The organism is uncultured Actinomyces sp. (assembly GCF_963542285.1).
GTDB lineage: Bacteria > Actinomycetota > Actinomycetes > Actinomycetales > Actinomycetaceae > Pauljensenia.
This window is the reverse complement of the sequence record NZ_CAUTWQ010000001.1, coordinates 57,525-115,195: the sequence shown is the minus strand read 5'-3', so window position 1 is coordinate 115,195 and position 57,671 is coordinate 57,525. Positions and strand designations below refer to the sequence as shown.

At 54.8% G+C, this 57,671-nt stretch carries 49 protein-coding genes and 1 tRNA gene (1 of these 50 only partly in view); 17 read left to right on the top strand and 33 right to left on the bottom strand.

Annotated elements, in window-relative coordinates:
- Nucleotides 1-446 carry the beginning of an alpha/beta hydrolase-fold protein gene (locus tag RW023_RS00545; RefSeq protein WP_315579388.1) on the bottom strand. 817 nt of this gene lie to the left of the window's left edge, so 446 of the gene's 1,263 nt are visible here — the first part of the coding sequence; its start codon is at nt 444-446; its stop codon lies off the left edge, out of view.
- Nucleotides 439-3,003: a DUF2156 domain-containing protein gene (locus RW023_RS00540; RefSeq protein ID WP_315579387.1), complete on the bottom strand. Its 2,565-nt coding sequence runs from the start codon at nt 3,001-3,003 to the stop codon at nt 439-441. Before RW023_RS00540 ends, RW023_RS00545 begins: the two co-directional genes overlap by 8 nt.
- Before the next feature lie 191 nt (nt 3,004-3,194).
- Between RW023_RS00540 and RW023_RS00535 the strand changes: the two genes are divergently transcribed.
- Nucleotides 3,195-3,776, top strand: coding sequence for a 1-acyl-sn-glycerol-3-phosphate acyltransferase (locus tag RW023_RS00535; protein ID WP_315579386.1), 582 nt, complete (start codon nt 3,195-3,197; stop codon nt 3,774-3,776).
- A gap of 33 nt (nt 3,777-3,809) precedes the next feature.
- On the opposite strand, the gene holA is transcribed toward RW023_RS00535, so the two are convergent.
- The 3 genes from holA to RW023_RS00520 form a co-directional block, all read right to left on the bottom strand.
- Complete coding sequence (holA, locus tag RW023_RS00530; protein ID WP_315579385.1) at nt 3,810-4,781, bottom strand: DNA polymerase III subunit delta; 972 nt, start codon at nt 4,779-4,781, stop codon at nt 3,810-3,812.
- Between the two features lie 72 nt (nt 4,782-4,853).
- A complete protein-coding gene (locus RW023_RS00525; RefSeq protein ID WP_315579384.1) occupies nt 4,854-5,900 on the bottom strand; it encodes a ComEC/Rec2 family competence protein in 1,047 nt (348 codons plus the stop codon).
- A gap of 446 nt (nt 5,901-6,346) precedes the next feature.
- Nucleotides 6,347-6,754, bottom strand: a complete 408-nt coding sequence (locus RW023_RS00520) for a ComEA family DNA-binding protein (RefSeq protein ID WP_315579383.1) — start codon at nt 6,752-6,754, stop codon at nt 6,347-6,349.
- A gap of 567 nt (nt 6,755-7,321) precedes the next feature.
- Here RW023_RS00520 and proC point away from each other — a divergent pair.
- The 3 genes from proC to RW023_RS00505 all read left to right on the top strand — a co-directional run bounded on the left by proC (nt 7,322) and on the right by RW023_RS00505 (nt 11,425).
- Nucleotides 7,322-8,128 (top strand): pyrroline-5-carboxylate reductase, encoded by an 807-nt coding sequence (gene proC, locus RW023_RS00515; RefSeq protein WP_315579382.1) that lies wholly within the window; start codon nt 7,322-7,324, stop codon nt 8,126-8,128.
- A gap of 163 nt (nt 8,129-8,291) precedes the next feature.
- Nucleotides 8,292-9,653 (top strand): Na+/H+ antiporter NhaC family protein, encoded by a 1,362-nt coding sequence (locus RW023_RS00510; protein ID WP_315579381.1) that lies wholly within the window; start codon nt 8,292-8,294, stop codon nt 9,651-9,653.
- Nucleotides 9,654-9,823: 170 nt separating this feature from the next.
- On the top strand, nt 9,824-11,425 hold the full coding sequence (locus tag RW023_RS00505) for an MFS transporter (RefSeq protein ID WP_315579380.1): 1,602 nt from the start codon (nt 9,824-9,826) through the stop codon (nt 11,423-11,425).
- Here the strand turns inward: RW023_RS00505 and RW023_RS00500 are convergent.
- From RW023_RS00500 to RW023_RS00475, 6 genes are all read right to left on the bottom strand, one after another.
- On the bottom strand, nt 11,403-12,509 hold the full coding sequence (locus RW023_RS00500; RefSeq protein WP_315579379.1) for a peptidase C39 family protein: 1,107 nt from the start codon (nt 12,507-12,509) through the stop codon (nt 11,403-11,405). The two genes, RW023_RS00505 and RW023_RS00500, sit on opposite strands and share 23 nt — an antisense overlap.
- A complete protein-coding gene (locus tag RW023_RS00495; RefSeq protein WP_315579378.1) occupies nt 12,502-14,112 on the bottom strand; it encodes an ABC transporter ATP-binding protein in 1,611 nt (536 codons plus the stop codon). Before RW023_RS00495 ends, RW023_RS00500 begins: the two co-directional genes overlap by 8 nt.
- Nucleotides 14,109-15,008 (bottom strand): ABC transporter permease, encoded by a 900-nt coding sequence (locus RW023_RS00490; RefSeq protein ID WP_315579377.1) that lies wholly within the window; start codon nt 15,006-15,008, stop codon nt 14,109-14,111. The genes RW023_RS00495 and RW023_RS00490 overlap by 4 nt, the downstream gene beginning before the upstream one ends.
- Entirely contained in the window at nt 15,005-15,955 is a 951-nt protein-coding gene (locus RW023_RS00485; RefSeq protein WP_315579376.1) for an ABC transporter permease, read from the bottom strand. The genes RW023_RS00490 and RW023_RS00485 overlap by 4 nt, the downstream gene beginning before the upstream one ends.
- Nucleotides 15,955-17,544, bottom strand: coding sequence for an ABC transporter substrate-binding protein (locus tag RW023_RS00480; protein WP_315579375.1), 1,590 nt, complete (start codon nt 17,542-17,544; stop codon nt 15,955-15,957). Before RW023_RS00480 ends, RW023_RS00485 begins: the two co-directional genes overlap by 1 nt.
- A gap of 185 nt (nt 17,545-17,729) precedes the next feature.
- Nucleotides 17,730-19,097 (bottom strand): M20/M25/M40 family metallo-hydrolase, encoded by a 1,368-nt coding sequence (locus tag RW023_RS00475; RefSeq protein ID WP_315579374.1) that lies wholly within the window; start codon nt 19,095-19,097, stop codon nt 17,730-17,732.
- A gap of 196 nt (nt 19,098-19,293) precedes the next feature.
- Between RW023_RS00475 and valS the strand changes: the two genes are divergently transcribed.
- Nucleotides 19,294-22,053: a valine--tRNA ligase gene (valS, locus tag RW023_RS00470; RefSeq protein ID WP_315579373.1), complete on the top strand. Its 2,760-nt coding sequence runs from the start codon at nt 19,294-19,296 to the stop codon at nt 22,051-22,053.
- 150 nt (nt 22,054-22,203) lie between these two features.
- On the opposite strand, the gene RW023_RS00465 is transcribed toward valS, so the two are convergent.
- Nucleotides 22,204-22,908: a hypothetical protein gene (locus RW023_RS00465; protein ID WP_315579372.1), complete on the bottom strand. Its 705-nt coding sequence runs from the start codon at nt 22,906-22,908 to the stop codon at nt 22,204-22,206.
- Nucleotides 22,909-23,297: 389 nt separating this feature from the next.
- On the opposite strand from RW023_RS00465, the gene RW023_RS00460 reads away from it, so the two are divergent.
- Nucleotides 23,298-24,344, top strand: coding sequence for a hypothetical protein (locus RW023_RS00460; RefSeq protein WP_315579371.1), 1,047 nt, complete (start codon nt 23,298-23,300; stop codon nt 24,342-24,344).
- A gap of 223 nt (nt 24,345-24,567) precedes the next feature.
- Here the strand turns inward: RW023_RS00460 and RW023_RS00455 are convergent.
- Nucleotides 24,568-24,641: transfer RNA gene (locus RW023_RS00455), tRNA-Met, on the bottom strand.
- A 209-nt stretch (nt 24,642-24,850) separates the two neighbouring features.
- On the opposite strand from RW023_RS00455, the gene RW023_RS00450 reads away from it, so the two are divergent.
- Complete coding sequence (locus RW023_RS00450) at nt 24,851-26,065, top strand: DNA recombination protein RmuC (protein ID WP_315579370.1); 1,215 nt, start codon at nt 24,851-24,853, stop codon at nt 26,063-26,065.
- Here the strand turns inward: RW023_RS00450 and RW023_RS00445 are convergent.
- The 4 genes from RW023_RS00445 to RW023_RS00430 form a co-directional block, all read right to left on the bottom strand.
- On the bottom strand, nt 26,018-26,581 hold the full coding sequence (locus RW023_RS00445; protein ID WP_315579369.1) for a dihydrofolate reductase: 564 nt from the start codon (nt 26,579-26,581) through the stop codon (nt 26,018-26,020). The genes RW023_RS00450 and RW023_RS00445 overlap by 48 nt on opposite strands.
- Nucleotides 26,582-26,619: 38 nt before the next feature.
- Nucleotides 26,620-27,423: a thymidylate synthase gene (locus RW023_RS00440; protein ID WP_315579368.1), complete on the bottom strand. Its 804-nt coding sequence runs from the start codon at nt 27,421-27,423 to the stop codon at nt 26,620-26,622.
- Between the two features lie 94 nt (nt 27,424-27,517).
- The gene (locus RW023_RS00435) at nt 27,518-27,982 is read right to left on the bottom strand and encodes an OsmC family protein (protein ID WP_315579367.1); all 465 of its coding nucleotides are present in this window, start codon (nt 27,980-27,982) and stop codon (nt 27,518-27,520) included.
- A 60-nt stretch (nt 27,983-28,042) separates the two neighbouring features.
- On the bottom strand, nt 28,043-28,555 hold the full coding sequence (locus RW023_RS00430; RefSeq protein WP_315579366.1) for a DUF2505 domain-containing protein: 513 nt from the start codon (nt 28,553-28,555) through the stop codon (nt 28,043-28,045).
- 121 nt (nt 28,556-28,676) lie between these two features.
- Between RW023_RS00430 and RW023_RS00425 the strand changes: the two genes are divergently transcribed.
- Nucleotides 28,677-30,134: a sensor histidine kinase gene (locus tag RW023_RS00425; protein ID WP_315579365.1), complete on the top strand. Its 1,458-nt coding sequence runs from the start codon at nt 28,677-28,679 to the stop codon at nt 30,132-30,134.
- 122 nt (nt 30,135-30,256) lie between these two features.
- Here RW023_RS00425 and RW023_RS00420 read toward each other — a convergent pair whose 3' ends face one another.
- Nucleotides 30,257-33,274: a UPF0182 family protein gene (locus RW023_RS00420; RefSeq protein ID WP_315579364.1), complete on the bottom strand. Its 3,018-nt coding sequence runs from the start codon at nt 33,272-33,274 to the stop codon at nt 30,257-30,259.
- A gap of 93 nt (nt 33,275-33,367) precedes the next feature.
- On the opposite strand from RW023_RS00420, the gene RW023_RS00415 reads away from it, so the two are divergent.
- Nucleotides 33,368-33,916: a PPA1309 family protein gene (locus tag RW023_RS00415; protein ID WP_009409123.1), complete on the top strand. Its 549-nt coding sequence runs from the start codon at nt 33,368-33,370 to the stop codon at nt 33,914-33,916.
- Between the two features lie 8 nt (nt 33,917-33,924).
- Here RW023_RS00415 and RW023_RS00410 read toward each other — a convergent pair whose 3' ends face one another.
- Complete coding sequence (locus RW023_RS00410) at nt 33,925-35,118, bottom strand: S16 family serine protease (protein ID WP_315579363.1); 1,194 nt, start codon at nt 35,116-35,118, stop codon at nt 33,925-33,927.
- Between the two features lie 157 nt (nt 35,119-35,275).
- On the opposite strand from RW023_RS00410, the gene RW023_RS00405 reads away from it, so the two are divergent.
- Nucleotides 35,276-36,820: a zinc-dependent metalloprotease gene (locus RW023_RS00405; RefSeq protein WP_315579362.1), complete on the top strand. Its 1,545-nt coding sequence runs from the start codon at nt 35,276-35,278 to the stop codon at nt 36,818-36,820.
- A 127-nt stretch (nt 36,821-36,947) separates the two neighbouring features.
- On the top strand, nt 36,948-37,706 hold the full coding sequence (locus RW023_RS00400) for a hypothetical protein (protein ID WP_315579361.1): 759 nt from the start codon (nt 36,948-36,950) through the stop codon (nt 37,704-37,706).
- Here RW023_RS00400 and RW023_RS00395 read toward each other — a convergent pair whose 3' ends face one another.
- Nucleotides 37,707-39,776, bottom strand: coding sequence for an ATP-dependent DNA helicase UvrD2 (locus RW023_RS00395; protein WP_315579360.1), 2,070 nt, complete (start codon nt 39,774-39,776; stop codon nt 37,707-37,709).
- Nucleotides 39,773-40,774, bottom strand: coding sequence for an NAD(+) diphosphatase (gene nudC / locus RW023_RS00390; RefSeq protein WP_315579359.1), 1,002 nt, complete (start codon nt 40,772-40,774; stop codon nt 39,773-39,775). The genes RW023_RS00395 and nudC overlap by 4 nt, the downstream gene beginning before the upstream one ends.
- 60 nt (nt 40,775-40,834) lie before the next feature.
- Here nudC and rph point away from each other — a divergent pair, with 60 nt between their 5' ends.
- Together rph and rdgB are read left to right on the top strand one after the other, a co-directional pair.
- Nucleotides 40,835-41,614, top strand: a complete 780-nt coding sequence (gene rph / locus RW023_RS00385; protein WP_295894914.1) for a ribonuclease PH — start codon at nt 40,835-40,837, stop codon at nt 41,612-41,614.
- Nucleotides 41,611-42,246 (top strand): RdgB/HAM1 family non-canonical purine NTP pyrophosphatase, encoded by a 636-nt coding sequence (gene rdgB, locus RW023_RS00380; RefSeq protein WP_315579358.1) that lies wholly within the window; start codon nt 41,611-41,613, stop codon nt 42,244-42,246. Before rph ends, rdgB begins: the two co-directional genes overlap by 4 nt.
- On the opposite strand, the gene RW023_RS00375 is transcribed toward rdgB, so the two are convergent.
- Genes RW023_RS00375 through RW023_RS00360 form a run of 4 tightly spaced genes read right to left on the bottom strand, consistent with a single transcriptional unit; the run spans nt 42,243 to nt 44,763 of the window.
- Nucleotides 42,243-43,052, bottom strand: coding sequence for an MBL fold metallo-hydrolase (locus RW023_RS00375; protein WP_315579357.1), 810 nt, complete (start codon nt 43,050-43,052; stop codon nt 42,243-42,245). The two genes, rdgB and RW023_RS00375, sit on opposite strands and share 4 nt — an antisense overlap.
- Nucleotides 43,049-43,891: a glutamate racemase gene (murI, locus tag RW023_RS00370; protein WP_315579356.1), complete on the bottom strand. Its 843-nt coding sequence runs from the start codon at nt 43,889-43,891 to the stop codon at nt 43,049-43,051. Before murI ends, RW023_RS00375 begins: the two co-directional genes overlap by 4 nt.
- Nucleotides 43,892-43,900: 9 nt before the next feature.
- Nucleotides 43,901-44,476: a DUF2017 family protein gene (locus tag RW023_RS00365; RefSeq protein ID WP_315579355.1), complete on the bottom strand. Its 576-nt coding sequence runs from the start codon at nt 44,474-44,476 to the stop codon at nt 43,901-43,903.
- Nucleotides 44,473-44,763: an ATP-dependent Clp protease adaptor ClpS gene (locus RW023_RS00360; RefSeq protein ID WP_315579354.1), complete on the bottom strand. Its 291-nt coding sequence runs from the start codon at nt 44,761-44,763 to the stop codon at nt 44,473-44,475. Before RW023_RS00360 ends, RW023_RS00365 begins: the two co-directional genes overlap by 4 nt.
- Nucleotides 44,764-44,851: 88 nt before the next feature.
- Here RW023_RS00360 and RW023_RS00355 point away from each other — a divergent pair, with 88 nt between their 5' ends.
- On the top strand, nt 44,852-46,183 hold the full coding sequence (locus tag RW023_RS00355; protein ID WP_315579353.1) for a nicotinate phosphoribosyltransferase: 1,332 nt from the start codon (nt 44,852-44,854) through the stop codon (nt 46,181-46,183).
- A gap of 100 nt (nt 46,184-46,283) precedes the next feature.
- On the opposite strand, the gene RW023_RS00350 is transcribed toward RW023_RS00355, so the two are convergent.
- From RW023_RS00350 to RW023_RS00335, 4 genes are all read right to left on the bottom strand, one after another.
- The gene (locus tag RW023_RS00350; RefSeq protein ID WP_315579352.1) at nt 46,284-48,083 is read right to left on the bottom strand and encodes a DEAD/DEAH box helicase; all 1,800 of its coding nucleotides are present in this window, start codon (nt 48,081-48,083) and stop codon (nt 46,284-46,286) included.
- Nucleotides 48,080-48,415 (bottom strand): DUF3039 domain-containing protein, encoded by a 336-nt coding sequence (locus RW023_RS00345; RefSeq protein ID WP_315579351.1) that lies wholly within the window; start codon nt 48,413-48,415, stop codon nt 48,080-48,082. Before RW023_RS00345 ends, RW023_RS00350 begins: the two co-directional genes overlap by 4 nt.
- A 62-nt stretch (nt 48,416-48,477) precedes the next feature.
- Entirely contained in the window at nt 48,478-49,251 is a 774-nt protein-coding gene (gene nagB, locus RW023_RS00340; RefSeq protein WP_315579350.1) for a glucosamine-6-phosphate deaminase, read from the bottom strand.
- 270 nt (nt 49,252-49,521) lie between these two features.
- Nucleotides 49,522-49,803, bottom strand: coding sequence for an HU family DNA-binding protein (locus tag RW023_RS00335; protein ID WP_009409106.1), 282 nt, complete (start codon nt 49,801-49,803; stop codon nt 49,522-49,524).
- Nucleotides 49,804-50,566: 763 nt separating this feature from the next.
- Here RW023_RS00335 and RW023_RS00330 point away from each other — a divergent pair.
- The 3 genes from RW023_RS00330 to RW023_RS00320 all read left to right on the top strand — a co-directional run bounded on the left by RW023_RS00330 (nt 50,567) and on the right by RW023_RS00320 (nt 52,561).
- On the top strand, nt 50,567-50,878 hold the full coding sequence (locus RW023_RS00330; protein ID WP_315579349.1) for a hypothetical protein: 312 nt from the start codon (nt 50,567-50,569) through the stop codon (nt 50,876-50,878).
- Nucleotides 50,879-51,574: 696 nt separating this feature from the next.
- Complete coding sequence (locus RW023_RS00325; protein WP_315579348.1) at nt 51,575-52,000, top strand: hypothetical protein; 426 nt, start codon at nt 51,575-51,577, stop codon at nt 51,998-52,000.
- A gap of 435 nt (nt 52,001-52,435) precedes the next feature.
- Nucleotides 52,436-52,561, top strand: coding sequence for a hypothetical protein (locus RW023_RS00320; protein WP_315579347.1), 126 nt, complete (start codon nt 52,436-52,438; stop codon nt 52,559-52,561).
- 85 nt (nt 52,562-52,646) lie between these two features.
- Here the strand turns inward: RW023_RS00320 and RW023_RS00315 are convergent, their stop codons facing one another.
- The 4 genes from RW023_RS00315 to RW023_RS00300 all read right to left on the bottom strand — a co-directional run bounded on the left by RW023_RS00315 (nt 52,647) and on the right by RW023_RS00300 (nt 57,609).
- Nucleotides 52,647-54,206: an amino acid permease gene (locus RW023_RS00315; RefSeq protein ID WP_315579346.1), complete on the bottom strand. Its 1,560-nt coding sequence runs from the start codon at nt 54,204-54,206 to the stop codon at nt 52,647-52,649.
- Nucleotides 54,207-54,429: 223 nt separating this feature from the next.
- Nucleotides 54,430-55,032 carry a TetR family transcriptional regulator gene (locus RW023_RS00310; RefSeq protein WP_315579345.1) on the bottom strand — a complete coding sequence of 201 codons (603 nt, stop codon included), beginning with the start codon at nt 55,030-55,032 and terminating at the stop codon, nt 54,430-54,432.
- A gap of 175 nt (nt 55,033-55,207) precedes the next feature.
- On the bottom strand, nt 55,208-56,596 hold the full coding sequence (locus RW023_RS00305) for an MFS transporter (RefSeq protein ID WP_399499163.1): 1,389 nt from the start codon (nt 56,594-56,596) through the stop codon (nt 55,208-55,210).
- On the bottom strand, nt 56,596-57,609 hold the full coding sequence (locus RW023_RS00300; protein WP_315579344.1) for a DMT family transporter: 1,014 nt from the start codon (nt 57,607-57,609) through the stop codon (nt 56,596-56,598). The genes RW023_RS00305 and RW023_RS00300 overlap by 1 nt, the downstream gene beginning before the upstream one ends.
- Between the last annotated feature and the right edge of the window lie 62 nt (nt 57,610-57,671).

Here is a 57,671-nt window from a genome sequence, read left to right as displayed (position 1 = left end):
TTCAGTTCATCCCAAGAAATTGTCTGTACTCCCCCACCAACGACTTCCGCCATGGTGGGATAGGCCTCGAAATGATAGTTAATCCCCAGTGCAGCTCCAATCGCCATGAGCATCCACGCGCACACCCCTGCCAGAAAACGACGAATCCAGTGACGGCGACGAAAAAGAGCGACGACAATCATTACCGCAGCAATAAGGGCTGGAGCCGCCCACAGCCATGTCACGCGCCCCAATCCCTCGGCAACCGGATGCCAGACCCTTTCGACAAGGTGATGGACAATGATAAGAACGATGACACCGCCAAAAGCGCTCACAAACCGCGTCTTGAGGGAAAGGGGTTTCATGACAAAAAACCACACCCAAACAAGCGCCGCAAGGATCAAGGCTGCAGCAATCGGCAGGATCCACACGCGTAGAAGTGGAAATAGCTTGAGGAGACTAATCACGTGACACCAACTTTGCTGCGACTCCCACAGCGCTGATTGCACTCATATTTGGCAAATAAGCATGCGCAATTGCCAGACCAACTGCAGGCGCATTCGCGATGTCGGGAATTGCAAGATACAGGGGGACGAAACGAACCTGGAATTTCTTCTTGTAGGCCAGCAAGGAGCGGAAACCATAGACGGGTTCCATCACGCTCCCCATCACATCAAGAACGGGGGCAAAAGCGAAGCGCGAATCTGCCAATTCAGCGCTTTCCTCGCATTGGCCCGATTCGGCTAGAGGCGCACCCGACAAGGAAATGAACTGGAGCCCCTCATCTTGCGCCAGAAGAGCAGCTTGGCCAATGAGAAAATCAATGGCCAAACGGAAACCAGAGTCATCTCGACGCATCACATCTAGGGTCAGGCCGATCACTTCGCCACCTGAGTGAACGGGCATCCATGAGGTCACCGCGTGGATGCGATCTTCTTCATCAAGAGCCAACAGAAGGCGCGTATCCGAGTCATTAATTTCGCGCAGGCCGCCCAGGGTAAAGCCCATCTCAGGAAGAGCCTTCTCATCGGCCCATGCCTGGCAGATTGCATCAACCTGTTGCTTCAGCTGAGCGGGCAGACTCGGATAGGACGCCCATTCGGCTCGGATCCCCTCACGCTTTGCATGATTGAAAGCGGTGCGTACGTCCTGGAACTTCTTACCCTTGAAGGCAAGATCACCCAGATCGATAATGGCTTCCTCAGCGACCTTGACGGTGGACCAGCCTAAACGATGTGCTTCTCGCGCCCACTCTTCGTGGACCGAATAGAGCGCCGGGGTCAGTGCTGCATCGCTTGCAAAGCGAGCAAACTGTGAAATCACTGCTGGAATATCGTCATCAGCTGCGGCGCATTGTGTCAGTGTCAGCGCCACGCCAGATTCTTGACGGTAGGACACTGCGGCGCGTTGATCAGGACTAATCCACGTCGAGTTTCCCGGCCATGCGAGCATCCACCCCAAAGATCCGGCTCCGTGCTGGCGCAGAAGACCGATTAACTTGTCATGAGCATCGTGTTGTAGTTCAACCGGTGCAAGGAAAACTTTAAGAAGGCAAACAGCCACGACAATCCACACCAGCGTGGGAATCCAGACTGTCGAAATCGAGGCAAGGAAGGTCGTTGCATAGACCGGAGTATCAATCAGCCACTGTGCACCAGCAGGAGCGTATGACACAACGTAGGCTTCAAAAAGGCTGAGTAAATCCGCTTCGGGAACAAACTGGTCGGGAATTAAAACCCCAATGACAAGCGCAATGAGTGTGCCAAATGCAGCGCAGACAGCAATGACAACTGCACTGCGTACCCAGTAGCGTCGGGCAATGCGTACATGGAACGCAGAGGAATTCCACGCGGTCAGCAGAAGCGTTGCCAAGGGGAAAGCGACGCTGATCAAAAGCTTGCTCATGGGAATGGGAGCGATAAAAAAGTCATCGCCGTCGAGGCCCTGTGCTTCATTCACCGAAAGCGCGGAAACCATGATCTGTGCGACGCCAATAATCGCGAGCACGCTCTGAAGAACCAGCGTGCCCACCCAAGCGCCACGACGGCCTCGGAAAAGACCAAAAGCCAAAACCAACTGAACCACAAAAGGAATCGATGCCAAGATCAAGGGAGCATAGAGCATCAAAGAATTGCCGTACATCTCTTTGACACAGCTCATGGGAGCGCCGCTTTGCTGGCACAGTGCCCACATATATTGCTGGATGGCAAGCTCAGGAGAAAAAGCAGCGCGATCAAAAGCTAGGAAACCATGAGCACTGAAATTCCAGATTGAGCTTACGGCGCCCAAGGTAGTGGCAGTAATTACCAAGGGAATCACCCGACGGACGGGATCTCCAATTCCCAGCATTGAACGCCCTCGGTTCGACCAGCCAATCGTGAAACCACCAATGATCCAGCCGCATAGGAAAGCGATGAGACGTGCCAGCGCACCCGCAGTCGAGGAAAATGCCAAGAGAGCGCTCAAGACAACAAGGGCGCCGATTCGAGTGCGCCACGCCCATAGGCGATCCATCTTTGCGCTCGCGGTTCCAAGCAAGGCTGTGATGATAAGGCTTGCGCCTGTCAGCGGACCGCTGAAGAGTGGGTATAGATCACTCTGAGAGATTCCCTTTACTAGAGCAACGAAGGCCCACATCCCTGCTAAAGACATAGGAAGGGAGATAACCCCAGAAATAAGCCAAATTCGCGATCCGAGGAAACGCTCAAGAAGGCCACCGATGATCGCCATCATGAGGGCGGCATTGATCATCGTGCCAATCGAAGGACTCCACACAACCGTCGTCACAATGGTGAGCGGTCGAATTGCACCGCCCTGCGCGGCAAGAGATTGATTCCAGTGACCGTGGCTCAAGTGGGCAGCAATCCCGACAAGCATGATGATGAGCGTCAGGATGATCGAGCATGGAGCAGTCCGAAACCAGTTGAGGAGAACCGGCAAGCTACGACTCCAGACACGCGAAAAGGCAGATGCCGGACGCCTCTGAGGAGCCTCGTCAGCCTTGGATTCACTTTCGGCGCTCATGAAACTCCTTCTGGCAGACAAACTTTGACTCTCTGTTTTTGATCTTAGATGTTGCTGCCCTCAACTCAACTCGAAGAAGGCGATTCTCAGGGTTCAATCAGGGATGATTTCAGGGGGATCACTCACATAGAGAGGTCCAACTCCGTCAATCCCACGTACACTAACTGCGGCAGAACAAGGAAAGGACGCACATGGGATTGCGTAAAACACTGGCTCACACTGTCATGCATCTATCAAGATGGACTTTCGCGCCTGAGTTCCCTCTTCCCGATCGCTGTTTGGTCATCGGTGCGCCTCACACGTCAAATTGGGACGGCTTCTACATGGTGATGGCAATGTGGGCCGTCGAGCGTCCGGTCTCTTTCCTGGTCAAGAAGAATCTCACCGACGTCCCTGTTATTGGAAGTTTCGTGAAGGCGATTGGCGGGATTCCCGTTGACCGCGAACATCCGGGGCACCTTGTTGAGCAGATCATTTCCCTGGCTGAATCCAGGGATCATTTCGTTCTGGTTATTACCCCGAAGGGAACACGTTCCGTTCGCCCCTATTGGAAGTCTGGTTTCTACCGGATTGCGATGGAAGCTGATCTTCCGATTGTTCCCGGTTTCATCGATGGCGCAAAGCGTCGCTACGGGTGGGGTGAGCCGATGCGACTCACCGGCAACCGCCGAAATGACATGGACAAGATCCGCGATTTCTACAGTGGGCTAGTAGGGATTCGCCCAGAAAACACCTGCGTTCCTCGGTTACACAACGAAGACCCTGAAGACTAAAATTCCCCGAATTTTTGCACTTCAATCGGTGCGTTAGCCACGGTGAAGCCGACACAGGATCATGACCAGTTTTTCAACTGCTCCCTGTGGGTCCTTCGACGCGCCTTTTGTGTCTTCGTCAGCTTGCGCAATTGCAGTGATTGCCGAGGCCAAAGCGGGGTCGGGCCATGCGCGAAGTTCGCGTCGAGCTCGTTCTGCTTGCCAGGGCGACATCCCCAGGTTCTTTCGTCCCGAAGGAGCGGAAACTTTCGCCATTGCACGAAACTTCATTGCAATTGCGGCAACGAGCTGCGCCGGTGCGCTTCCGGTCGCGTAGGCATGACGAACCAAAGTCAGAGCCCGTGCAGCGCGTCCATCGATAATCGCATCCGCGACTTCAAAACTTGTTGCTTCAACACGTCCGGAGTAGTACTTCCGCACGGCATCAAGCGTAATTTTCCCTTCCACATCGCTGAGGAGCTGTGCCACCGCAGCCGCGAGCGCACTCAGATCATTACCCAGAGCATCCACTAAAGCCTGAGCTGCCTCAGTTTCTATGCTGCGATGGGCTTGTCTTACGTCGGCGCGGACAAAGTCGAGTTTGTCACGATCATTCTTTAAAGGCTCTGCCGGAATCACGGGAAAACCCGCTTTAGCAATCGCATCAAGCAGTTTCTTTCCACGGGCGTTGCCGCCCGGATGGCGCATGAAAATCCAGACATCGGCTGCGGGGGCGGATACATATGCCTGAAGGTCAGCCGCTAAGGCATCCGTCATATTCTCCAAGTCAGGAATGATGATCATTCGGCTTTCGCCAAAAAGCGAAGGCGAAGTCAAAACATCGATTTGTCCTGCTTGATAGGTGCCAGCTGATAGATCTGTTCGTTCAAGGGCAGGATCAACCTCATGTGCCTGACGACGTAACTCGCCTAATGCTCGATCTGCCAGTAAGCTTTCGCTTCCTTTGATGAGGACGAGGGGGGCAAGTGTTGGAGATACCGGTGCCGCTTGCGTTTTGGCTGCCATAGCTCTCCTTTACTGATCGTCACCATCATTCCGTAAGCAATGCCCTCTAAGTGTGGCATGTTCTGTTTGCCTCTACGAGGAGAAGCGCCGAATTTTCACCCTCACCACCCAGATCAGCAGGAGAAGGACGACCACCGTAATAAGACCGGACCACTCTCCCACCGCGATTCGCGCACCTGGAAGTGCAGACAATCTGGAGGCAACCATTGATATCCACGCGGTTCCCCACGATGTCAACCATGCGCATACATAGCCAAGAGCAGGCCATATTTGAGCTGCAAGTGCCGAGATAAAACACCCTACAGTCACAGGAGTCACCAATGGTGCGATAAGTAGCTGAGCGGGTATTGCCCATGGACTGACCCACGAGTTCATCGACAGCATGATCGGAAGCGTGGCTAGTTGGGCTCCCAATGGGACACTGATGAGTTTGACACCCCATTCAATCCCGGACCGCACAGATTGTGGAATCGGACCCACGTGAGTGACAGCGGTTTCAATCCAAAGTGCAGGAACACTTACTCCCCAGGTCGCAAGCACTGAGAGCGTAAAACCCAAGGCACACGCATCGTAGGGCGATATCAGGCAGGCAAGGATAATGACAGTGCTCAACGATGAGTAAATTCCCCCTTCCCTATTACTCCACATTCCAATAAAACCAATAATGCTGACCGCAAAGGAACGCAGCACCGACGAAGCGGGGCCAACAAGTCCAGCGAAAAGCAACAGAACTGAAACTTGGGTAATGATCGCTATGCGACGTTTCTTTGTTGTAAGAAGACCAACTGTCATCATCAAGATCGACATATGAGTGCCTGACACTGCTGTGAGGTGCGCAAATGACACTGTCTTCATATCATCACGCATTTGAGCACTGGCTTGATGATCATCCCCCAGTGACATTCCTGGTATCAGCGCACGTGCGTGCTGCGGCAATGTCACAACAATCTTTTCTAGGTTCCTCCTGACAGCTTGAGAAATACGCGTCCAGTGATCGTTTGAAGGAAGGAGCTCCCACGATTTGATTCGAAGCGCGCCCACATTTGGAATACCATGAGCCCAATTGAGATCGCAGGTGCCACTAGCAAGAACTCGATCCCCGCGTCGAAGTGATGTCATAGACTCGCGCGTGGATACAAGGAGAAAGCTCAGGTGTTCCTTGCTTCCAAGAAAACGGGCACGAACGTAGTAGCTCGGTTTATTTCTCGTGTTTGTTGCTTTCTTTCCTTCGCGTACTTCACTCAGTAAAACAAAGGAAGCATTGCGCAGTTCCTTTCCTTGCGCACATAACTGTGTCGCTTCGTTCTCCCAGTTCGTTGCGCGACTTGAAGAGATCGCAATGCACGTACAGCACAGGCATATTGTGACAATGAGAAGAGGAGCGCATTCACTGACACGTTCTTTTCCTAACCCCTGAAATCCTTGTGGGGATAGGAGCACAGGGAAGAGCAGAGCTATGCATATTCCGGCGCATAGAAGAAGTGGAGCTCTGTTCAGTGCACCCCAGGTACATAACCAGGATGAAATCGCTAAGGGCACTAAGCGGATGTCAATCGATGGTCCCCTCACGAGCAGGCACCAATTCGAATTTTCTCCAGTATCGAAGCTCCAATTCCTGGAACTGCTACTAGGTCGTCCACACGTGTGATCGGATGAGACTTCCTATAGGTGACGATACGCGCGGCCAGTGCCGGTCCGACTCCATCGAGTCTTTGTAGTGTTTGGGCATCCGCTTGAGTGACGTCAACGCAGGCGGAAGCTTGACCGGATGGAGCTTCACCCTGTGCTTTTGAGGAGTTCAGAGAAGGAACTCTAATCTGTTCACCATCAACAACCAACCGAGCGAGGTTAACGCTGTCACGGTCCGCGTCTTCAGTAAAGCCTCCAGCTTGATCGACAGCCTCCGAAACGCGAGAACCATGTTTGACACGGACAACGCCAGGAGCGCGCACTTCTCCTGTCATATGAACCATCACTTGGCCGCTAGCTCCTCTTCCCTCCTCGCTGGAAAGCTGAATTCCTGGGCTCAAGGAAGAGAGAGACCCGGTGCTATCGGCATGCGCACTTGGGGATTCGGCATCAGAAGCCGACAGATTGTCTTCTTCTAAGCGACTATTCCAGCTATGGACAACACCCGCTATTAGTGCGAGAAACAAGCAGATCGCAATAAATACTCGAGCGGTACGCCATCTCCAGCTCCAGCGTAGACCTCGCCCCCGATTTTCTTCACCGCCCTGAGGGTCTTCTCGCTCGATGCTCCTATCTGCATCCTGATTCTCCTCAGCTAACTGAGAGGTAAAGACCAATCGTTCCAACTGCCTTCTACGGCTCAGATGAGACTGAAAGTGTGAATCCATGCCTTCAGTGTGTCCGTCTCCCAACTCCGGTTCAGGGTCCATGACCGCTTCTGTGGATGAATCCTTGATTCACATCTTTTGTGGATAGCTTTTCGAGACAAAGAATGAGACCTTGTTGCCATCAACACGTAAAGTGTGGTTAAAATAACGCCAACATATACACCTTCTCATTCAAGGACTGTCATGCGTATCGGCTTCATCGGAACAGGTGCAATGGCCTCAGCTATTGCACGCGGTGCCGTGGCCGCTGGCTTCAGCGGCTCGGATCTGATGTTCGCCGATCGACACCACCAAGCCGCAGAAGACTTGGCTGATGAGCTGGGAGGCATTGCACTCGCATCAAACCGTCAGGTCGCCGAGCAGAGCGACCTCTTGGTCCTTGCAGTGAAACCGAATGTCCAGTCCGAAGTCATTCGCGAGATCCGCGAGAGTGTTCTTTTTGCCAAGGACCTCTGCCTCGTCTCTATCGCTGCGGGCCGTACGACAGATCAGATCATTTCGGATTTTGGTGCAGCCATTCCCTTGGTCCGCGTCATGCCCAATGTCAATGCACAGATCGGCCAGTCAATGAGCGCCCTGTATCCCATGGGGACAACGGACGAACAGCTCACCGCCGCTCGTAAGCTTCTGGATTCGGTCGGCCAAACGATCGTGTTGGATGAGAAGTACTTCCCCGTTTTTACAGCGATTGCTTCTTCTTCCCCGGCATGGATCTTCCGCATGATCGATGCGATGGCCGAGGCCGGCGTGAACCACGGCCTCACCAAGGCTGATTCGACGCGCATCGTCACCCAAGCGTTCTTGGGAAGCGCGCAGCTCATGCTCAATGGCCTCGAGAATGGGCAAGTACCCGCAAACCTTATCGATCGGGTTTCTTCTCCGGGCGGCACGACTATCGCTGGCCTCCTCGCCGCCCAAGAGGCGGGTCTTTCCTCTGCGATCGTCGCGGCGGTCGACGCTGCTGTTGAGCGCGACCATCATCTTGGCTGACGTCGTCACGAGACGCCGTCAGGATAATCCCCCGCGCCCGCGAAGATTAGCCGGAGCTTTTCATTCACGCTCACGCATCCCATTTTTAACTTCGCACCCGACTGAAGCTTTTGCTCCTTATCCACGTCACTTTTAAACACACACGCAACCTCTTGGAATACTCATGCTTTTGTTGAATGCAGTCGTCCTCTCGGTCATCGTCATGCTGGCTCTCAGCATCGCCCGAGTGCACGTCGTTATCTCTCTCTTTGTGGCCTCTATTGTCGCCGGCCTTGTTGCTGGAATGGGAATCTCTGGCACGATGGTGGCTTTCCAGACCGGCCTTGCCGGAGGCGCAAAGATCGCACTTTCCTACGCATTGCTTGGCGCCTTCGCCATGGCGGTCGCCCACTCAGGTCTGCCGGCTTTGCTTGCGCGCACGATCGTCAACCGTATGAGCAACGCTGATGCTCAAAGTTCGGCTCGCGTTGCTCGCGGCGTTAAATGGGGAATCGTCGGCGGCGTGCTCGTCATGGGCGTGATGAGCCAGAACCTGATCCCCATTCACATCGCCTTCATCCCGCTCCTCATTCCACCGCTCATTGGCGTGATGAATGAACTCAAGATAGACCGCCGCTTGATTGCCTGTGCGATTACTTTCGGCATCGTCACCGCCTACATGTTCTTCCCCATCGGCTTCGGACGTATCTTCTTGTACGACATTCTCTACAAGAACATCAACGCCGCCGGCATGGATGTCTCCTCTGTCAACCCCATGGCAGCAATGGCAATTCCCGCGGCTTCAATGGCAATCGGTTGCGCGATCGCTCTTCTCTTCTCCTACCGCAAGCCCCGCACTTATGAACAGCGCGACTCCTCCTTCGTATCTTCTGAAGAGAAGCCGATTGATATGAAGAAGGTCTGGGCCGCAGTAGCCGCTCTTGTCGTGTGCTTCGTCATTCAGACGGTGCTCACGCGAATGGATTCTGAGGCCGATCCTCTTCTCGTTGGTTCCTTGGTGGGGCTGTGCATGATGCTCTTCATGCGAGTCGTCCCTTGGCAGCAGGCCGACGATGTCTTCAGTGGCGGTATGAAGATGATGAGCCTCATCGGCTTGATCATGATCACCGCTCAGGGCTATGCCTCAGTCCTCAACGAATCAGGCCAGATTCAGCCTTTGGTTGATGGAACCGCAGCGCTCTTCAACGGTTCAAAGGTTCTCGCGGCAATCATCATGCTGCTCGTCGGCCTCGTTATCACCATGGGTATCGGCTCCTCCTTCTCGACCCTGCCGATTATCTCGGCGATCTACGTGCCCCTGTGCGTGACTCTGAGCTTCTCCCCTATTGCCACCGTCGCCATCATCGGCACCGCGGGCGCGCTGGGCGACGCCGGTTCGCCCGCGTCCGACTCGACGCTCGGCCCGACAGCGGGGCTCAACGTCGATGGTCAGCACGACCACATGCGGGACACGGTGATCCCGACCTTCTTGCACTACAACGTTCCGCTCTTGATTGGCGGATGGATTGCTGCAATGGTCCTCTAAACAGTTCACAATCCCTATTCCCGAGGCCGGGGCTGGGTGCGCGTCGCGTGCCGGCCACGGCCTCGGCCTATGCATGGGATGCAACGGGCATCTGTTCATTCCCCCAGAACACATGAGCAATTCACCGAATATGCGTACGCGCAATGAAGAGGGGATGCACAATAGAGACCATGACTCATTCTTCAACGCCTCCTGCGCTGAGCAAAAAGGAACTCGACGATCTGATTCGAGACACTCCAGCTTCGGGACCAAAGCGCTCCATCGCCTTCCTTGCAGGAGTCGCCACCTTCGGTTCCCTGCTCTTCGGATATGACACGGGAGTCATCGCCGGAGCACTGCCCTATATGTATATGCCTCGCAGCGCCGGAGGCCTTGCGATCAATGAATTCGAAGAAGGTCTGGTCGGGGCCTTTCTGGCCCTCGGTGCCGCGCTGGGAGCGATCGTCGGAGGCCGCCTATCCGATCGCTACGGGCGCCGCCACAATATTCTCCTTTTGGCGGGAATCTTCATTCTCGGAACCCTGGGGTGCACCTTTGCCCCAAATGTCGCAATTCTGTACATTTTCCGTTTCATCTTAGGGCTTGCCGTCGGTGGTGCCTCAGCAACCGTTCCCGTTTACCTCGCAGAGTCTGCCCCGACGCGCGTTCGAGGTTCCTTGGTTGCGCTTGACCAGTTCATGATCGTCTTTGGCCAGCTCCTCGCCTACTCGATGAACGCGATCCTATCTAGCGCTCACGGTGGACCTCAGGTCTTTGTTTCCGAGGACCCTTCAGGCACTTTGACCGGTGGCCAATGGTATCCCTGGGATCAAGTCCAGCACGTGACAAGTGCAGTCGTAACCAGCGGCGATGGCTTGGCATGGCGTTGGATGCTTGTACTTGCAACGATCCCGGCCGTCTGCCTATGGCTGGGAATGCGCCTCATGCCTGAGTCTGGGCGCTGGTACGCTTCCAAGGACCGCTACTACGAAGCCATCGGCGCACTCAAGCGTATCCGCGATCCCAAGCGCGACAATCTGCGTGAAGAAATCGAACAGATCGCAGCGCTTCAGCATGATCAACACGCTCAAGGACACTGGTCGCTGCGCCGTACCCTTTCAGTCAAGTGGACTCGGCGGTTACTTCTCATCGGCATCGGCCTTGCATGCTTCGACCAGCTCACCGGTATCAATACCGCGATGTACTACCTGCCCAAAATCCTTGCCGCAGCAGGTTTCTCCGCAGCAGATTCCATCACTCTGAACGTCATCACAGGTGCTGTAGCGTGCCTAGGAGCTGGTTTTGGCCTCTATCTGGTGTCGCGTCTTGCTCGCCGCCATGTCGGTATCTACCAAGAAACTGGCGTCACGCTTTCTCTTTTTGCTTTGGCGATTGTCTTTGGCTTCGGGATCTCTCCCTACGTTCAAACTGATGGAACGATCTCGCAATCGATCCCGACATACCTGCCCTGGCTCGTCGTGGTTTTGGTGTCACTTTTCGTCTTCGCCAAGCAGTCCGGAACCGTCAATTGGGTTTTGGTTTCGGAGATCTTTCCTTCCAAGATCCGAGGCGTGGCGCAGGGTTTCGCCGTCGGCTGCGGTTGGCTGATGAACGCGGTCGTCACCTGGGTATTCCCGGTCATGATTACGCACTTGGGAGCAACGTGGACCTACGCCGTGTTTGGCCTTATCAACATTATTTCCTTGTGCTTCTACGTGTTCATCGTTCCCGAAACGCGAGGCGTATCGCTGGAAACCTTCGAGAAAAACTTCAGCGAGAAGTACGGACGGTAAGGAGCGCACGCTCGTGAGTTCCATCTGCCCACTGTGCAGCTTCCCATAGGTCGCGTGAGTGGAGGGGCTGGACATAGGTTTCCACCCATGTCTCTCCGAACTCTTCGTCGTACCAGGGGTCGTGAATCAGGAAAAAGTCCCCAATGCGACCCCAAATCAGCAACCAGTGCGGGGTATCTTCACCGTTCAGCGGGGCAAGGTCAACTAGGGCAATGACATGCTTGCCCGCATCCAAGGCTGAGGTGATGTCTTCTACCGACACTTCCCTCACCTGGGAAGAAACTCCCAATTCGCGTGCGCGCGCCATATGCTCGTGGTGAAGAGCGACCCGCGCACGCTTACCCAGCATCGTGGTTTTCGAAATCCCCACGATTGGTTCCAAAGTCGATGCAAGAACTTCAACCTCTGCTCCGTGGTCCGCCAGTGCCGAGGCCAAGCCAAAGTGGCCCACTCCCCCCGAGTAGGTTGCTTGGCGCCATAGATCCAGTTCATTGACAAAATCGGTGTGCGGATCTCCTTCAATTTCACCGAGTGTCATCAGCGCACTTGCGGGACCGCAGGTAAATTCCGTCTTTTGGTGCTCGTACGCAGGGATTACCAAATCCACACTTTCTCGCGCAAAATCGGGGTTCCACAGAAGCCATCCACTATGGGAGTAATCGCGATCATTTTCAATGGGATGAGGATTCCCATTGATTGTTACCTGCTCAAAACCAATCGAGCGGAGGACATCAACAAAAATGCCCTCATCTGCCCACGAGTCAGCTTTCATCAGTGGGAAGCGACGCAAACGCATCTCATCACAGAGTTCCGATATGACCTCACGCACACGACGGGCTTGTTCTGCTTCACATACCACCTGATCGGTATCGAGAAGAGTCCATCCTGCAATGCGCAGGTGCGCAGAGAGTTCACGGTGAACTTCCCATACTCCCACAGAGCCGTTGGTCCACAAGGTCGCACGCATCTTGGGGCCAAGGCGCGCCCAATCTTTCGCGCGCTCTTCGGGGACCCCTAAAGCAAGCAGGCGCTCGTAGCTACTCTCACCAGATTCAATTGAGATGTGTGAAATCTTCTCAGTCATTGTCGCTCTCTTGGCCAGGTACTGCGGCAAGCAAGACCCGCGTGTATTCCTGGGTCGGCGAATGAAGGATATCTTCGGTTGCGCCCTCTTCAACGATGCGTCCGTCCTTCATCACAACAAGACGATCACACATCTGGCGCGCCACGGCAAGGTCGTGAGTAATAAAAAGCAATGCGAAGCCCTGGCGGCGTTGAAGCTGGAGCAAAAGCTCCAAAACAGAAGCCTGCACAGACACATCCAAAGCAGAGACGGCCTCGTCACAAATCAAAAGCTGCGGTCGCGTCGCCAGAGCCCTGGCGATAGCGACGCGCTGGCGTTCCCCACCAGAGAGGCGCGCGGGAAAACGGTTTGCAAAGGAGGCTGGAAGGCCGACAGACTCCAAGAGGCTCGGCACCTCGCTAGCTGAACGACCACCTACGCGTAAAGCCTCGGCAAGGGTGGCGCCAATAGTGCGCGCTGGGTTGAGGGCAGAATACGGATTTTGGAAAACGATCCCCATTGGGGGTCGCCCACCTTCTAAGGCACCTTGTAATTTCTCCCGCAGTGTGCCGTTGACCTCTATGCTTCCCGAATCTGGCTTTTCCAAACCGATAATCAGACGTGCAAGGGTGGTCTTCCCAGATCCAGATTCACCAACAATTCCAACGGATTCTTGGTGCGCGACAGAAAGCGAAACTCCATCGACCGCCACGTGCTGATCCCTGCGGCTGCGTCCGCGGAAAATTTTGACCAAGTCCCGTGCATCAACCAAAGCAGGCGCAACATGATTCTTGTCCGAGGCTGCGTCCAAAGAGTGGTCTGCTTGGGATTCTTCCGTGAAAGAACGGGGATTTGGGCCATCTAGTCGAGGCTCGGCGGCTGCAAGCTGACGGGTGTAGTCGTTTTCGGGGTGAGTAAAGACTTTCTCGACGCTTCCCGATTCGACGACGCGCCCATGGCGCATCACAACTACTTCGTCACCGTACTCGCGGGCAAGAGCAAGATCGTGGGTGATCAAGATGAGGGCCATCGATCGGCTTTCGCTCAGCTCACTCAGAAGATCAAGAATTTCCTTCTGGGTCGTCACATCCAAAGCCGTTGTCGGCTCGTCCGCAATGAAGACTCCGGGTGAAGAGTCCAGGGCTGCAGCGATAGCTACACGTTGGCGCATGCCTCCAGAAAGTTCTTGAGGGTAAGCCTGAGCAACGCGTTCAGGAAGTCCAACTTCGCGAAGACGCTCACGAACACGTTCATCCCGCGCACGCTTGGGCAACCGAGTGCCGGCGATAATCTGTGTGCTGCAACGCTGGGTAGGAGACAGCGAGGTAAAAGGATCTTGAGGAAGCCAGACAATACCTTTGCCCCGAAGTGCTTTAAAGGCACGCGCTTGGCGGACGATATCGAACTCGCGTCCGCCCAAGGTCACTTGCCCCTGGGCACTCAAAGTATGAGGAGTGAGCGCACAAATAGTGCGTGCAAGCATGGACTTTCCGGCACCTGACTCACCCACAATAACTAGGGTGCGTCCGGCTTCTGCGTGAATCGAAACATCATCGACAAGGACGTGCCCGTCATCTCGCGTGACACTAATATGCGAGGCAATAAGACCCTGATTCTTGCTCACGAGCGCGCCTCCTGCCTTTCACTCCACCAATCACCTGCGATGTTGATTGCGGTTGCCGTGATGATGATGGCAAGACCAGCGACAACACATGCTGCTGGGTTCTGGTTGAAAATAAAACGTCCATCAGCAAGCTGACGTCCCCAATCCGCGTCCTGCGCGCCGACGCCAAATCCTAGGTAGGACAGTCCAGAGAGTGACACAAGCGCAAATGCGACGTTGACAAAGAGGTTTGCCCACACGATAGGAGTGATATTCGGAAGAATATGAACTCCAAGGATACGAGGCGAAGACAAGCCCAGAACCTGCGCTGATTCAATATAGGGCTGTGGTTTTTGTTGAAGAGTGGCGGCGCGAATCATCCGGATATCGGAAGGCGCAAACAAAATGATCAGTACGCCAACCGTCACCCAATAGGAACCACCAATCACACCCGCAACGACGATTGCGAGCAATGTAACCGGCATCGAAAGCAGGATTTCGCAAGAACGAGATACAAGGGCATCCCACCAGCCTCCCCACCAGCCGGCGGTCATTCCAAAAATCAGTCCCAGGATCATCGAACCGCCAGCGATCACCAGTGGACCGATGACAGCGGAACGGGCGCCCGCAATCGTCAATGCGAGAATGTCACGCCCAACTTTATCGGTTCCAAAAATATGACCGGGAGTGCCCGCGGGGCTCACCCCTAAAGAAACGTCTTGTCCAAGAGCATTGGGAACGATCAGCGGGGAGAAAAAGACGCACACTGCGACTGCGATCAAAATAATGAAGGAAAGAACGACGGAGCCCGGGACTGATCGCATTGCGCGGGCGAGGCCTCGTACTGAGGAACGGAAACGACCAACGGGAACTTCGGCGTTGGCCTGGGCACCCTGAGACGGTACGCGATCGCTCATGCGACACCTCCCTCTTCAAGCTTTTGACGCGGGTCAACAATGAAAGCTGCAAGGTCGACAATAAATGTGACAGCGATGATGATCACTGCTACCAAGAGCGCAATCGCTTGGACGACAGGCACGTCCTTATAGGTGATGGAATCGGCAAGAAGCTGCCCCAGTCCGGGAAGAGAAAAAGCTTCCTCAACAAGAACCGTCGAGCCGAAAAGAGTGCCCAAGATCAGTCCCGCGGAAGTAATGATTGGCAGCGAGGCCGCGCGCAGGTACATGTGGGTGATACGCCTAGAGGCCAAGCCGCGCGAGCGCGCGAAAGTTACATAATCCTGGCTGAGTTCTGCCACAACTGCAGCGCGAGTAATTCGAATGATCATCGCACCGATGCCGGTTGCAAGTGCAATTGCTGGAAGTGCAAGATGCCACAGGGAATCCACGAAATCCTCACCTGCGCCGAAAATCGGGAACCATCCCAGCATGAGTCCGAAGACATAGAGCAGCACAAGACCCAGGGCAAATCCCGGTGCAGAAATACCAACAACACTCCAGCCGATGATGGAGCGATCCACCCAGCTGCCGGCACGTCGAGCAGCCCAAATTCCCAGTGGAACCCCGACGCAGATGGCCAAAACAAATGCCATCAGAGTCAGCATCGTGGTTAATCCGACGCGTGCAGCGAGGACGTCAGTAACGGGAGTCGCGGAGCGCACGGAGGTGCCAAAATCTCCCCTGAGCGCTCGAAGCAGCCAATGCCAATAACGCAAAAGTAGCGGCTCATCCAGCCCGTATTGGGCGGTAATAGCAGCACGCACCTCGGGGGTGAGGCGGCGAGTGCCAACCAGAATCTTCACCGGGTCTCCGGGAACTAAGTCCAGCAAAGAGAAGATGATGAAGGATAAGGCCAGCAACACCGCCGCGAACCCCGCGAGGCGTCGTGCGAAGAAACGTGCCATCACTTCGTGACGTTCAGGGATGCGGCCCAGGGGGTCATGAAGAAGAAAGACGTGTAGTTATTCGGTGTAACGGTCTTCGAGAATGCGGTCGAGGTCTTGCCCCACCAAATCGGCGAGTAGATCGTATTCTCCTGAGCGATCTTCTGTGCCGCAACGATTTGCTCAACACGCTTCATCGGATCAGTCTCTGCCGTGGACGAGGCAATGAGGCTCTGAACCTGTTCATTTTCGTAACGTGCGGGGTTATCGGGTCCAAGCAGCCAGCCTGCAACCTCTCCGGGGTCACCGGTGGTTGAGGTGTAGCTCATGTAGTAGAGACCGTACTCGCCAGTTCCCACCTTAGAGATCCATTCTTCAATGGGCTTAGAAGTTACCGTGAGGTTAATGCCGATCTGTTTGAGGTTATCAGCGATTGCCAGCGCCGCAGAGCCCATCTCGGGGATCGATGCGGGGTAGGTCAGTTCCGTATCAAAACCATTGGGAACCTTAGACTGTGCAAGCTCTGCACGTGCCTGGTCCAAGCTGAAGGAATCGATGGGAAGCTGTGCCTGAAGTTCGCGCGCCTTATCGATGCCAATCTCGCTACCCAGCTGGTCATTGGGTGTGATTGCGGTCGCAACCTCTCCGCGTCCCTTAAGGATGGAATCGACGATTGCCTTACGGTCAACGGCATGGGCAACTGCCTTACGAACATGAATGTCGTCGAAAGGTGCCACGCCTTGATCAAAGGTCAGGCCCACATAGGAGCGGTCAGATTCGGTGAGAACCTTGACCCCATCGATAGATTCAAACTGAGTAACCTGATCGGTGGGAATCTGCGTTGCGATATCGATCTGGCCGCTACGCTGAGCCAACAGTCGAGCATTCTCGTCTGAGAAGAAATCGAACTCGATCTTCTGTGCGGGAGTATCGCCGCCCCACCATGTACCGCTCTTTTCAAAAACAGCCTTCGAATCGGGCTGGAAAGAGGTCGCCTTGTAGGGGCCGGTACCCATGATGAGGTCCTTGGAGGAACCATAGGACTGCGCGGCTTCGTAGAACGACTTTTCGGTGATCCACAGACCACCGTTTGCCGTCACGGTCCACCCGAAATTCACGGCGGGAGTAGGAAGCGTAATAGTGATCTCCCACTCGCCGGTCTGAGTTGCTTCAACGCCCTTGGCCCAGTAGACCGCCGATGAAGGGGACTTATCGGGATCCTTCGCAATATCGATCGAGAAGAGGATGTCCTGAATGGTCACGGGGTTACCGTCTTGGAACTTTGCGTCCTGACGGATCTGGAAAACCCAGGTCTTCGCATCATCAGTGCGGTAGTCCGTCGCGATTGCGGGAACCAACTTGCCGTCCTTATCGACAGCAAGGAGACCTTCGGAGGTCACCTGGGCAACGTAGTAGTTGATAATGCCAGTCTCGTGAGCGACGTCCAAGGTAGACAGAGAACCGGGAAGACCAACTGTCACCGTATCGCTCTTTGCTCCCGATTGTGCCGATCCGGCATTTTTCGGCGCACAGGCGGCCAGCGAAGCGCACATGAGGACAGCTGCTGTAGCTAGTGCGGCTGCTTTTGTGGTGATGCGTGAAGCTGGCATCCTGATCTCCTTCAATTAGTTCATAGTGACGTCTACTGGTCTTTGGATAAAGCACGGAAACTCGCGCTTTAAATAAAGATATGGCCCAAAGCCCTCGGTTCGCGACTCGTGCCACTTCGTGGGCGTTTGTAACGCTCGCTGTTGAGCAAACGCACAGCAGACGAAGGCTTAGTCAACGCTTGGATTCAGGCCTTTTCGGGGTAAATGAAGACCCGAGTAAGGTGATCAAGAGCGCACACTGTTGAAACAACATCTTCCACGGCGATGTGTTCATCGTGAGCGTGAAGCTGGGAGTAGACCTGCCCCAAAGTTGCTCCAGAAGAACAGGAGCCAAAACCGTAACCCACTCCCCCTTTGTGGCGTCCAACTCGGAGGTCGGAACCACCCGGGAAGAGAATTGGAACAACCTTCGCCCCGGGGTTCATCTGCGTCAAAGTCTCCTCGATCGCCCGGTACAGTTTTGTGTCGATTGACGAGGCCGTGGCCCGCTCGCTCAACAAGCGCTCGATGGTCACGTGGCCAGCAAGCTCTCCCAAGGCCTCGGTAATCGCACGATCGACATCATCATCGCTTTGCCCCGGAAGGGTACGGATATCCAGCTCCAGTTCTCCGGATGAAGGGAGAACATTAATAGGACCGCCGGCGCGGACAACCGTTTGTGCAACGGTCATATGCGAGACCGCGTGGGCGTACGCCGCAAGGTCTCCGAATTCGCTATAGTCCCCGCGATATGTACCGCTAATCAAAGATTCTTCAAGTTCTGAATCAAATTCAAACGCGCGGACAAATCCAGCCCAAATCTCGTCACTGGCCTGTGGCCACTGCGCGTGAGACAGAGCTCGCGAAACTCGAGCGAGCATCTCAACCGCACTGACACGTCCCAAAGGAATCGAGCCGTGTCCAGCATCTCCACGCACATGAAGGCGACGCTGAGCAGCCCCTTTCTCACCGACAATGACAACAACACTGTCTGCGCCGCGAGCGCCGCGAATATGGGCGCCTCCCATCTCAGAGAGCTGGGCATCCCAGGGGAAAGCATCCGAGCGGTGTTCACCAATCCACGGAACCCCAAGTCCGCCTCGTGCTTCTTCGTCGGCTGCGGCGACGAAGGTCAGGGTTCCCGCGGGGCGAGCTCCGCCTCGGGAAACTTCTTCGGCAATGCGCCGGGTGACAACTGCCATCGCCGCGGTCAAGTGAAGCATATCGACGCTTCCTCGCCCCCAAATACTTCCCTCACTGATCTCACCTGCAAAGGGCAGATGGGTCCAGTGTTTCTCATCAACAGGGACGACATCAGTGTGTCCAAGGAAAGTCAGGGGCTGCGCTGAAGGATCGCTGCCGCGCAAGGTGACAACCAAAGTAGTACGCCCTGGGTGAGGCTCGATGCGTTCAACTTCGACGGGTAGTCCATCGAAGAAGGTTTCAAATAGGTTTGCAGCAGCCTCTTCATTGCCAGAATCGGGGGTGAGGTCATTGACTGAACCGAGTGCGATGAGGCGTTGGAGGAGATCGATAGTTTCCTCACCGATATCGTGGTGCGCGAGCGTATTCATCGATTCTCCTTGTCATGTGATTTTTGTGCTCCTTCAAGACTACTCAGCATGACTAGTGGCGCATATGCAGATCACGAAGAGAGCAGATGTTACGGCCACGAGGAGTGAGGTGCCATCGGTGCGCGCACTGGACCGATATGCCCGAGAAAAGTACGCTTGGACGGTAATAAGTCCACGACTCGGATGGAGAATACGTATGAGCGCTCAGCGCCAGGCCGAACCAACCTCGCTGCCCGCACCCCAAGTGCCGGACAAGGTCGCCACTGAAGGCCTCGAAGCCCAGTGGAACCAGCGTTGGGAAGATCAGGGAACCTATCGTTTTGATCGAAGCCGCCCCCGCCAAGAGGTCTACTCGATCGACACTCCCCCGCCCACGGTTTCGGGTTCACTTCACGTCGGCCACGTGTTCTCATACACGCACACCGATGTCGTCGCGCGTTTCCAGCGAATGCTGGGGAAATCAGTCTTCTACCCCATGGGTTGGGACGACAATGGCCTGCCCACCGAGCGCCGCGTGCAGAACTACTTTGGGGTTCGCGTCGATGCGACCCTCCCCTATGATCCGAATTTTGAACCCCCTCATGTCGGCGGTGAAGGCAAGTCCATCAAGGCTCGCGATCAGGTGCCAATCTCGCGTCGGAATTTCGTGGAGCTGTGCGAGCGCTTGACCGTCGAAGACGAGAAGCACTTCGAAGACCTGTGGCGCCACCTAGGCCTGTCGGTTGACTGGACCCAGAACTACCAGACCATCGGTACTCGTGCCCGCAAGGTTGCCCAGGCTGCGTTCCTGCGCAATCTCGAGCGCGGAGAGGCCTACCAGGCTGAGGCTCCCGGCCTGTGGGACGTGACCTTCCAGACCGCGGTTGCGCAGGCTGAGCTTGAGAGCCGCGAATACCCGGGTTTCTACCACCGCCTCGCTTTCCACATCACCGACCCCGCGCGTGCTGCCGAGGCCGCTGCAGCCGGTGCGCCGGTTGAGAACGGCGTTGATGTCTGCATTGAGACGACTCGCCCCGAGCTCCTTCCCGCGTGCGTGGCCTTGATCGCTCACCCCGACGACGAGCGCTACAAGCCATTGTTTGGAACTACGGTTGCCTCCCCCGTTTTCGGCGTTGAGGTCCCTGTTCTTCCCCACCCCGAGGCGGAGATGGACAAGGGCGCCGGTATCGCCATGTGCTGTACTTTCGGTGACACGACCGATATCGATTGGTGGCGTGACCTGAATCTTCCGTTGCGTACAGTTTTGCGCAAGGATGGCCGTCTACAGACCGAAACTCCCGAGTGGATCACCACCGATGAAGGTCGCGAGGCCTTCGCTGAGCTCGCGGGGAAGACGACCTTCTCTGCTCGCGAGGCCTTGGTGGCGCGCCTCGAGGCAAGTGGCGAGATGCGCGGTGAACCCCAGAAGACGATGCGTCAGACGAACTTCTTCGAAAAGGGTGACAAGCCCCTGGAGATCGTGACTTCGCGTCAGTGGTATATCCGTAACGGTGGCAAGCCGTGGGTCAACCCCGCGACTGGCAAGGACCTGAACGAGGAACTCATTGAGCGCGGTAAGGAGCTGGAGTTCCACCCGGACTTCATGCGCGTGCGCTACGAGAACTGGGTACGCGGCCTCAACAACGACTGGCTGGTCTCCCGTCAGCGTTTCTTCGGCGTTCCATTCCCCCTGTGGTACCGCGTCGATGACAGCGGCGAAGTTGATTACACGCAGATCATCACCCCCAGCGAGGATCAGCTTCCTGTTGATCCTTCATCGGATACCGCTCCCGGTTACACCGAGGATCAGCGCGGCGTCGCCGGTGGTTTCGTCGGCGAACTCGACATCATGGATACCTGGGCGACCTCTTCCCTCTCTCCGCAGATTGCCTGCGGTTGGCTTGAGGACGAGGACCTGTTCTCCCGTACCTACCCGATGGACTTGCGTCCGCAGGGTCAGGACATCATTCGAACCTGGCTGTTCTCAACGGTCGTCCGTGCCGATCTAGAATTCGGCGCGCTCCCTTGGGCACACGCCGGCCTTTCCGGATGGATCTTGGACTCGGATCACAAGAAGATGTCGAAGTCTAAGGGCAATGTTGTGACCCCTATGGGTCTGCTCGAGAAGTTTGGCTCGGACGCGGTGCGTTACTGGGCAGCCTCTGCTCGACTGGGCCTGGATGCCGCTTTCGATGAATCGCAGATGAAGATTGGCCGCCGCCTGGCCATTAAGGTGCTCAACGCTTCGAAGTTCGCGCTCACGATGGGTGGAGACGCAGATCTGGATCTGGATATCACACACGTTGTCCAGCCACTTGATCGTTCGATGCTTGCCGCTTTGCGCGAGGTTGTCTCTTCTGCGACTACTGCTCTGGAAAATTACGAGCATGCTCGTGCACTGGAAGTCACCGAGTCTTTCTTCTGGACTTTCTGTGACGACTACTTGGAGCTCGTGAAGGAACGCGCCTACAACCGCGAGGGTAAGTGGAGCGATCAGGCTTCTGCATCTGCCCGAGCAGCGCTGGCGATTGCCATCGACACCTTCGTTCGTTTGCTTGCCCCCTACCTGCCCTTCGTGACCGAAGAGGTGTGGAGCTGGTATCGCGAAGGTAGCGTCCACCAGGCTGCATGGCCGACTACTTCCGATCTTGAGGTCACTCCGGATGGGACCGTTGAAGGCGCTATCGAAGATGCTTCCAGCGTGTTGTTGGGTGTTGCTTCTGAGGCACTGGTGGTCCTCCGCCGCGTCAAGTCCGAAGCAAAGGTGTCCCCCAGGACGCCCTTCCTTGAAGTGACGGTGTCTGCTCCTAAACAGATCATCCCGCTGCTTGAGGATGTCCTGGAAGACCTTGCGGCAGCAACGAAGATTCAGGGACCTGCTCATTTCGAAGCCTCGCCAGACTCTGCCGACGATGAGGCCACAATCCGTGTTGCTTCATTCGAGCTGGGCGAAGCGCCTGCAAAGAAGAAGAACTAGGTTCAAGGCATAAAGGGGTGGGCCCGGCAGCTGCCGGGCCCACCCCTTTTTAGGGATGAGATGTATTCAGCTCCCCACACGATTTACACGGCGACAAGGACGTAAACATCGCTACGGATCAAACTCGCTTCAGGCGGTGAATGAGCTTCCCTAACGAAGGCCGAAGCGATCTTCTTGCCTCATTCGAAGCAGTTGTTGCTTTCCTAGTCCATGAAGAGCAACATAGTCACCCGAATCGATGGTGAAACCTCGAGCAACGCCCCAGTCCCAGATACGTGAACATTGGATCACTGCCTGCCGTTCAAGTTCATGGGTATTTGGGCCAGTAAAGCTAATGCCCAATGGAATCTGTTTCCCCGCATCGCTGATGAGTTTGACACTCAGTGTCTGAACCCGACTCGAACTAGCGGACAGACGACCAGCAGTTCGAGAATCGTGCACAAAGAAGCTGGTCCGAGAAGTTGGCCAAGGAAGGCGCTTCATACTCAAAAAACCACTGATTTCAATACCATTACGGCTGATGAAGTTCTTCCGTGGCAGAAAATGAATACCTGCAAGCGCAAAAACGACAGTCGCCACAGTAGCCACAGTCAAAAGAAGTGACGACTCACCCCGGAAAACTGAGGTGATAAATGCTGAGAACATGAGGATCGAAAATGCAAAAAACAATCCAGCCCAGACCCTAGAACCTTTTTCAATGACAATACGGTCAACTGTTGTAGGGATCGGACAATCATCTTTACAGTCGATGTAGTAATCTGCGCCTTTAATGCGATATTTCATGGATTCAGATTTCACTGGTGCAACCTGACCAACAATTGATGGGAGGGATTCTGTCGTGTACGAGACGCTCACACTACTTCCTATTTCCTATATTTTCCTTTTCTGGTGTCAGTTCAACATCCACATGCTATATGGCTGTTTTTCTAACTTGTTGCGACCACAACGGCAACCATGACAACCTCAATCAGTGGTTAATTCATACATTTCTGCAGATCAAAGTGGATTTCATAAAAGAAAATTTATATGCCAGATGTGAGACATCAGACGATACTCTCACGCGTAAACAACACCATCGCGAGCAGATATAGACTCCAATCAGTGCACTCTTAGGCTCTCATAACAATGAAAAGAACAGGATGAGCGATCGACCACAGCTCTTCAAGATTTTCTTGAACTATGCGTCAAAAAACCGGTACAGTTGACCGGTATATTGACAGCAGAACGCACTAAAGGAATCATCGATGGCATTCTTTTCCTTCACACGGCAGCATCGCCGCCGCAGAGTCATTTTTGCTGCGCTATTAAGTGCAGCAATTGCATGCGGTTTCCTCGGTGTTTCATCTACCCAACTTCGCGCACAAGCTGACAGCTCCGGCGGCGACCTCATCCTCCTGAAGGACGCAGCCCATGTTCAGATGAATGGTAACCAGCCCGCTTATGACGAAACTGGGCTACCTATCGGACTGGATTCAACCGCTGACGCCCCCATTGGCAATTTCAAGGTCGGCGACTGGGTTCTGTACCGAGTCAACGTCCTCAATCGCGGCAATGGCATTGTTAACCGCTTCACGGTTACTGATTTCATTCCTGAGGGCATCACCTATCAGGAGTCATGGGTTCGCAACTGCGACGTGCTCGACACTTTCACTGTCGCCCCAACCGATCACCTGTGGGTGCGCGAGGGCCACAGCTTCGACCCGAACAACGGGACTTCGGGACTTGAGGATGTAACTTTCCCTTGTAAGCGCGCAAATCCCACGATGCCTAAGTCCTTCACCCACTGCAACGGACAGTGGAATGCAGAAAGCGATACCTTTGGTCTGGCCTCTTACGCAACCCTTTACATCCTTGGACGAGTGAATAAGGATGGGGCGGGAAAGACCATCACAAACACTGCATTCATTACTAGCTCCTTTACGGGCGCCACTGTTTCAGTGCCTCGCTGGAGTGCAGATATCACGGTATCGCCTTTGGCAGCAGGAGAACAGGTCGAGCCGGTTACGGATCCTTCGCCCTGCACTCCCCCGACGACGGAGACTCCTTCTCCTACCGTCTCGGAAAGCACTACCCCGGCAACACCGTCGACAACGCCTGAGCCGAGCACATCGACGCCTACGCCTTCAACAAGCACGAGCACCACTCAAATCATCACCCCCTCGACATCCACGACGCACGCAAAGCCTCAGCTTGCACACACTGGTATCGGCCTCGCGGTTGTTGGCGGAACAACGCTGACTGTTGCGACGGCGGGTGCTGCCTTGGCAACGCGTCGCCGCCGAGCAGAATAAAGAGACTCGTCTTCCTAGCTGTGGTCTACACCTTGCGTGTAGACCACAGCTTTTTATATTGGGTAAAAGATCTACGCCATGCCTATTTCAAAAGGGCAGGGCGGGTTGTAGTGAGTAGCCAAGGAGTAAGCGCACCTAATCGGAATGAAGATCTAAGGGGCGTGCGCGCTTTGGAGATAGAAAACAAAACAAAACCCGGTCTCTGTCGAGACCGGGTCATCAGTAGCGGGGACAGGATTTGAACCTGCGACCTCCGGGTTATGAGCCCGGCGAGCTACCGAACTGCTCCACCCCGCGTCGGTACCTATAAAAGGTACCCTCTTTCAGTCGAATGACACAAATCGAGCAGGGGTGAGATGAGTCATGCACCTTCTCCCACATGCACTTTGAAACTGGATGGAACTGAGGGTGCCTCCACCTAATATGCGGACATGACTTCTTCGAGCTTCTTCGTAATTGTCTTATGCCTCTTACTGTGCAGCGGATCGTGGGCGCTTGGAAAACGTATGGGACAGACACAGACACGCCTCGAGCTATCTGAAAAGCTCGTAAGCGCACAAACGCAGGTAACAGAATTACGCGCCCGACTCGATGAACAACGGGATATCCAATCTCAGCTCAATGATTCGCAAAATCAAGCATTCCATCATGAATCCATCAATCATCAACGCCTTATGCAAAGCCTCATGCCCATCAACGAAGGGATGAGGCTCCTGCAAAATTCGCTCACCTCGCTTGAACGCCAACACTCGGCACAACTAGCGGCACTGGGGCAACAGCTTCAATTGAGCCGTATTTCAGAAGAGCGTCTCCGTCAATCCGCCGATGAGCTATCTCGAACTTTGTCGCACTCACCCCTGCGTGGTACTTGGGGTGAAGCTCAATTACGTTCCTTAGTTGAGTCTGCCGGGCTACTTGAGCACGTTCACTTCAACACCCAGGTCTCGCTCGCCCAGCGCACTAAACGCCCAGATATGTTAATCCTTCTGCCAGAGGACAAATGTATCCCCATCGACGCGAAGGTCCCCCTCAGCGCTTTCCTCGATGCACAGGCCCAGGACGAAGAACAAGACACAAGCGATTCAGCTTCTCCATCTTCTCCAGCAAATTCCACGGCGTCTTACGAACATCTCATGGTCACCCATGCGCAGGCCCTTCGCAGACACGTAACAGAACTAGCTAAAAAAGAATATTGGAAGGAACTCCCCTACTCAGCCGACTACGTCATTGCATTTATTCCTGCAGAGTCAATCCTGTCGGCTGCACTACGCCACGATCCATCCCTCATGCATGATGCACTTGAAATGAATGTCGTCCTTGCATCCCCCACTTCAATGTGGGCAATTCTTCGAACCGTATCTTTTACATGGCGTCAGGAAAACTTATCCTCACAGGCCAATGAGATTATTCAGCTTTCTCAAGAACTCTACGAGCGCCTTCGAACACTAGGAAAACATGCAACAAAAGTGAGCAATGCGCTCAATAATGCCTCGCAGTCATGGAATTCCTTCCTAGCTTCCTTCGAATCTCGCGCTCTGGTCAGCGCACGGAAGCTATCGGGATTGAGTACTGAATCGAAACCTCTCGATACAGTCAAAGTGGAAGCACGTTCTTTCGACGAAAATCTATTCGGGAGAAATCAACTGAGGACCAATCCGCAGACGTCTACTCGCCTAGATCCGACGGAAAATTTGGATACGCCAACGGAGAGCATCTCCTGAAGCAGCGCGCCACTGAGCATCGCTGGCCTCGGTATCTAATTGCCAGGTGACAGGATCAATCTCAGGGGCGTACACACCGCTGGTACAAGAGTCGACACGCTCCCGAGCTTCCTCCTTTAACTCGAGTAGAGAAACAACAAGCTCATCGACGACATCCATAGCCAAGCTATAGATCTGCGCTCCACCTGTCACCCATACTCTTTCACTTCCGCGCACGGCAGCATCTTTCTGCCCGCACAGTAAAGCCTCGTCAATCGAATGAACGACTTCAGCGCCATCAAGAACCAAGCTAAGGTCGCGAGTGACAACAATCGACGTCCGCCCCGGAAGAGCGCGCCCTAAAGCATCCCATGATGAACGCCCCATGATGATTGGGCTATTCATAGTCGCTGACTTAAAGTGAGCAAAGTCGTCGGGAACCCGCCAGCACAGGTCTTTGCCCGAGCCTAAAAACCCATCCGCTGTCTGGGCCCAAATCGAAGCAACAGGGATCTTCCCCCCTGATACTGTCTCCACAGAACGATTCGATGCGAAGGATTTAGCCTCCACGACACTCACACGGCCACCGGTGCTTTGATCGTCGGATGATGCTCATAACCGACAATCTCAAAATCATCAAAGCCGTAAGAGAACATCGAATCAGCCTTACGGAGGTTCAATGTCGGGAAGGGATAGGGTTCACGCGAGAGTTGCTCAGTGACCTGCTCCACGTGGTTGGAATAGATGTGGCAGTCGCCGCCAGTCCAGATAAAGTCTCCCACCTCAAGGCCAGCCTGTTGGGCGAACATATGAGTGAGGAGCGAATAGGAGGCAATATTGAAAGGAACGCCAAGGAACATATCTGCACTGCGCTGGTAAAGCTGAAGCGAGAGACGGCCATCAGCAACATACAGCTGGAAGAATGCGTGACACGGCTCCAGAGCCATCTTCGGCAAGTCTCCGACATTCCAGGCTGACACAATCATTCGACGAGAATCAGGGTTCGTCCTCAACGTCTCCAAAACTTGGGAAATCTGGTCAATTTCGCGGCCATCGCCGGCATTCCAGCGTCGCCACTGAACCCCATAAACTGGCCCGAGATCGCCATTTTCATCGGCCCACTCATTCCAAATGCGCACGCCGTTCTCCTGAAGCCAGTGGACATTGGAATCACCACTCAAGAACCATAAAAGCTCACCGATGATCGACTTCATGTGGACACGCTTGGTCGTGATCAGTGGGAATCCCTTTGAAAGGTCATAACGCAGCTGGGCACCAAAAAGCGAACGAGTACCCGTGCCGGTGCGATCGGACTTTTCGGCGCCCTCACGCATGATCTTCGCCAGCAGATCCTCGTACTGTCGATCAATCTGGTTCACTGCTGTTCCTTTCCAGCTGTCCCAAAGGTCATTTTTCGTCGGTACCTACAAGCCTAGTGGTAGGCACCGACGAAAAGCCGACCAACTCTCAGAATTAGCGAACCTGCTCCGAAGCAATGTGCAGAGTGTGCGGGAGCGGGTGAGAAACCGTATGTGCGATAGTGCAGCGACGCTCGATCGCGGCCTCGGCACGCCGAAGAAGCGAGGCAGTCTCTTCCTCGCTGAGCGCTGAGAGATCTTGAAGGAGCTCGATTTCCATCGAGGTAAAGCGATCTTCAGCCTCGTCATACTCGGCCGAAACGCCGGCAATCTGAGCAAAATCGTCGCCTAGAACCGCGGCAAAACGCGCGTCAGAGGACATTGCATTACATCCTGCGAGCGCAAGTTTGAGAAGATCTCCGGGGCTAAAACGTCCCGGGCCATCCCCTACCAAGACCTCAGCGCCTCGCGCATTACGCGCAACATACTGACGAACCCCAGTACGTTCGAGGTACAAGGGGTTTGAGGGCCCCGATGCCGCGGGCACAGATTGGGTAGTTTCTTCAATTTCTTCTGCCATGACCTGTCCTTCGTGTTGTTGTTCTAGTGCAACCAATGATCGCAAATTTTTATTCCACAGCTATTGTGCAATCGGGTACTCGCCCGCATGAGCGATGAGCCAGTTATTGACAATGCGTCGATCCCGCTCAAACGCCTGCGCAAGACGCTCAGAAATTGTGTTTTCAACGCTTCGCCCGATAAGCGGAATAAGCACATGGTAGTCACCATCCACGTGCCACTGGCACTGATTCACATCCCCACTGGCAGCGGTCACGCTCTGGGTGAACTCAGCAGAAACCGGTAGTCCTTTAACGTCAAGTGTGCACTGTGCTCGAAACTCACCCGGCGCTACCTGAGTCCAAACTTCGTCGTATTCAACACGTGCCTTATTGGCGACGAGGCTACGGGCCTTCGCAGGGATCACCTCGGGGTTAACGCAGCCCCACGCGCTCACAGCCCGTTGTTGAGGATTCTCAATGATCGGGTCCTTCAAAAGAGGCCCGATTCGTTCCATGACGAAGCCCGGAGTCGTACTAATTTCGACGAATGCCTCAGGTGAGCATTGATAGTGTGCATCCCCATTGAACTGCATGCCAATCCTATCCTCGTATTTCTTTGTGTTCACCTGAGAAGAAGGCGAACACCACCGCTGTGATTGTATCCTCGCCGCCCGATGATTCTCACAACTTCCGCTATGACGCTATTGTGAATACATGCCCACACTGACTCAGATCGCTGAATCTGCATCTGCTACTCCCATTCCCACAGGTGCGATCGAGCTTTTACATCGGCTTCTTGAAGATTGGCAGGTCATCGCTGACCTTGCCGCAGCAGACTTAGTTCTGTGGCTTCCCACAGATGACGATCGCTTTATTGCCGTTGAAAGTTGCCGTCCATCGACATCAGTTACCGTGCACGCTGAGGATCCACGAGGCCTTTATCTACCGCTTGCTCGCGAGGCTGAGCTTCGTCGCGCCATGGAAACCTGTGAAGTCGTTCGACCAACTGCAGCGCGCTGGGCTGGCACCTACTCGATGATGGAGACCTGCGTGCCGATCCCCTATCAAGGTGAGGTTGTTGCTGTACTGACCCGCGAGGCAAATCTCTCATCCCCCCGCTCTGTTCAAGGTTTTGACACGTGGACGGGCGAAGCCGCAGATGTCCTCTGCGAAATGATTTCTCGCGGGGAATATCCCTACGACTCCGCTCCGACAATTACTGGACACGGCGTTCCTCGTGTCCAGGACGGTGCCATTCTGATTGACGCTGAGGGCAAGGTTCTGCAGGCAACTCCGAATGCGACCTCGTGCTTGCGTAGTTTAGGCATTCGGGAATCTGTTCTTGGAGAGGTCCTCGCGCAACGTATTACCGACGTTGTTTCTGACTCGACAATCGTTGAAGAGTCCTTAGCAGTGGTTGTCATGGGTCGTGCGCCTTGGCGCGTTGAAGTAAGTGTGCAGGGCTCAACGGTCACAATGCGCGCTCTTCCGTTATTTAACGGGCGCAAACGTTTGGGCGCTGTCATTTTGACTCGTGATCTGTCCGAACTGCGTAGACGCGAGCAGGAATTGATGACGAAGGACGCGACGATTCGCGAAATTCACCATCGTGTGAAGAACAACCTGCAAACCGTTTCCGCACTATTGCGTCTCCAAGCACGTCGTTCAGACTCCGAAAGTGTTCAATCAGCCCTTCAAGAGGCCGAACGCCGTGTTCAGGCGATCGCTACCGTCCATGAGGCTCTTTCTCAGGATGTTAATGAGCAGGTAGATTTCGACGAGGTCGCGCGAACAATCGTCCGTATGGCAGGTACGGTTGCCTCAACCGATCATTCTGTTGACGTAGTGACAACTGGAGAATTCGGTAGCCTTGAGGCCGCTCAGGCTCAGGCGATGGCAACGGTTTTGAATGAACTTGTGTCAAATTCGGTTGAGCACGGACTTGCCGACAAGGACGGGCTGGTTCAGGTCCATGCTGAACGTAATGGCAGCCAGCTCACGGTCACCGTTTCAGACGACGGGGCAGGAATCCAACCCGGGCGGGCGATGACCGGTCTGGGAACTCAGATTGTCAGCCAAATGGTCCGTGCAGAGCTTCAAGGAAATATTGAATGGCAGCCGGGAGCCGAATGCGGAACTACTGTCGTGATCAGGGCCCACCTGAATAACTAAGAGCCCAACATAGCGAAAAACCGCTTCTATTCTCCTGCATGTCGACGACACCGACATGAAACGGCTGTGGGCCCGGGTGAGTATTCCTCACCCGGGCCCACGCCTTTACTCAGCTTGAGCTATCAGGAACCGGAGCCGCTTTGGGCATCCAGCTTCTTTTGGGCGTCGATAGCCTTCGTCAGAGCATCATTGAGACGCTTCTGTGATTCGCCATAGGCTGCCCAGTCGTTGTTCTTCAGAGCATTCTGACCATCTTGGATAGCCTGGTTAGCATCTTGAAGCGCCGAAGCAAGCTGCTTGGAGGGCTCGCTTTCCGCTTGGTTTTGTTGATCGCCACTGCCCTTATTCTTATCGGCAGATTGATCACCGCCGGCGACCTTTGCAGCGGAATCACCGCCGAAGGTTTGGTCAAGGGATTCTGCCAGTGTGGGCGCAAAACCAACTCTGTTACCGAAGGCTGTCAGCACAAAACGCAAGACCGGGTAGTTTGCTCCACCCGAACCTTGGATATAGACCGGCTGGACATAAAGCAGGCCACCACCTACAGGCAGAGTCAACAGGTTACCCCTGATAACCGTGGAATCAGACAGGTTCAAAACATTAAGCTGCGAGGCAATCGTTTGATTGGTGTCGTAGGCGTTCTGGATCTGTCCCGGACCGGGAACCGTCGTCGAGGACGGAAGAGCAATCAATCGTAGCTTGCCGTAGCCCTCACGAACCTTCCCGGCCTCGCTTCCGGTTTCGGAATCCACCGCGAGGAAGCCAGCCATGGCCTCGCGCTTGGATTCACCACCCGGAACGAAAACAGAGGTCAATGAGAATTCCGCGCTCTGCTGACCCGGCATTTGCATGGTCAGGTAATATGGCGGCTGCACGCGGACGGCCTGCTGCTGCGAGCTGCTCATGGTAGCGGTCGATGTTCCATTTGCAGTTGCGGCTGTCGAGGTTTCCTCAGCAAGGCGCCAGCGGTCACCACCGGTGTAGAAGTCAGAGGCATCGCGCACATGGTAAGAGGTCAAAAGATCGCGCTGGACCTTGAACATATCCTCGGGGTAGCGCAGGTGACCCATAAGATCAGCGGAAATGTTTTGCTTCGATTCGACGCTTCCTGGATAAATCTTCATCCACGTCGACAGAATGGGATCCTTTTCATCCCATTGGAAGAGACGCACCGATCCGTCATAGGCATCAACGATCGCCTTGACAGAATTACGCATGTAGTTAATGGAGTTTTCCTGGATGTACTGCCCCACCGACTGTGAACGCGAATCAACCGTGCTGGACGACAGCGATTGGTGCTGAGCGTAAGGATAGGAATCCGTTGTCGTATATGCGTCGACAACCCAAACAAGCCGCTTAGGTGTCGAGGGATCGCCATCCGTATCGACAACGGCAGGATACGCCTTCTGTTCCAGTGTCAGGTAGGGAGCAACCTTTGCAACGCGAAGAAGCGGATCACGATCATAGAGAATCTGCGATTCCTGATTCGTTTGCGAGGAGAAGAAGATATCGGTTGACCCGAACTTAATCGAGTACAGAAGCTTATTCCAGACGTTCCCAACCGAAGGACCGCCATTACCCTTGAAGGTCGTGGAGACCTGGCCGCCAGGCGCGTTGTCATCCGGGTAGTCGAGCTCTTGGTCAGGAGTTCCTTCAGGGCCGCCGACGATCGAGTAGTCGGGGGCCGACTGCGAGAAGTACACACGAGGCTCGTACTCGCCGATCTCTCCCTTTGAGGGGATGGACTGCTCCCAGTAGGCGGGAAGGCCATCAGAGGTGATGGTGTTACCGTAGGCAGCTACAACACCGAAACCGTGCGTGTAAACGGTATGACGGTTCACCCAGTTCTGCTGTTCTTGAGACAGGCCTGCCAAATTCAGCTCACGCATTGAAATGACAGTATCGCGACGCTCACCGTTAATGGTGTATCGGTCAACGAAGAAACCGGAATCGAAGGAGTAGTAGGGACGCGACTGCTGCAACTGCTGGACAGTCTTGCGAATCACCTGAGGGTCAAGAAGACGAATCTGTGAAGTTGACTCAGAGTCTTCACGAAGCTGCCCAGGTTGAGCGGTGGTCGTCGCATCGTAGGTCTGATAGTCCAGATCATCGAGCCCGTAAGCTTCCAAGGTCGCATCAATATTGTGCTGAATATATGGGGCGTTAAGCGAACGCGCATTCGGGCGTACGCGGAATTGTTCGATCAACGCCGGGTATGCGCCACCAATCACCAATGCCGCAACGACTGTAACCACAACGCCAATCGTTGGAAGGCGCCACGTTCCCCTGAATGCGGCTACAAGGAACAAAGCTGCAACAGCGATGGAAATAACAGCCAGGATCGAGTGCGCGGGAAGCGTTGCATTGACATCCGCATACATTGCACCATCAATATTGTCACCGCTTTGAGTCAGCAGCGAGTAACGGCCAATCCAGTACTGCACACCGATAATCACCGAGGCAATCGCAGCCAAGATCCCCAGGTGACGACGCACCGGCACAGTCGCGTGCGGACGCGGTACCACCTGCAAACCACCGTAGAGGTACGAAGCAACGATCGAGACGACGAGCGAAAGAATCACCAAATGGAGCAGGAAGGAAACAACGAGTTCCAAGAATGGAAGAGTGAAAACAAAGAAAGAGATATCCCAGCCAAAAATCGGATCTGTCTTTCCAAAAGGCGTCGCATTGAGCCAGATGAGGACTGTCTGCCAGCCTTCCGCAAGACGGAGGCCTGCAGGGATACCCAAAACCAATGCGACCAGCCAGAAGGCAAGCTTCTTAAAAGGCTCGATAGCGTCTTGGTACTGCCTCAGATTCGCGGCGGCTTCACCACGCTTTGACGATACGCGGTGTCGATGGGCCAAGCCGATCATGATGCGCAGCACAGCGACTGACAAGACAACACCGACAACGGCTAAGCCTGCAATCACTCCCCAACGCGTCAGTAAGATCCGAGTCGCGTGCATCTGTTGGAACCACAAAATTTCAGTCCAGAATGACGAAGCCGCGTAGACAAAAAGTCCAAGAAGCACCAGAACCGTAACGGTAATTACCCCCGGCCCCACCTTTGGGCGCCGGATCTCAATTTTGGGCAATTGAATTGGCTGATGGTCAGGAAAGAACGGAGAATCGCTCACAAGACATCCTCTCGAAGAGTGATCACAGTGTTCCTATTCTAACGAGAGGCTCATGAATCTGCGTCTGTCTTTCGGCTATGGGAAAATGACACCATGGTTGAACTGACTCCTACTGCACGTCAAATTGCTCTTGCACACGTTGTTATTGACATCGAAAAAGCAGCATCTGTCGTGGGCTGGGACCACGCGCCTTCCCTTTACGCGTTGGTTCACACCGCAATGTTGCTCGAGCAGCCCGATCTACCCGATGAGCTTAAGGACGCGCTCCGCAAGGAATGGGATGGGACGGACGAGCACCTCAGTGCAATCATCCAAGAAGACTTCCAAGGAGACGACCTCGAAGAGATGTTGGCTCATCTTGCCTGGCCCCCTTCGGTCGTGGGCGCAGCTTTGAGCGTTGAACGCGTCATTGTTCCGCCTGAGGTCGAGGCTCAGGCCCCAGCAGATCCCGAAGAAGCCATTGCGTTTATCTCAAACCATCCTCAAGCTACTGATGTCCGTATCGCCGCGGGAGCATTGCGCAGTGGCGAAACGTGGAGTGCCCTTCGCGCCCGCACTTTCGACAGCGATGACAAGGTCGGTCAAGGATCACGCCTGGTTCCCAGCCTGACCGACGCTCTTCTGGCCTCGCTCTCGGACTGAAAATTCTGTTACTTGGCCTCGCAGGTTGGTAGGGAATCGCCACGATTCTGGCCAATCGCAACCACGTCCTCGTGCGCTTCATGAAGGGTCGAAACGCGAACGACACGCAGCCCTTCGGGAACGTGCCCGATCACCTCGTCGCAATTGCTTTCCGGCGCAAGGAACCAGCTGGCCCCATCGCGCTTTGCACCCTGCATTTTCTGCGCGATCCCGCCGATTGGACCAACAGTACCGTCGTAGGAAATTGTCCCAGTACCCGCAATTGATTGGCCTCCCGTCATGTCTCCTTCACTCAGGCGGTCAATAATTGCCAGCGAGAACATCATTCCCGCTGAAGGGCCGCCAATATCTTTCATAGCGAAGTTAATTTCCACGGGAATATTGGCCTTAACACTCAGATAAACTCCCATTTTTGAGCCCTGAGACCCATCTTCAGGCGCAGATGTGACAATTGTTTCCGTGTGTTCGACGTCTTCACGCTTCACGGTGATCGTGATGGTGGAGCCAGGAGCAACAGAATGCATAATCGTGAAGGGATCTGCCGCAGTTTCAATCGGGTGCACCACCCCATCGGGGGTCTGGATCGACTCCAAGATGTCAGATTCTTGAACTTTTCCAACTGCATCGGAACCTTCGACCGCACCGGAAATATACACGGTTGCGGGTACCTTCCATCCCAGTTCCGCGAGCGCCGCGATCTGAGCGGAATACTGCGAGTTCTCCATCTGATGTGCGTTCCGGTTATCCACTTGCTCGCGGGTCACGTTCGCCGGGTAGACCTTCGAGTACGGGATCATTTCCGAGGCCGGCGTTAGTTTCGCTTGAACCCATCCAAAGACGTTGAGACGCCTGCCCGGTCCTCCCATTTCTGTGACGGTCACCATCCGGAGTTGACCTCCCTCGTGAGGGGCATTGGGATCGGGATTCGTGATTTCTTCGCCAGTTTGTGGATTGGTACCCGTGATCGACAGAATTTCTTTCACGTCACCCTGCTGGTCCTGAGTCTTTCCCAGGACATCAACCGTCGGTCCGGGAAGCCTCGCAACGTAGGGCAGCGGGATTGCAGTGCAGGCAATAATCACCAAAGTAAAGGCCACAACACCAGCGGTAAGACGACGGAGCCATCGAAGAGTCCGCTCACTGCGTTGCGTAGTGTCAGTCTCTTCATATTCGAGGTCTTCGTTGTCATTCATAACTGCCATTGTCTCTCAGACGCTCACACCTTGTCCTGAAAAGAGACCACAACTCAAGAAAGGACACGGCCTCGTGATTCCCATCTAATTGCGCTATGAGCAAAGTTGAGCGCAAAGAGCACGATATCTCTAGTACTTCTTGTTCCTTGACTATTAGGCTCGTGATATGAGTGACAACGAGTCGAACATGGAAGAGTTCCTACGTCAGTTGTTGGGCGAGCAGGCCGCTCGCGCTGCAATGGAATCCATGCGCGCCCGAGGCATTGACCCCGAAAGCCTCAACAGCCAATTCCCTGATCCCTACATGATGAAACAGGCTCTTACTCAATTCACGATTATGATGAACGGTCCTGCCAGCGGTCCTGTGGATTGGAAGAGCGCCTTACAAGTTGCACACACCAAGTCCTGGGATTCAAAAGAAACCGCAGTCACCGCAGCACAAGCTCAACGAACTCGCGAAGCAATGTCCGTTGCTGACCTTTGGTTAGATGCCGTTGTCGAGTTTGGCCCAGGCAATGTCAATCGTCAGGTATGGACTCGCTCTGAATGGATTGATGGGACCGCAGAGGTATGGAAGCGTATCTGCGAACCGGTTGCTGCAAATGTTGCTCGGGCCTTTGAAAATATCCTCGACGAGCAGCAAAAGCACATTGCGGATATTGATCCCTCACTATCAGATTCAGTTCCCGACATTTCAAGCCTTCTCAGCTCAACTCGCGATATTTTGCCGAAGATGTCGTCGTTCCTTTTTGCAAGCCAAATTGGAATGGCTTTGGGGCAGATTGCTCAAAGTGCTCTGGGATCAACAGATGTCGGTATTCCCCTTGCCGATGCTTCTACCACAGCCCTAGTCGCTCGTAATATCGAAGATTTCGCTGATGAACTTGAAATTCCCTTCGAAGAAGTACTTCAGTTCATTGCTTTGCGCGAGTGCGCACATCATCGTCTCTTCACCGGTGTCCCCTGGTTGACCGGGGACCTTACACATGCAGTCGAGCGATATGCGCAGCATATTGCGATCGATAGCGAGGCCGTCGCCGAGGCCGCGACTCGTCTTGACCCAGCGAACCCTGAGTTCAATGAAGATTCGCTGAACGAACAGATCTTCGCAGCCGCACCGACACCCGAACAGCGTGCAGCATTAGAACGTGTGGAAAATCTTCTCGCACTGATCGAAGGCTGGGTTGATGTTGTCACCTCACAAGCGGCACGCCCCTATCTTCCCCACCTTGAGCAGCTGCGCGAGCTGATGCGCCGTCGACGGGCATTGGGCGGTCCTGTTGAGAAGGTTCTTGGAAGCTTAATTGGCTTGAAGATGCGTCCGCGTCGTGCTCGCGATGCAGCCAAGCTTTTCCAATTGGTCACTCAAGACGAGGGCAGCGATGCCCGTGAAAAACTGTGGGCTCACCCCGACCTGATTCCCAATAGCAACGAGCTCGATTCCCCAGAAACCTTTGTTGCGCTTCGACGTGCCGAGGCCGAGGCCAGCGCCGATCTCGACCAGGCGCTTGAGTCGCTATTGGATGGTTCAATGGGATGGGCTGAGGGGCTCGATCCCACGATTGACCCCGAGGCAGATACCCTGCGTAAGGCAGGTTTTGATATTGGAGACGAACAAACTTCTGCTGGCTCCGAGGACACATCTCAGGACGAAGGTCATGCTTCGGATGAGGATCATTCTTCAGATAACGGGATGCCATCTCAATCCTGAATTGATTGGCCAATCAATCCACAGGGTGGAGGTCTCATCGGAGTTTTCCACAGATTCTTAGTTCTTGCCCATAAGTGCACTCTCCCACGCACAATAGGAATTCCCTATTCCACAGTGCGGAGGAAAAATGGCAAGCCCCCTGAGTATCGAAATCAACGGAATCGACCCCGTGACCATCGCGGCAGTAGAACTCATCATCCAAACCCTGCCTGAGCTTCGACTTCGGCTTGTTGATTCGCGTCGACTGAGTGCTGAATTAGTAGGTCTTCTTCCGGAGGAGAGGCTATGTCCACGACGCTCTCAAGCCCTTCGCTCACACCTCGCTAAGCGCTATCCCCATCTGCGCTATTGCAGTTCATACTCCCCCATAGACTTAGGAATCATCGCTTCAGTGGGTTCCCATGATCTCGAGAAGTCGGACGCAATGATGCACTGCGATATCCCGCATCTTCTTACATGCAGGAATGAGAGCTACTGGGACATCGGTCCGCTGGTAGTGCCGGGGGTCACCTGCTGTGCGCGTTGTCTTGAGAGCACACAATCCGACCGCCAATCACTGCCTAGCCTCGGTCGCGACCTTGAACTATGGCGTTTTGAAACGCCACTCCCCTGGCTCACTCACATGGCCGCAGCCTGGCTTTCTCTGATGATTTATGACTTTGCGCGCTTCGGCATGGACCGACGATCGAGCATGAATCGTTTTCTTCGTATCACGACGGAAGGAGAGGTTTCATGGATTGAAGTCGATAATGATCCTCTCTGCGGGTGCACCAGTGCAGCAGTCTCACAGTCTCCGGCAGCTTCACTGGCAACAGCTACGCTGTCCACCAGTATCGGCGAATTCGACATGCTCAGTCATAATCACCGATACCGCATTGCCTCATAGTTACGCCGGATCTGTTTCCACCTGAACTTCTTCGCCGCGGATAATCGCCAAAATTTGAGGCCCAAAGTAGTCGATTTTCACTTCACCAATTCCGCGAATAACCCGAAGCTGAGTCAGCGTCTTGGGCTGAGCGATAGCGACATCTCTCAAGGTCTTATCGGTAAGAACAGCGTAAGCCGGAACTAATCGAGCCTCTGCCTCAGCTTTTCGCCATGTACGTAAGCGCTCGAAGAGTTCAACAACCTCCGGAGAATTACTTTCCTCAAATTCAGCATGGGCTGCCTTGGCCGCACTACGTTTAGACGTACCTGCGCGTGCAGAAGAAGCTCTGGCTTGGGGTTGTTCTTCTCGAGGCCACAGATCCTTCATAAAGCGAGAACGCTTGCGGTTTCCTCCGCCGTGGCGCGAACGCGAGTACGAGATCGCAAGATGATCCCGAGCACGTGTCATTCCTACGTAGAGCAGACGTTTTTCTTCCTCAATTGCTTCTTCGTCCTGCGCAAGAGAGATCGGAATAAGCCCTTCACTCACTCCTGCAAGGAAAACGTGCTCCCACTCCAGCCCTTTTGCCGCGTGAAGCGTCGAGAGCGTGACCCCCTCCGTGGTTGGGGCCGCTTGTGAGACCTCACGCTCGACAAGATTATTGACGAACCCAATGAAGGAGTCATTGGTAGAAGAGCGCGCCATTTCAACGATGGCATTGAGGTTATCCCATCGTTCTCGAACCGCGCCCTGAGCCTGCGGCGCCTGCGGGGACCATCCAGCGATTCCAAGAAGATCTTCAACCAGGTGGACAACATCGGCCTCGTCAATTCCTTGATTGCGCAAGGTTGCCGCTTGCTTCTTTAAAAGAAACATTGCGCGCCGGACCTCTTCGCGCTCAAAAAAGCGCATCCCAGAATGGACGAGGAAAGGAACGCCGGCCTCGCTCAGCTGGGCTTCGAAGTTCTCTGACTGGCCGTTGGTTCGATAAAGAATTGCGATCGAGGAATACGAAACTCCATTGTCGTGAAGCTTGCGGATTTGCCGAGCGATTCCCACGGCCTCGTCATTGTCGTCCGCGTAGCTGTGATAGTCGACGGGGACACCGCCTTCACGCTGCGATACCAATTTTACGGCGCCTTTAAGAACAGACGAGTGTTCGCCCTTCATCAGGGTATTCGCTGCACTCACGATCTGTGGTGTCGACCGATAGTCACGAACCAATTGCACGACGCGGGCACCCTTGTGCTCCTGTGCAAAGTCTTGAAGGTAGCGCGGTGAGGCACCTGCAAAAGAATAAATAGTCTGCGCGACATCACCGACAACGCAAATATCATGGCGCCCACCAAGCCAAAGGTTGAGAACATGGTGTTGGAGGGCAGAGACATCCTGATATTCATCGACGACGAAGCTTCGGTATTGACGATGAATCCGTTGGGCAATAGCTGGATAATCCTGCAAGATCCCTGCCGTCAGCACCAAGACATCTTCAAAATCTAGAACCCCACGGTCCTCTTTGGCCTCCTGATAGGCGTCCATCAGTGCAAGAACATCGTCAACGCTAAGGTCACCCGGCGGTGTTCGTCTATTGGCGCGAACGGCCTCGGCATAGGCATCAGCATCAAGCATGGAAACTTTCGACCACTCAACCTCGGCGGCTAAATCGCGAACGAGAGCTTTGTCTGCGCGGATACCGATTCTCGCAGCAGCAGCGGAAATCAAAGATGCTTTGTGTTCAATGAGGGGTGGCATGCTCCCGCCGATGGCACTTGGCCAAAAATACTGGAGCTGGCGCAAGGCAGCCGAGTGAAAAGTCCGCGCTTGGACACCTGGAACCCCAAGGGCCGTCAGGCGCTCACGCATCTCAACTGCAGCTCTTTTCGTGAAGGTCACTGCCAAGACATTTGTCGGTTCGTAGACGCCGCGTGCAACGCCATAGGCAATACGATAGGTAATCGCTCGCGTCTTACCCGTCCCAGCCCCCGCGAGCACCGCCATTGGACCAGAAACGAATTGCGCAACACTCCGCTGGTCGGGATCTAGTGCTTCAAGAAGACGTTCAGCGCGTTCTGTATCTTCGCTGCTCACAGTGCATCATCTTCCGCATGCAACCAAGCGTCGATCATCATGCGAGCGATTGCGGTATGGGTCGGGATCTCCAATTTTCCACTGTTGACTGCATCAATGAGTTCCGCGCGCGTCATCCATTTCATGGCATCGACCTCTTCCATATCTGGAGAGGGATCTGGCGTACCAGAAACTTTCCCGGTAAAGCCAATCATGACCGAACGTGGGAAAGGCCAAGGCTGCGTCGCGACATAGCGGACCTCTTGAACGTCCAAAGAGGCCTCTTCTTTTGCTTCCCGAACTACCGCATGCTCAGGAGTTTCTCCTGCCTCAACAAAACCGGCAATGAGCGACATGAAACGCGGTTTCCATGAGCGATTGTGCGCAAGCAGCAAACGATCTTCCGCATCGGTGATTGCAACGATCACTGCGGGATCCTGCCTGGGATATTCGAGGCGATCACATTGGATGCACCGCTGAGTCTCTCCCCCGTTTTCATGTTGAAGTTCTCCACCACACCTTGAGCAATAACGGGTACGCTCATGCCAACGCAGAAGCGCTAGGGCACGCGCGCATGATGAACAGTCAGCAGCTTCGAGGAGCGCTGCCTCATAGCGAAGAGAGAGCCATTGAGGATCCACAGGTGTGACGCTAGTGGCCGCGGAATCGTGAGTTCCTTCAACAAGCGAAGCCCATTCCTCTTCAGAGTCAAGGATTGCAATAAAACGCGCAACGCCGGAAGAATCAACCCCACCGAAGAGCACACGTTTCGCATTTTCAACTGCGGGACCGATATCCGCAGCTCGCCGCGGAGTGCTCCCATCGGAAGTAAGCGCAACCATACCCTGAGTAGTCATTCCCAAAACTCGCAAAGAGTGCGCGTGGGGCGCTAACGAAGCGCATGCGGCCTCGTATCCACCCCTGTGCGTCATGCGCGGAGCCCATGCGCTCAGTTCATGTGGGAAATAGAGCTGTTCATTGGTGAAAGGAAGACCAGTAACCGTGTCAAAATGGGGCATGATGTAACCGTAGCTGTCCTTCGCTTCAGTCACAACGCAAATGGGCGTTAGGCTGGAGTCATGACTACTTCTCAGCTTCGCGCCGATGGGCGCACCCCTTCACAGCTTCGCCCCATGTCCATTACCCGTTCCTGGGCAGGAACCGGCGAAGGATCCGCACTGATTGAATGCGGGAACACACGCGTTCTGTGCGTTGCTTCGCTGACCGAGGGCGTGCCGCGATGGAAGCGCGACAGCGGAGAAGGCTGGGTGACCGCGGAGTATTCAATGCTTCCGCGCGCCACTTCCGAGCGCTCCCAGCGCGAATCCGTCAAGGGAAAGATCGGCGGCCGCACCCATGAGATTTCGCGTCTCATCGGCCGTTCACTTCGCGCGATCGTTGATATCAAGGCTCTTGGCGAAAACACACTGGTCCTTGACTGCGATGTTTTGCGAGCTGATGGCGGTACCCGCACCGCTTCCATTTCGGGCGCGTATGTTGCTCTTTACGAGGCCATTTCTTGGGGCATTTCGAAGGGGATCGTCGCGGCTTCTTCTCCTGAGAAAGTGCTCTCTGATTCTGTGAGCGCAATTTCCGTTGGCATTATCGACGGAACCCCCATGCTCGATCTTCCCTACGTTGAAGATGTGCGCGCGCAGACGGATATGAACGTTGTCCAGACTGGTTCGGGGTCTTTCGTCGAGGTTCAGGGAACCGCCGAACACGCGCTCTTCTCCCGCACCGAACTCGGCGAGCTCCTTGACTTGGCAACCGCAGGTAATGCCCAGATTCGCGACCTCCAGGCACGCGCGTTGGCAGCGCAGCCCGGAGTCACCGTTTCTTCCGAGGCCGCGCTGTGAGCCCCATACACAGCGCAGATGCGCCTCGCCTGGTTTTTGCGACCGGAAATGCACATAAGGTTGCAGAACTCGAGGCGATCATCGCTCCTCTCCTCCCCGAGGGGGCTGGCCGAATCGCACGGATGAGTGATTTTGATGTCACCGAGCCCATTGAAGATGGCGCTTCCTTCGAAGAGAACTCCCTGATCAAGGCCCGCTCTTTGTGTACAGCAACCGGAATCGCTGCCCTCGCCGATGATTCGGGCCTCTGCGTGGACATCATGGGTGGTGCACCTGGGATCTTCTCTGCCCGATGGAGCGGAGCTCACGGGAACGATCAAGCAAACCTTGAGTTGCTCCTTGCTCAGCTCAGTGACGTCCCGCACCATTTACGAGGCGCTGCATTCGTTTCCGCTGCCGCGCTGGTTCTTCCCGATGGCCGCGAGTTTGTTGAGCTCGGACGCGTCGAAGGACACTTGACAACTGCTCCTCAAGGCGAGCAAGGATTTGGTTACGATCCAATTTTTGTTCCCTCAGGTATGAATCGCACTGCCGCACAGCTCAGCGCGGAAGAAAAGAACGCAATCAGCCACCGCGGGATTGCTTTCCGTGCGCTTGCGCCGAGGATTATTGAGGTTCTAGCAGGCAACTAAAAGTCGACAGACATACCGGTCGTCGCAAGCTCCACGCGCCCGCCGTATACCTGTTTCGCTTGGAATCGCGTGCCCTCGGGGTTATTCCACGGTTGGATATGCGTGAGAATGACACGGCCAACTTCGGCACGTGCAGCAAGAGTACCTGCGCGAGTACCATCCATGTGGATCCCCTCGGCGGTATCTTCCTCAGTAAAACCTGCTTCACTGAGAAGAAGATCTACCCCGCGAGCGCCTTCAACGATACTGTCACACAAATCAGTGTCACCGGTGTAGAAGAAAGTGCTGCGAGATCCAGAGGTATCGCCTTTTGAAAAACCAGAAGGGCCGCTGATGCGAACACCGAAAGCCGGCACTGAATGCCATGCCTGCGCTGCACTCACGGTGAAGGGGCCAAAAGACCAACTCTTTGCGTCGTTGAGTTCCTTGAAAATGAACTCTGTCGAATAGGTTTCCTCTTCGTCAGCACCGTCGATCTGGCGAACACGGTCCGGTAAGCATGCCGGCCCAGCAAGAACCATGGGATCGCAATAAGCACCAGGCCCCCAGCGTCGGTAGACGTGCAGAGAAATCACATCTCCCATGTGGTCTGCGTGGCAGTGCGAGAAAATCACCGCATCAAGACTTGCTGGCTCAATGTAGCGCCACAACTCACCGAAAGATCCCGGCCCCATGTCCAAGACAAGGTTCCAGGTTCGCTCCTTCCCAGTTCTTTCATCTGGGCCGTGAGCTTGAAGCAGGTAGCAGGATGCAGGCGAATCAGGTCCAGACATTGAACCCGTGCAGCCGATGATGCGAAGCCTCACTGAGCACCTCCTTCTAGTGGGAGGGATGGGACTTCACTCACGCTCTGAACCTCGGGGCCGAGGAAACGGCGAGCAAGGATCGGGAAGCGCGACGAAGCATCGGTGGTGAGGAACTGGTGCTGCGGTTCGTCGCCTGCACCGCGCCGCGGCGCGTGGAGTAGATCGCGGTCAACCAGCTCGTTGTAAGTGACATTCGCAGTTGTGGCCGAGGACGTTACCAGACGAACGTTATCCCCCATCACTCGACCAATCACTCCGGTAAGAAGCGGGTAGTGGGTGCAGCCCAGAATCAGGGTATCGACGCCTTCTTCTTTCAGGGGAGCAAGATATTCGCGGGCAATTCCCTCCAGCTCGAAACCTGCTGTTTGCCCGGCCTCGACGTACTCAACGAAAAGCGGGCATGCCTGTTGGAAGACTCGAAGACCCGGAACTGCGGCAAGAGCATTGACATAGGCTTCCGATTGGATGGTTGCTTGAGTTCCAATCACGCCAATCTTGTGATTGTGCGTTGCGACGACAGCGGCACGCGCGGCAGGAGTCACGACCTCGATGACGGGAATGTGCTGACCCACCCAGTACCGTTCTCGCGCGTCCGACAGCGCAGCGGCGGTTGCGGTGTTGCATGCGATCACCAAGGCTTTTGCTCCGGCCTCGACAAGGCGGTCAAGCCCCCACAGCGTTAATTGGCGAACTTCAGCGATCGGACGCGGGCCATAGGGAGCGTGAGCTGTGTCCCCCAGGTAGACAATGTCTTCGTCTGGTAGCTGATCGATGACGGCACGCGCAACCGTGAGTCCACCTAAACCAGAGTCGAAAATACCAATCGGCGCGTTATCCATACAACGAAACTAACTCGCTTCACCCTGGAGATGCACAGATTTGAGCAGTGACTCTTGCCACCATGTGATCAGTAGGTAGATCGCGGCAGCGCTTTGCTCGCGTGTCCCTTCGGGTTTTTCCTGAGCGATTTCCTCAATCCGGATCAGGTCTGAATCGTCGTGAATACCAAGTTCTCCGGCCAAAGCAAGGCGCATATCGGTCAGAGCACCCAGCCAATTCCAGGTCGATTCTTCGTCCAGAACAAGGTAGTTTGTTCCGTCAACCAAAACATCGTTGAGTTGATTACACACGGTGCGCAGACGCTCAGATTTTTGTGAACGCAGGGTGTCTTCGGTCAGTGCACGCAAGCGTGCCGCCTCCTGGGGATCTGTGCTCATGGGGGGAAGAAGGAAATCCAGAGCAGGATCAATCGCTGCCGCACGTTCGCTTTCGAGTCCTGTTGCAGCGGATAAGAACATGGGGAAGTCCCCCGGGTCGTCTAAGACCACGAGTATTTCGTGGATCAGCTGCTGGATCAGAAGGTTGTAGTCCCTTCCGATCGCTGCGCTAATCCCCCGTCGTGAGACGGTAAAAGGGCCGATCACGTGACACGCTCCAATGTTGATTGCACTCCGTAATCGTGAAGTGTTTGTAGGTCTGCTTCGACGCGTTCACGTAGCCCAGTGGCGATGATGGCCTGTCCATCACTGTGCACCTGCAAAGTCAGTGCTTCGCACGTAGGACGCGGGTAACCGAAGTGCCGGTGAAGGACTTCGGCGATGTAGTCCAATGAGTTAATCGGGTCATCCCAGACAATGAGGTTCCATCTCGGTACCGACGCTTTTACGGTCCCGACACTGGGATTTTTCGCGGTCATAGGAACGCCCGACATGTCTTAAGCCTACGCAGGAAATGCCTTCCTGTCTGCACTTTTGGAATTTCTTGCACATTTTTCCACCATTAGCGATTAAATTTGAGATATGCCAGCATCGTTTGAAACGTCGCTTCTGACGGATATGTACGAATTGACCATGCTCGACGCCGCCATGAAGTCGGGAACTGCCAACCGACATTGCGTCTTCGAGCTCTTTGGTCGACGTCTTCCCGCTACCCGCCGATTCGGTGTCGTCGCGGGGACCGGTCGCGTTCTCGAGGCCATGGAGCGCTTTGAGTTTTCCCCTGAGCAAATCCAGTGGTTGGCCGAAAAGAAGGTTGTCTCTGATACAGCTCTGGAGTATTTGTCGACCTTCCGTTTCCGCGGGAATATTTCAGGCTATGCCGAAGGAGAGTGCTATTTCCCGGGCTCTCCCCTGCTCACCGTTGAAGGCACCTTCGCCGAGTGTACCCTTCTGGAAACCCTTCTTCTGTCGATCTACAACTACGATTGCGCAGTCGCCTCCGCTGCTTCACGTATGACAATTGCCGCGCACGGACGTCCCTGCTTGGACATGGGTGCACGCCGAGGCCACGAGCGCGCAGCTGTCTCTGCAGCACGCGCCTCCGTTATCGGCGGTTTTGCAGGCACTTCAGATCTCGAGGCCGGCAAGCGCTACGGCATCCCGGTGATCGGTACTGCCGCCCACGCATTCACCCTGCTTCACGACAGCGAACGCCAAGCATTCGACGCTCAGATCGCCTCCCTTGGACCGAATACAACTCTTCTGGTTGATACCTACAACGTCACCGAGGGCGTCAAGACCGCCGTCGAGGCCGCGCGTGCTGCAGGCGGAGAGCTGGGCGCTGTGCGTTTGGATAGCGGCGACCTCGTTGCTCAGGCATTTACGGTGCGCGGACAACTGGATGCGCTCGGTGCGACCTCCACGAAGATCACCGTAACTTCCGATCTTGACGAGTACGCCATTGCAGCTTTGGGAGCTGCTCCCGTCGATTCTTACGGTGTTGGCACGCGTCTGATTACCGGTTCCGGGGTCCCCACCGCAGCCCTGGTATACAAGCTCGTATCCCGCGAGGACAATGACGGAAATATGGTGGGTGTTGCGAAGAAGTCTGCTTCGAAGAACACCGTTGCCGGAAAGAAGTATGCGGGTCGCCTTTACGACGAGGATGGCTACGCCAGCGAAGAAATCTTGTTCACCGGAAGCGCTGAAGAGGCTGCTGCTTTCTTCGAAGAAAATGGCGCCCGCCCCCTCCAAGTTCCACTGATTGTCGATGGAGAAATCCAAAGCGAAGCGTGGAGCTCTCAGGCACTGTCCGAGGCCCAGGCACATCACCTGCGCTCGCGTAATGAGCTTCCTTACCAAGCATGGCGCCTCTCCGAAGGCGAACCTGCAATTCCAACGCGCTACATCTGAGCGCAACGCTATTAACGGCTGTGGGGGCTGCGGTGATTCCTTTCACCGCAGCCCCCACAGCCGTATATCGTCTATCAGTTAACCAACCTCGGATAGATTCCTACCCGCGGCCGACAAACCACTCACGCAATAGAGCAATACGGGCATCGATCTGCTCCGTTGTCGCTTGGGCAACTTCTGGTCCGCCAGCTCTACGTCGCAGTTCTGCGTGAATACTTGCGTGAGGTTGTCCCGAACGCCTAGACCATGAGGACACCAAGCGAGAAAGCTCCTTGCGCTTAGCTGCTCGCAGTCGGTGTGCCGGGATATTGGCATTTTCTTCACGTGCCCGCCGCGCACTCGCTTTACGTCGCTGAGTCGCCAGCTGTTCTTCTTGGCGCGCTCGAAGCAGAGTGGTCACTTGTTCGGGTTCTAGGAGGCCGGGAATTCCCAAGTATTCTTGCTCTTCAACCGACCCCACATCGGCCTCGGTTCCCCAAGCCGCGCCGTCAAAGAGGACGGAATCAAATTGTGCGTCCGCACCCAGGGCCTCAAATTGGTTGAGAAGGTCGCTCGAGGCGCTCTCACTCTTATTCGCCTGAGCAACCATGGCATCTTCGGGGTTCCACATGTCCCCCTCTTTCGAGGGAGGCCGGTTGAGTGCATGATCGCGCTGAACTTCCATCTCCCCGGCTAAATTCAGCAAGGGAAGAACGGAAGGAATGAACACCGTCGCGGTTTCGCCTCGGCGCCTGGCGCGCACAAAACGCCCAACTGCCTGCGCAAAGAAAAGAGAAGTCGAGGCATTGGTTGCGTAGACCCCAACGCTCAGGCGCGGAACGTCCACGCCTTCGGAGACCATGCGCACAGCGACCATCCATTTATCGGTCGATTGACGGAATTCGTCGATGCGCTCAGAGGCGTCAGCATCGTCGGAGAGGACAACGGTTGGACGTTGCCCCGTAATTGCTCGTAGTTGGCGCGCGTATGCACGGGCTTTATCCTGATCAGCCGCAATCACCAAGCCACCAGCGTCGGGAACCTGCCGTCGCACTTCCTCCAAGCGCTGATCGGCAGCTTGCAGCACTGCACTGATCCACTCCCCCTTCGGATCGAGTGCAGTTCGCCATGCTTGTTTCATCAGGTCTTTCGTGAGGGGCTCACCCAGTCGCGCGGTGTAAATATCACCCGCGTTCGTTCGCCACGACATCTGCCCCGAATAGGACATGAAGAGCACCGGACGCACAACGAAGTCACGCAGGGCATCGCCATAGCCGTAGGTGAAGTCGGCTTTAGAGCGCTTGATCCCCTCCTCGTCTTCTTCGTAGCGCACGAAAGGAATGGCAGAAGTGTCGGAGCGGAAAGGGGTACCGGTGAGGGCAAGGCGACGCGTGGCCTCGTCAAAGGCTTCCCGAACGCCATCGCCCCACGAAAGCGCATCACCCGCGTGGTGAATCTCATCAAGGATTACCAAGGTGCGGTGGAGGCGCGTGCGCGCGGCATGAACCATGGGATTAGAGGCAACCTGCGCGTAGGTGACAGCAACCCCATCAAAGTGCGAACCCGCCATGCCTTGAGAGTTTGAGAACGCGGGATCAATGTGGATCCCAACACGCCCAGCTGCCTCGGCCCACTGACTTTTGAGGTGTTCGGTCGGGCAAACGACCGTCACTTTCTCAACGATTCCGGCGCCCATCAGCTCGACCGCAATGCGCAAAGCGAAGGTCGTTTTGCCAGCCCCGGGCGTTGCAACAGCAAGAAAGTCTTGTGGCGAAGCCGCCATATATTGTTCTAGGGCCGCAGCCTGCCACGCGCGCAGACTCCCAGCTGTTCCCCAGGGGGCTCGGCGTGGGAAGGCAGGAGGAAGAGAAGTGGCTGCGGAAGAAGATGCGTGCGATGGCCCCTGCGCAGTGGGACTCACTCCGCGGAACCCCCCTGGCCGTTCCCATCAGAAAATGGCCAATTCCTACCGTTCTTACCCATGGAATCACGCAATTCCTTGCAGGTCGGGCAGACGGGGTATTTCGAGGCATCTCGAGTGGGGATCCAGACTTTTCCGCACAGGGCAACGACTGGCTGGCCGGTAATCATTGAGGAGTCGGCCTTATCACGGCGGACAAAGTGCGCGAAGCGATCGCCATCTCCGGGGCTCTTCTCTTGTTCAACCTCGGTGCGCTCAAGCAAGCCTGTCGACGACTGGGTTTGCGGGCCTTGAGGCGCGGAAGGTTCCTGGGGTTCATCAAGAAAAGACATGTCCCCTATTGTAGGACGCGGCCGCTTCCGATGTTGATCAGAAACGGCCGCGAACACGGGAATTACGCTTGATGCTTAGCCCACACCTCGCGGTAGAAATCCGCAAGTTCCAAGCCGGCTGCTGCGTCTTCGTCCAGAAGGACGACCGCGTTGGGGTGCATCTGCAAAATGGTGGCGGGCCAACGGGCGGAAATCGCACCCTCAACCAGCTGACGGACGGCCTCGGCCTTTCCCGCACCGGTTGCAATCAGCAGGGCTTCTCCGGACTCCATGATGGTTCCCAGCCCCTGGGTGATGCAGTGGGTCGGAACCTTGGTGATGTCTCCGTCGAAGAAACGAGCGTTATCGCGGCGAGTCTGTTCGGTAAGAACATCGACGTGAGTACGCGAGGCGAAGGACCCACCTGGCTCGTTGAAGCCGATATGTCCGTCTGCACCGATTCCGAGAATCTGGAGGTCAATGCCGCCAGCGTCGCGAATTGCCTTGTCGTAGTCAGCCGCGGCCTGGTCATTGTCACCGGTCCACACATTGGGACCATGCGCGGCACCCTTGGGGAAATCTACGCGGTCAACAAGGAAACGGTGAATGAAGTTCGCGTAGCCTTCGGGATGGTCTTCGGGCAGGCCAACGTATTCGTCAAGGTTGAAAGACTGAGTGTTCGCGAAAGAAATTTCCCCGGCCTCATAACGCTTGGTCAGTTCATCGTACAGGGGCAGCGGAGTCGAGCCCGTCGCAAGACCAAGTACTGCAGAAGGCTTGCGCTCCAGAAGACTTTGAATGCGATCGGCTGCGACGACAGCAATATCTTCGGGCGTGGGCAAGATGGCAATCCGCATTGGAACTCCTCATTGATGTTGGGATCGCAAGGCGCGGGCAGAGCTGTGACCGTAAGAGTATGGGGTTTCGAGGCCACGCAAGGAACACGCCTGTGTGTACAGTTTGTGCGCCCTCAGCTTACACCCAGCTCTGTTGCCAAGCGAGCTATTTCAGCTCCCGACGTCGAGACGCGTGTGTGCCCCGGTCGGGGACCGGGGCACACACGAGAGTGAAAATATCGATGCACAAAACGCATCGAAGTTTCAGTGTTTTTCAGCGCAAGGCTGAGTTCACTTGGCGACAGCCTTCTTCAGGGTGGAGCCAGCGGAGAGCTTGACGCCGAAGCCTGCGGGGATCTTGATTTCTTCGCCGGTACGGGGGTTACGGCCGGTGCGTGCTGCACGCTCGACGCGCTCGACGGAGAGCAGGCCGGTCACCTTGACGGTCTCACCCTTGGACAGGGACTCAACGAGGACATCCTGGAACGCAGCAAGTGCGGCGTCAGCGTGGACCTTCGAGATGTTGGCGCGCTCGGCGATCTTGGCAACAAGTTCGGTGCGGTTGACGGACATTGAAAAACCTCATTCTTGTCGGTTATGGATGCCACTTTGGTGGCTTCAGGGAACAGATTAAGGAATGAATCCCAGTTTTGTCAGCTTTTCCGCGACTTTTCGGGGCGTGTCTTAATTTTTTGGAGTTTTTTGGGCGCTTTTTGTGTCGAGCAACACAGAATCACTCTTCTTGCAGGTCGGTTACGCCTTGGTCGCACTTCGATGACGATTTATAAAAAGTCTCTTCGAAGCGGCGCCTAAATAGGTAGTGTATGAACTAGTCGACGAAGACCGATTGGGGAAATTTCGTAATGGTCAAGAGACACCCAACAGCCCTGCTTCTGAGCAGCACTCTCACAATTCCACTATTACTTGGCGGATGCACACAGCATTACGAAGTGAAGGAACCCATGTCACAACCCTGTCGAACCGCAGCAGTACATTCCAACGTCGTCTTCTACCCAGTCCAAGGAAGCATCGATCCGAGTTTTGTCTTTTCAGGAGCTTGGATTGAAAACGGCAGAATGAAAACAACTCTAGAGGGCGGATGGGCATACGATCCTCCACTGCCTGGTTATTACGGTGACCTCATTGAAGGAGAGCCTGTCACAATACCTGGCACCGGGACCTTCGAGCTCATTGGCATCACTTTTTCACGCTGGGGCAACTCACCAGAAACCATCATTTTCTGCTTTAACCCCGACCCCAATCTGCTCGACAATGCCAAAAAACGCCTACCGCCAGGCCAAACACTCCCACCCCAAGATGACCACTAGGAAAACCCATGCCGTACCAGTCAACACCCACCACCATTGCATGCGACGTTGCTGAAATGACACAACTCGCCAGACGCCTCGGTGATTACTTTAGTCAGCTTCAGGAAATCGCCATCCCCAGTGAGAACATCAACTTCGGATCTGCCGACGTGCTTAGCGCCTACAGAGGTTTCAATGTTGATTTCACAACGCGACGTGACATCCTTAGCGTTTGGCTCAACGAGACCCCACATGCTATCTACACGACACGAGATCAATTCATTCATCACGAAGAAACAAGTACTGAGGCCTTCGAAAAAGACAAAAGCACCTACCTCTAGAAAACTATCTTCTTTCACTTCTGAGTCAGGAGAACATCATCCCCTCACAGACATCGCTATCTTGAGCTTGCCATGTTCACATTGCAGTGAATGAAGCAGATGGTCAAAGGCCGATTTTGCAAGGTGAGTTCTCGATGCCGTGGAGTGAATTTGAGAAGTACTTTGGTTACATCACGATCGGAGAAATTCCGTAATGGTCAAGAGACACCCAACAGCCCTGCTTCTGAGCAGCACTCTCACAATTCCACTATTACTTGGCGGATGCACACAGCATTACGAAGTGAAGGAACCCATGTCGCAACCCTGTCGAACCGCAGCAGTACATTCCAATACCATTTTCCGTCCAGTCCGAGGAAGCCAATTTCCCAGCTTCATATTCAACGAAGCACGAATTGAAAATGGACAGATGAAGGCAAACATCGGAGGCGGTTGGCCCGAGGATGTGGACTTGCCCTCATACGGAGGAGACCTTGTGGAAGGAGAGCCTGTCACAATACCTGGCACCGGGACCTTCGAACTCATCGGCATCACTCTTTCACGCTGGGGCAACTCGCCAGAAACCATCATTTTCTGCTTCACCCCCGACCCCAATCTGCTCGACAACGCCAAAAAACACCTACCGCCAGGCCAAACACTCCCACCCCAAGACGAGAACTAGGAAAACCCCACACTGCGATAGCGAATTATGCTTGAATCATGAATTCGTCCGCTCTCTTGCCGCCATCCCTATCCCGCGATTCCAGCATCGCACTCGTGGTGATTTTCATTGGTTTTCTGAGCATTGCAGCATTCAAGCGCTTGATTTGGTGGATCCTCAAAGAAACAGACTATTCCAATCAAAAGAAACAGAACCTTGTCAATAAATGGGGACTCCTCCCCTACACCGCACTGAGCATCTATTCGTTGATGCACGCGAAAGCACTCTTGTTTTGCGCGTCAGAGTGCACCTTTCGCGTAGCCAATGTCGCTATCGCATTTTTCTTTCTCCCCACGCTTGCAACCATTGCCTACATCGTGACAGAGGTTTCTTTCGTCCAAAGTGCCATCATCTGGATTCTCGATAAAGTCATTCCCGGACGACGAACAACTCAGAATCAGGCGAAACCACGACATCGAAAATAGAACGGGCGACTCAATCCACGAGCTCCAAAAGGGGAAGAAAACACACAACAAGTTCCACACATTAAAAACGGCTGGGCATACATTGAAAATATCCCAACACATGCAGTAGTCGGCTTTAAAGATATCCTCCCATACACTCAACTTCTTCCGCCGATCTTGATTCAACAGATCCCATTCCCACCCCTCACCCGAAAAGCAGGCAACGGCCTCGCCCAACCGAAAACACGGAATCCTTGCACTCTCCGGGGTGGTCGTCATCGCGATTGCGGCAAGCGGAGCTCATGCCTTTAGCACGCATTCGACTGTCGCGCCTGTGATCGAGTCAGCGAAGCAGGTCCTCGATCAGGCTAAGACCTACACCAACAAGCTCAACGCCGCTCTAGCCCCATCGCAGGTGAGCTCGACGAGCTAACCATTAAGAAGCTCACCGATACTGTGAGCATTTTGGGTGAGAAGTCGAATCAGGTTCGTGATTCACGAGGCCAGTGGGAAGCCGAGCAGGATGCTGACAACCGCCCACGCAACCCCGGCCTCGGCAATCAATTCACGCGGCGAAGCTAGCGGGCACGGAAAACTGAATAAACGCAAGCGCCGAGGCCTCGAAACCCCACATGGATTTCAGACCTCGGCGCTCGTTTGTATCGAATCAGTCGTCGTAGTGTTTGGTTCGCTCGATATCCTCTTCGATCTGCTCGCGAGTTATTCCGCGAACATCGAGTTCAGCAAGAGGCGTCATGCGGTCCTTCTTAATGAGGTGGTATCCCAGCCAGACTCCCAAGAAGAGTGGGACACCAATGTATGCCGAGATGATCTCCCACATCTGGCCAAGGAAGATCGCCTCATAGTTCTGACCAAGCAAAACAACTAGACACATACCGAAAGCCAAAATCGGTCCGAAGGGGAAGAAAGGCGCACGATACGGCAGGTCCTCGAGCTTGTACCCCTGAAGCAGGTAGGCGCGACGGAAGCGAATGTGGCAGGCCGCGATACCAAGCCACATAAAGATTCCCGAGACGCCAACAATACTCACCAACCAGGTGTATGCCCTTCCCTCACCAACCAGCGCCGTACAGAAGCCGAGAGCCGAAACAGCGGCAGTAGCGAGCATCGCATTGAGCGGGACTCCCCTCTTCGTCACGTGACAGAAAACGCGGGGTGCCTGGCCAATGAGAGCCATAGAGTGCAGCATTCGCGAAGAAGCATAGAGCCCCGAGTTACCCGCCGAAAGAATAGATGTCAAAATAACCGCGTTCATCACGGCGGCGGCGGCTGCAATGCCCAAACGATCAAAGACCAAGGTGAAGGGCGAGTATGCGACATCTGATTCACTGCTACGCAACAGATTCGGGTCAGTGAACGGAATTAGTGTACCGATGATGGCGATAGCACCAATGTAGAAGAACATGATGCGCCAGAAGACCGACTTAATCGCGCGAGGTACATCGCGGTGAGGATTGTCCGATTCGGCTGCAGTAACGCCAACAAGCTCGGTTCCTTGGAATGAGAATCCGGCGATCATGAAGATCGTGACAATCGGTAGGAACCCGCCATGGAAGGGCGCATCGTCAATGCGCCAGTTCGCAAGCCCTGGCGAGCCGTTGCCCAGAATGCCGAGGATCATGGCAACACCGGAGATCAGGAAGACGATGATGGTCACGACCTTAATGGTCGCCAGCCAGAATTCGGCTTCGCCATAAACCCGTGCGCTGAGCGCGTTCAAAATGGTGAGAAGGACAAGGAAGCCCGCTGCCCACATCCACCCCGGCACATCCGGGAACCAGTACGACATGACGATTCCCGAGGCAACAAGGTCAGCTGAGACCGTCACGGCCCAGTTAAACCAGTAGTTCCACCCCATCGCAAAGCCGAAGGAAGGGCTAATGAAACGCGCGGCAAAGGTTTGGAAATTACCGACAACCGGCATGTGCGCGCTCATTTCACCCAGCGACTGCATCAGGAGAAGCACCATAAGGCCGATAGCCGTGTAGGCGACGAGCGCGCCGCCCGGTCCGGCCGTTGAAACCGTTGCGCCCGAGGCGACGAAGAGACCGGTTCCGATCGCACCGCCGATGGCGATCATCTGCATGTGTCGACCACTCAGTCCACGCTTCAGGTCTGTACGCTCAGCGACCTGCCGAGAATTGCCGCATTGCTGCGCATCGGTTCCTGCAGAATCTTCTTTTGTTTGAGGTTGCGACCAGAACATAATGATTCTCCTACGAATCTTTTGTGACCTGAGCCCAGGCTCAAGTTAGTGGCACAAGTGTACTACTATGCATCGCCAATACTATTCATTCCCAGCGCATTCGCAGAAATTTTGCAGCAGAAATGGCAAGATTGCAGATTTTTCTTTCTTTTTACGATCCCATTAATTGGACATGTAGGCAAAGTTTGTGAGGAACGCTCACGATTTAGACTAATCTGCGCGTTTAAACTATGCCCATCTTCCAATATTTATGTAGCGCACTATCAAGAAGTTCAAAAGCAGTGACACGAACATCACGACCTTCAGAAAGTGCAGAAACGGCAGCACCATCGACTAGCGCAATGACAACTTCAGCCGGAAGATCAACCCCGACCGCCGATAAAACAGTCGTCACCGCGATATTGAGTCGAACGCGACCGAATTGATATGCACTCGCCACGAGCGCCGCTCCGCCTGCGGAGACGAGTTGCTCATAATGCCCTTTAAGATTTTCATCATCAGGAAGCGTCGCAGAAAGGATCAAATCAATCCTCTCCTTTACCGAAGCATCACTCTTGAGCTTACGAGCTCTAAAAGCAGCACGCTCGGCACGCTCAGACCAACGGCTCATATTGGCTAGACCTGCCTGGTGAAGAAGATCCTCAAGGCCGTCAAAATAGTATGTTGTTGCGGACAAAGAGCACCCGGCAAGCCGCGCGACGGAACGGTGCGAAACCGCTTCCGGCCCGCCCTCGCGAAGCAAGGTCGCAGCAGCGTCAATGATCAGCTGGCGCTTGTCGAAGCCTTTTCGTGTACTTGCAGTGTGCGAAATTGCGCCAGCAGACATCTGGGTCTCCCTTCTAGTACGAGTGTCTTAAAAAATCTATTTTATTCAGAGCTATGCATTCAACGGTCATACTATCCCTCACCTATTTCTTTCGCAGATTGAAATAGGTGAGAAAAAGAACTCGGAACCTTTGCCGTCGCAACACCGTGCAAAGGTTCCGAGTTCCATTTTCCTGTTACCCCTGAGACTGGGCGCTTTCCGCTTGCTCGCGATCAAGAGCACTTGTTGAGTGCTGAGGAATCGCAAGCATGGCGGTAAGCGCCATGAAGGCGATGAACGCAAGGTAGTAGGCGGGCGCCAGGGACGAACCCGTGTACTGGATTAGTGCCGTGGCAATTGTCGGAGCCGTTCCGCCGAGAAGAGCATTCGCCGTGTTGAAGGACAATGCGAATCCGGTGTAACGAACCTCGGTCGGGAAGGACTCAGCGAGGAAGGTCGCCAAGGTGCCGTCGTTGATCGTCAGCATGATTGCAAAAGCAATTTCACACAGCAGGACAACCCAGACGATACGAGTTCCCATGAGCATGAAGATCGGAACTGTCAGCACGATGAAGGCAACTGATGCAAGCAGCAGCATCTTTCGTCGCCCATGGGTATCTGACAGGTGACCCATCACCATGATCGAGCCGATGTAAACAACCAGCGGTGCGGTTGACAGTGCTGTCGCTAAATCAGACGAGAAACCAAGTTCCTGCTCAACATAGGTCGGCATGTAGCTCAGCAACAGGTAGAAGGCGACTGCATTCAACGATGCCACGCCGAAGGAGACACAAATCGTACGGGTGTGGTCCTTAAGGACCTTCACCATAGGTACGCTCTGTTTCTTTCCACCGCTGATCGCTTCCTTCATTGCGATGTAGGTTGGCGAATCTTCTAGGTGGAGTCGGATGTATCGGCCAATCATCCCGAGCGGACCTGCGAGCAGGAACGGAATTCTCCATCCCCACGATTCGATCTGCGCATCCGACAGGAAGTGGAACAGGCAGGCGGTCAAAAACGACGCGGCAAGCAAACCAACTGCAGTCGATGCGGGAACCAGCGCAGTGTACATACCGCGCTTCTTCGGTGGTGCAAATTCTGCGAGGAATGTTCCCGCTCCAGCGTATTCCCCCGAGGCCGAGAAGCCCTGGATCATACGGAGGATGAGAAGGCAGATGGCTGAAGCTAGACCGATTGTCTTGTGTCCGGGCAAGAACGCAATCAGGAATGTCGAACCCGACATGATGAGGATCGACCAAGAAAGGGCCGAACGCCGACCATACTTGTCACCCCAGATGCCCCAGATAAGACCACCAATGGGACGCAGGATGAATGACATTGCGAAGATTGCGAATGCTGAAATCAGCTGGATGTTCTTATCCTCGGATGGGATAAAGACGGTGCCGATGACAGCTGCCAGGTAGCCGTATGAGGCGTAGTCGAACCACTCAATAAAGTTACCGATGAACGAGGCGCCCGCAGCGCGCCTGAGAGTCTTGAGTTTCTCGTGTTCTTCGGCGCCCATCTCGTGGTGAAGCAATGTGTGATGTTCGCTGCCACTATCAGACTGTGCTTGACCACTCATCACGCCTCAACCTCCTGAAGCTTCTCCCCCTCCTCTACGGGAGCCGCGGTCTTATCCCTGAACAAGATCGGTCCGATGCCGCCGATAATGATCAGCATACCACCGATGGCACCCGTAACGGTCATGCTTTCGCCCCAAACGAAGAGGCCAAGAGCAATTGCAACCGGGCATTCCCAGTAGGAGATCGTCGAGATCTTGACTGCAGAAAGGTTACGACCGGCGATAACGAGGGCACCAAGAGCAATCAAACCACAGACGATGAAGAGGATAACGGCCCAGCCCCAGTTCGAAGCAGTGAAGGAGGCGACGCCGTGCCAGGGGCGCAGAATGATGCTCATGACGAGTGCAGCGCTAGCTGCGAAGACAAAGTTCCAGAATCCACGAACGGTGGAATCCATATCGCGACGGTAGCCGTAGAAGAACATCGCCAGACCGTAGAAGACACCGGACAAGAAGCCGTCGAGGTCACCAAGAGGTTTCTGCGGGTATTCAGCAGTTGCACCCGAAAGGTCAAGACCAAAGTTCAGGTGACCGTTCTCCCAATCGATGACACCAATCGTCAAGAGCATGCCGATGAAGACCATGGCGAGGAATGTTCCTGCAAGAAGGCTGATGTGTTCTTTACGGAAGATTCGAGCCATGATCGTACAGAACAGAGGCCCGGTGTAGATCAAGAAGACTGCGTTTGAAATCGAGGTCATTAGCGTCGCCGAAATGTAGAAGCCGAGCGAAAGGCCAATACTCACGCCGCCCATGATGACCGAGAAGGAAACCTTAGCCTTCCACAGATCGTGGAACTTTCCGGTGATAATCGCGATGATCAGGAAGCCAAACATCGCGGTAGTCATACGACCAAAGGAGAGGAACGAACCAATAACTGCCTTGTCTTCGGGGAGCAGTCCCTTGGTGGCACCGCGAGAGAAGGTACCAACCATTGCCATACCGGTAGCAGCAATGAGGATCGCGATGACACCGAGCTTGTCGTTCATTTTGTAGCTAGATTGTGTGGACATCTTCGTCCTTTCTAAAACCTGGAAGTGTTAATGCTTGAGCAGAACCAGGTCCGCGGGCTAAG

Coding starts and splice junctions, on each gene's coding strand:
- RW023_RS00450 (WP_315579370.1), top strand. CDS start 24,851: ATGGGACAGACACAGACACGCCTCGAGCTATCTGAAAAGCTCGTAAGC.
- RW023_RS00325 (WP_315579348.1), top strand. CDS start 51,575: ATGAATTCGTCCGCTCTCTTGCCGCCATCCCTATCCCGCGATTCCAGC.
- RW023_RS00480 (WP_315579375.1), bottom strand. CDS start 17,544: ATGCCAGCTTCACGCATCACCACAAAAGCAGCCGCACTAGCTACAGCA.
- RW023_RS00335 (WP_009409106.1), bottom strand. CDS start 49,803: ATGTCCGTCAACCGCACCGAACTTGTTGCCAAGATCGCCGAGCGCGCC.
- RW023_RS00410 (WP_315579363.1), bottom strand. CDS start 35,118: ATGGCAGTTATGAATGACAACGAAGACCTCGAATATGAAGAGACTGAC.
- RW023_RS00490 (WP_315579377.1), bottom strand. CDS start 15,008: ATGAGCGATCGCGTACCGTCTCAGGGTGCCCAGGCCAACGCCGAAGTT.
- RW023_RS00460 (WP_315579371.1), top strand. CDS start 23,298: ATGGCATTCTTTTCCTTCACACGGCAGCATCGCCGCCGCAGAGTCATT.
- RW023_RS00345 (WP_315579351.1), bottom strand. CDS start 48,415: ATGTCTTTTCTTGATGAACCCCAGGAACCTTCCGCGCCTCAAGGCCCG.
- RW023_RS00475 (WP_315579374.1), bottom strand. CDS start 19,097: ATGAATACGCTCGCGCACCACGATATCGGTGAGGAAACTATCGATCTC.
- RW023_RS00310 (WP_315579345.1), bottom strand. CDS start 55,032: ATGTCTGCTGGCGCAATTTCGCACACTGCAAGTACACGAAAAGGCTTC.
- RW023_RS00315 (WP_315579346.1), bottom strand. CDS start 54,206: ATGTTCTGGTCGCAACCTCAAACAAAAGAAGATTCTGCAGGAACCGAT.
- RW023_RS00425 (WP_315579365.1), top strand. CDS start 28,677: ATGCCCACACTGACTCAGATCGCTGAATCTGCATCTGCTACTCCCATT.
- RW023_RS00300 (WP_315579344.1), bottom strand. CDS start 57,609: ATGTCCACACAATCTAGCTACAAAATGAACGACAAGCTCGGTGTCATC.
- RW023_RS00360 (WP_315579354.1), bottom strand. CDS start 44,763: ATGTCGGGCGTTCCTATGACCGCGAAAAATCCCAGTGTCGGGACCGTA.
- RW023_RS00405 (WP_315579362.1), top strand. CDS start 35,276: ATGAGTGACAACGAGTCGAACATGGAAGAGTTCCTACGTCAGTTGTTG.
- rph (WP_295894914.1), top strand. CDS start 40,835: ATGACTACTTCTCAGCTTCGCGCCGATGGGCGCACCCCTTCACAGCTT.
- RW023_RS00355 (WP_315579353.1), top strand. CDS start 44,852: ATGCCAGCATCGTTTGAAACGTCGCTTCTGACGGATATGTACGAATTG.
- RW023_RS00305 (WP_399499163.1), bottom strand. CDS start 56,596: ATGAGTGGTCAAGCACAGTCTGATAGTGGCAGCGAACATCACACATTG.
- RW023_RS00520 (WP_315579383.1), bottom strand. CDS start 6,754: ATGGTTCATATGACAGGAGAAGTGCGCGCTCCTGGCGTTGTCCGTGTC.
- RW023_RS00540 (WP_315579387.1), bottom strand. CDS start 3,003: ATGAGCGCCGAAAGTGAATCCAAGGCTGACGAGGCTCCTCAGAGGCGT.
- nudC (WP_315579359.1), bottom strand. CDS start 40,774: ATGCCCCATTTTGACACGGTTACTGGTCTTCCTTTCACCAATGAACAG.
- RW023_RS00535 (WP_315579386.1), top strand. CDS start 3,195: ATGGGATTGCGTAAAACACTGGCTCACACTGTCATGCATCTATCAAGA.
- RW023_RS00400 (WP_315579361.1), top strand. CDS start 36,948: ATGGCAAGCCCCCTGAGTATCGAAATCAACGGAATCGACCCCGTGACC.
- RW023_RS00435 (WP_315579367.1), bottom strand. CDS start 27,982: ATGGCAGAAGAAATTGAAGAAACTACCCAATCTGTGCCCGCGGCATCG.
- holA (WP_315579385.1), bottom strand. CDS start 4,781: ATGGCAGCCAAAACGCAAGCGGCACCGGTATCTCCAACACTTGCCCCC.
- RW023_RS00505 (WP_315579380.1), top strand. CDS start 9,824: ATGACTCATTCTTCAACGCCTCCTGCGCTGAGCAAAAAGGAACTCGAC.
- proC (WP_315579382.1), top strand. CDS start 7,322: ATGCGTATCGGCTTCATCGGAACAGGTGCAATGGCCTCAGCTATTGCA.
- RW023_RS00510 (WP_315579381.1), top strand. CDS start 8,292: ATGCTTTTGTTGAATGCAGTCGTCCTCTCGGTCATCGTCATGCTGGCT.
- RW023_RS00430 (WP_315579366.1), bottom strand. CDS start 28,555: ATGCAGTTCAATGGGGATGCACACTATCAATGCTCACCTGAGGCATTC.
- RW023_RS00500 (WP_315579379.1), bottom strand. CDS start 12,509: ATGACTGAGAAGATTTCACACATCTCAATTGAATCTGGTGAGAGTAGC.
- RW023_RS00415 (WP_009409123.1), top strand. CDS start 33,368: ATGGTTGAACTGACTCCTACTGCACGTCAAATTGCTCTTGCACACGTT.
- valS (WP_315579373.1), top strand. CDS start 19,294: ATGAGCGCTCAGCGCCAGGCCGAACCAACCTCGCTGCCCGCACCCCAA.
- nagB (WP_315579350.1), bottom strand. CDS start 49,251: ATGCGGATTGCCATCTTGCCCACGCCCGAAGATATTGCTGTCGTCGCA.
- RW023_RS00485 (WP_315579376.1), bottom strand. CDS start 15,955: ATGGCACGTTTCTTCGCACGACGCCTCGCGGGGTTCGCGGCGGTGTTG.
- RW023_RS00330 (WP_315579349.1), top strand. CDS start 50,567: ATGCCGTACCAGTCAACACCCACCACCATTGCATGCGACGTTGCTGAA.
- murI (WP_315579356.1), bottom strand. CDS start 43,891: ATGGATAACGCGCCGATTGGTATTTTCGACTCTGGTTTAGGTGGACTC.
- RW023_RS00525 (WP_315579384.1), bottom strand. CDS start 5,900: ATGACATCACTTCGACGCGGGGATCGAGTTCTTGCTAGTGGCACCTGC.